Here is a 55,903-nt window from a genome sequence, read left to right on the forward strand (position 1 = left end):
TGACCAAGGTAATCTACCGGAATGTCTGCACGGAAACTGCCCATCGTGCTGATGATAATGTCTTCTTGATTGAGATGCTCAACAACGCGATCAACCTCTTCAGCAATCGTGGCATCACATGCAAACGTTGACTGACAAATCGCCTTTAATTCTGGGCTTTTGTCTGGATTTCTCGCCACACCGACAACTTCAGCACCTTTCTCTGCAAAATACTGTGCAATTGCCAAACCAAGGCCACTGCTTGCGCCCCACACTACGACTCTTTTCATAACTTACCTTTTACTACAAATATGATAATGAGAATACTTTACATCACTATTTAAGGGGTTTTCAAAAGATGTCAATCGAAGTGAGAAAATTCTTTCCAAATCAATACGTAGTTCAAATAAATGATCGATAGTTCCGAGCTACGGATGAAATTTACGTGCGACAACCAGTATCATTCTCGGCATAACTATAACTAAGCCTTATGCACGTGTTTTTAGGTTCCAGTTCGCTGCCGCATTCCCCTAAAAACAACATAATAATCAACGCATAGGCAGTAGAAACGTCGGTATTAACAATGAAGCAATCTTCCTACTCCCAATCTGCCTCGGGATTTGAAGTCGATCTAAAACAGGCCCTCATCTGGGTGGCACGCGCGTTAGATTACGTAGGTGTTGATGATACACACCACAGTCATCGAGTAGCGTACATCGCATATCAATGTGCACTTACTCTTGGATGGGACATTAAGAAAGCAGAGTTCTGTTACTTTGCAGGCATGGTTCACGACTGTGGCGTCTCAGAAACCCGCGAGCACATGATGTTGCTCGAACAGCTCGTCCCTCAAGACGCCAAAGCGCACTGTATTCGTGGCTACCACACGCTTAAGCAGTGTCGATTACTCACCCAATTTTCAACCCCGATACTTTATCACCACACTCATTGGATCGAGCTCGAACACATCGATATTCCAGCATTTGAAAAAGACGTCGCTGCTCTACTCTATCTTTCTGATCGTCTCGATTTTATGCGCGCGCATTACGTTTCCAACTGTCATAGCGACTTGGTTACTTTGCACGAAGAGTTGATTGCCGAGTGTGTGTTGGCTAACAGTGGCACACTGTTTAACCCACATATGTGCGATGCCATGGTTAAGCTGATCATGACGGATGCATTTTGGTTTGCGATGGAATCTGAACACATCGAAACGATTGGACTTCAGTTTGAGAACATTGATTGGCTACAGAAGCAACTCACCATCGAAGACATGAACAGCTTAGGGTTGTTCTTAGCGCGTATTGTGGATGCCAAGAGTCCTTTTACTTATCAGCATTCTCAAAAGGTGGCGGAACTGTCTCGTTACTTAGCGAAGAAAATGGGATTGGATGAACACGAGCAAGAGATGATTTTTATTGCGGGACTGGTTCATGATATTGGCAAGCTTAAAACCCCTGATGAGATTCTTCACAAAGAAGGCCCGCTAGACAAGCAAGAATACACACGCATCAAGCGGCATACGATTGATACTGAGCTTGCCCTGCACAAAGTGTTTCCCAATGCCAAAATCGCTGAGTGGGCTTCCAACCATCATGAACGGTTAGATGGTTCAGGTTACCCTTATCATAAAACGGCAGAAGCCTTGGATGTGCCTTCTCGTATCATTGCCGTTGTCGATGTCTTTCAAGCGCTTTCTCAAGATCGCCCATATCGAGGCCGCATGACGCAGCAAGAGATTGCCGACATCATGGATGAGCAGGTTGAAGCAGGCAAACTGTGCTCCGATGTTTATCAGATTTTATCTGCCGACATGCAGGCGTGTTATCAGCTCTCCACGGAAGTTTAGCGCCAAACAAAGTCAGTAAGCAGAATAAACAAAGGGACACCAGTTCGACGTCCCTTTGTTGTTTTGAAAGCATTTAAACACTACAAACAAGCACGTTTAGATGGCTTAGTGTGCGATGTCTAACTGGTTGTCTTTCACACCGTTGATACGGAACCAGCCTGCGATACTGAATCGTTCCGCGTTCGTCGGCAATACTTCGTGTGGGAATTGCTCAGACAAGAATACGAACAGACGACCTGAACGCGGCGGAATCTTCGCGATCTCATTATCATTCAAATCGTACACCACCAACTCACCAGCGTCTTCTTCGCTCCACGATTCGTTCATGTAGAACACCGTAGTTAGACGGCGGTTTTCATTGCCTTTGAAGCAATCGAGGTGTTTTTGGTAGAAGTCACCTTTTTCGTATTTCGCGAAGTGCGCTTCGTACTCGAACAAGCCTAGGAAAAAGTAGCGGTTTGCTTCTAAACGAATCTCTTCCATCTTGTCTAGGAAAGACGCCACTGGCGCGCCCATGTCACGCTTCAACCATTGGATCTTATCGCTACGAATGGTTTCAATACGAGTCACGTCGTCGTTACGACCAATACGTGCTTTCTTCCAATCGTCAGGAATACAGTCACGCAGCTCAGCCACTTCCTCTTGAGAAATAAAATCATCCCAGATGTAGTATCCGTGCGTCGATAACGCGTCGATCAATTTGTTCATTCTATTTTGTTCACTCGTGTGGGTTTGGGCGGTCTATATAAGAAATCCGTGCTACAACAACAAATTCCGTTTTTTATCGAGACGACAAATCCACTTAAGTAACGAGATTCAGACGTAAGAAAGCCGCTCATTTGAGCGGCTATTTAGGTCTACTGTTTGCGTTTAAATTAGCGCGTTTGAAGCGCAATAGAACGAGGTTGGATTGGACGAATTCGTTGAATCACTGGTCGTTGTTTTTTCTTAAGTTGGATATGACACATTTCCAAAACTAGACCAAACGCCATCGCGAAATACACGTAACCTTTGTTGATGTGAATAGCAAAACCTTCTGCCATCAACAGACCACCTAGCAATACTAGGAATAGTAGAGCAAGGGTCTTAAAGCCCGGGTAACGCGTCACTAGGTTGTTGATTTTCTCCGCCGTCAACACCATCACAATCGCTGACGAAATGATCGCCGCCACCATGATTGGTACTTCGCTCGTTAGACCAACCGCAGTAATCACCGAGTCCATCGAGAACACAGCATCAACCGCGACAATCTGAAGCAGAACCACAGCCAGACCAGTACGAACATGAGTCGAGTGACCGTGTTCAGTGTGGGTCAACCAACTCCACAACTCTTTCAAGCTTTTCGCTAGTAGGAATGCACCACCCGCAATCATAATCAAATCACGACCAGTAAACGCGTAGTCGCTGAAGCTGATTAATGGCTGAGTAAGCTGCATGATCCAAGAGATCGAGAACACCAAAACAATACGCGCCATCACCGCTAGGCCAATACCTAGGTTTCGGGCAAGTTTACGCTGGTGCTGTGGCAATCGTTCACACAGAACGGAGATGAATACGACGTTATCAACGCCTAAGACTACTTCAAGAGCAAACAAGGTAGCGAAGATAGCCCACGCTTCTGGTTGCATGAAAAGTTCTAACATGAGTACGCCTCCGGTGATTGGAAGCCATACAGTGAATTGTTCAGTCGACTAAAGGGGTCGTCCATTAAGTTTTTAAAACCTCTGTTACTTAGGAAACGTGAGTAAATCACCTCCTCCCTTTGTACGCAATCCCTTATTTTGTCAGGCTTGTGTAAAGCATCTTTCGTCCTCTAAGGGTTATAAGCCATACTCACCCCATCAAGTGCCGAGTTGAGCCAAACTATTGCATCGAGCTCGAATTGAAACACCTCTTTTTACGTGCTTCAACAATCGTAAAAAAATGTTTCATAATAATATTTTGATATACTGAGAAAAATCACACGAGTTAGGGTCTGTTGACCTTTCGTGACGATTTTTGCAGCAGTTTGTAGATGTTTTATACAAGACAGAGGCTTTGATATGTAGCTATTCTACCTGATAAGCCGATAACGCAGTAGAAAGCACCTACAAACGCTGCCCAAAGGGTTCGGCTAAAAGCGTTTTATTCTTTGTTGAGTCAATTTTACTTAGAGCCACTAGGCTTCAATCGACTCGCCGCGATTAAAACGCTTTTATCTCGAACAAAATTTAACCACGAAAGATAAACAGACCCTAGTCTTACGAATGGATTACATAACACTCTCACGCATTAGCCTTAAACACCTTACTGTATTGCACATGCTGCTCACGACACATAGCGTGACTCAAGCGGCGGAACAGCTCTGCGTGACCCCTTCCAGCGTGAGCAAAACGCTCAGCCAATTGCGCGACATTCTTAAAGACGACCTTTTCTACCGCGATGGCACTCGTTTAGTCCCGACTCCATTTGCTTTGAATATCGGCCCTTCTGTTCATGGCATTCTTTCCAGCATGAACGGTTTGCTCTACCAAGGCTCATTTAATCCCGCGTATTACGAAGGTCGCTTTTCTTTGGCAATGCGTGAAAGTACCTTCGAGATCTTCGCACCTATGCTGCAAGACTTATCTCAGCAAATGGGGAGCCGAGCACAACTCAATGTGTATGCCAAAGAGCAAATGAGTTTTGATTCTCTGATCCGCGGCCAAGTTGATTTTATGATTCTGCCGCACGACATCAGCCAACCACCAACGCACAACAAAGACTTGGTTTGGCAGACGATTCTAGAAGACGAAATGATTTGTTTGATGGGCAGCAATAACCCGTTAGTGAAAGAAGAACTGTCGGTAGAGAACTACTTGTGTGCGAGACACATTGGTATTCACGATAAAGACCTATCCCAGCCTTACTTTGAGCAGAACTTAACTCAGCGTTACGCTAAACGCAGCGTCGCGATGCACGTGGCCGATTTTGGTTCGGCAGCGGTAATGTGCCACCACTCTGATTATCTGTTCACTTGCTCAAAACTTTGGGCGCGAATGGCACTGCAAGCCAAGGGGTTGGTAGAGAGACCTTTGCCGTTTGAGTATGGACAAGTGGCGTATAGTTTGGTGTGGAATAAAGCGAGCCTGAACGATCCCGCTTTAAGATGGCTACAACAACAAGTGCTTAAGGCTTGTGAAACCCTCGGTGGATGCCGCAAACCGAGAGTCAATAAACTCTGAGCCTTTTTATCTTTTCTGCACTACACGTAGACCGATGGCATGGTCATTGGTCTGCTGACAAATTGACTTAATTGTGCGTGGAAGCGTTCCATTTCATCCTGAGAACATTTCTCCCATTCCAGAGCTTCACCCGTTACACCGTGATGCTGAAAGGCATTCAAACGAATGTTGACCGATTCTGGCAAAGATTGCAGATAATGCCCTACGGTTGCAACTTCCGTATCTATATCGCTTTTACCCGGAATATGAAGCAAACGCACTTCGTACAACTTGCCTGCTTGCGCTAAATACTGAATGGTTTGGAATACACGGTGGTTATCTCGCCCGACCAACCAGTAGTGCGTTTCGCTTTGCCACGATTTAAGGTCAATCATCGCGCCATCCATGTACGGCAATACTCTTTCCCAACCTGCGATGGATAAAGAACCATTGCTATCGATGAAGCAAGTGAGATGCTGTAATTCAGGATCGTGTTTGATCCCTTTAAACAGCGCAGTAATGAAAGGAAGCTGTAAGGTAGATTCCCCACCGGATACAGTAACACCGCTAATGAAAAAGCGCTGTTGGCGTATCAAATCGAGCATTGCCTCCACAGAATAGTCAGTAATTTTTGGATTAGATTGGTGCTGACATATCTCTATACAATGGTCGCAGTGGGTGCACTCCTCTTTAAGCCAAACAACGTTGTTGCTTTCGTCGAACTTCAGTGCGCCAGCCGGACACTCACTCACACAATCACCACAATGATTACAGTGATTGATGGTGTGCGGGTTGTGGCAGTTGATGCACTGATAGTTACAACCCTGTAGAAAGATGACTAGACGGTTTCCCGGTCCATCAACACAAGAGAACGGAAGGATACGAGTTACCTTAGCCAAGAGGTGTTCCGATCGTCTAGCCATCTTATTCTTATCCGTCACCAATTACTTAGCGTAAGTCGGTGACATTTCGTGGCTCACCACACGTGGTGAACGCTCTAAAATACCGGTGTTCTTCGCCGCTTCTGCACCTAGGAATGTGGTATTGGTACGTGAACCTTCTGCATCGTATTTCGCGATATCAGACAGTTTCACCATGTAACCCGTTACGCGAACCAAGTCGTTTGACGCAACGTTTGCCGTGAACTCGCGATAGCCAGCATTCAATGCACCTTTACACAGGTTGAACATCGCTTCTGGGTTTGATTTCACGGTTTCGTCGATGGTCAGAATGTCGCTGATACCAGAACGGTAGTATTGGTGGTGGCCTGCTGTTGCTTGCACGTAAGACACGGGATCTGGCTCGTTACCGTAAGGAATACGAACGCCCGGTGTTACATCCAAATCTAGGCTGATACCGCCTTGTGCGTGCAGTAGCGCTTTGCCTTCTAGACCAAACTTCACTGGCGTGCTTTCTACCAATTCAGACAGTTTTGCAGAGATAGCGTGACCAAGCTCGTTTGCTGTTGCATCTTGGCCGTAACGGCTTGCATTGCCCTCTTTCTCTAGCAATACGTTTACCGCTTCTGCCATGCCGTAGATGCCATACATTGGCGCAAAGCGAGATTCTTCGATCAGGCCTTCTTGTGTTAGGAAGCCTTTGAAGAACTCAGACTTTTCATGCAAATGTGAAGCGCGTGCATCCATCAGCTCAACCATTAAGCCGTGATATTCTGGCAGCACGTTATTGAAGAAGTCTTCACGATTATCTGCACGGTTTGCTGCTTCTTTTAGGTTCATACGCACTAACGTGTTTGAACCACCAGCCAATGGCAGAGAGTTGTAGCAGCTCACGATACCAAAACGACCACCTTCGTACGCGTTCGCGTGCATTGGGTAATTCGCGATATGTGGCTTGCTGCACTCACAAATGTTTTGTGTTGCTTGCTTTAGCAGATCGTCTGGAGTGACGGCTTCGTCGTACATGAAGGTTAAGTTTGGCGCGATCTGTTTTAGCTCGGCGTCTACTTTCAAAATCGTACGACAAATGATGTTGTCCGTCGGGCCAATATTCACGTGCATAAACGCATCTGGCAACGTGCGATCAAGCATGATCCAGAAGTGCTTTAACTTTTTGTAGATTTGGTCGTCAGTGAGGCCACCAACGTAAGGCATTAGCACATCATCAAGTTGACCAAGGTAAACCGGAATGTTGGTTACCGATGGCACATGATGGTAAATGATGGTCAACATGTTGATCGCATCATCAAAATCTTCTGCTGGAGCTAACTCCAAGTATTCAGAACCTTGAGAAAGAAATTTTGCGTAATCTGGCAAAACATAGCGCGGCTTAAACGGCGCGTGACCTTCAAACATGTCACATATGACGCCTTGCTGCATTGCTTGGCTTACCTCGTCAGAGACGGTCATATATGGAATAGTGGCTTCGGCTTCCAAAGCAAGAAAGTTTGATTTCTGTTTTGGAGACAAGTTGCTATCAGTCGCGATAGCAAGGAAACGCTGCTGAAGATCAGAAAGGCTTTGAGTCATCTAAGATGTTCCTGGAGAAAATACAACGAATACGCCCCTTCCAATCATTTGTTGATTTCAAATCAATCTTGAAGGGACGCGTTGAATTCTACGCGCCAAGAGTCTTTGCCACTAATGAAAAAAACCAAAATGCCGATTTCCATTTTGGAAATAAGGTTTTTCTAATTTAGCCTAAGATTTAATAACTTAGCTTAACTTGCTGTTATTTAGCTTCGATGTGCCGTCGACAAAGCAACACCAGCACTTATGAATACGCCGCCAGTCAGACGGTTGAACAACTTAGCTCTCCCTTTTGCAAATAACCAGTCCGATGTCTTCACACCCAACAAGCCATAAAAGGTTAACCAACTCAGTTCGAACACAACAAACGTGCTAGCAAAAATGATGTATTGAGTGAATAGCGATGCAGAAGGGTCAATAAACTGGGGAAACAGTGCGGTGAAGAACACGATCGCTTTAGGATTGCTCGAACCGACAATGAAGCCGCTGGTAAATGCACTTAAATAATCGGACGATGCTTGTACTGGTTTTGCTTGTGAGAAATCGGTTTGTTTTGATCGCAATGCTTGGATACCAAGCCAAATAAGATACGCTGCGCCACACCATTTGATAATGTTAAAGACCAGCTCCGAAGAAGCAATCACAACCCCAAGGCCGGAGAAAGACAGGGTAAGAATAATAGTGATCGCAGCTAGGCTGCCGAGTGCGGTCATAAAGGCGTGGCGAAATCCGCTGCTCACACCTTTGCTCAAACAAAGTAGCGAACTCGGGCCAGGAGAAGCCGTCAGGACAAGTATTGCAAGGGTGTAGTAGATCCAAGTATCGAGTTGCATTGGCGCTCCTTTCCAATGTGCTGATGAATGAGCGAATCACGTGGAATAGCCGTCTTACTCTCGCTTCGATCCATGAAACGCAATAGAGCAAAACACCACATCATTCTTATCACAACTGAACAAACTCAAAGTTAATCGAGATCCTTAAAAGTGTTCTGGTTTTGAAGCCAGGGCAGGAAGCCAGGTTCAGAAATCAGAGTAACACACCTCGGTTTATCTCTCCCCTAACCTACTTTGAGCTGTTTAGTTATGCATTCAACATACTGGGAATATGCAACTATGTAAAGTGATTGCTTATTCGACAAGATCATTCGCAGATCGCATCAAGTAAGCAGTCACTGTACGTTAGTCATAGAAAGGTTTTGGGTCCACTTCTAACGATGAAGGTGCGATGGCTTTTTCTATCGAGTGAGAGCTGTTTTTCAAATCCACCATCGCCACATCGATGTAACGCTTGTATTTGCGCGAGTAGAAACACTTCACGATTGGTTTTAGCGGCTGCGAATCGCTGGATGTCCAAACAATGCCGACTCGACCATCGCTTAATTGAACAATCGAACCGACTGGGTAAACACCGATGCAGTTGATGAATTTGTACACTAAATCTGGGTCGAGATGGAATGGCGTCAAACTCAACAAGATTTTGAATGCTTCAGCCGAACTCATGCCCTTTTTGTAGACGCGGTCTGCCGTTAACGCATCGTAGATATCCACGATACAGCTCATGCGCCCGTGCATTGGGATCTGGTCGCCAGACAAACCCAACGGATAACCGGTACCGTCGAGCTTCTCATGGTGCATCAAACACACATCTCGGCTGACATCACTTAGGCCTTTTACGCCAAGAATGATTTCACCTGCGAACACTTGGTGCAGTTTCATGTGCTCAAATTCTTCCGGCGTTAAACGCGCTGGCTTATGTAAGATCTCGTCATCGACTTTGATTTTACCCACATCATGAATGATGCCACCAATCGCCAACTGCTTGAGTGTGTCTTTATCGAGGCCCAAATGCTTACCGAAAGAAACCAGCAAACAAGCGACGTTAACTGAGTGCTCAAGCAAATAACTGTCTTTTTGGCGCAGCGCCGACACACACTGAAGCGCGTCAGAGTCGATAAAGACGCTGTCGATCATGTCATCCGCCCACGATTCAATCTCGTTGACTTCAATGACCTTGCCTTCAAAGGTTTGGTTGAGCAGTTTTTGCGCCAAACACTTCGCTTCCGCAATCAGTTTTTTGGCACGTTTATGCTGCGCTTCGCGAGAACGAAACGCGCGTTGAATTTTTGGCGTAGTCATCACCTCAGAGGCTGCTAAGGTGACATCGTGTTCTTCTTCAACAGGTTTGAACACGCACTCTTGAGCAGAAAGTTTCTGGTCGACCCAAACGAACTTCACCCCACTTGCTTGCAGCTTTTGAATGCCCTGCGCAGTGGAAACACGTCCCGCATTGGCGAGGTTAACGCGTTTATTTTGTTCGATTGCAGTCACGAACATACCGATACTTACATCTGCAATGGCTATCTTTATTGAGTCTTCTGGTTTGTACTGCATATCGCGAAACTTTTAACACCTGTTATTTAGCAGACGCATTATAAGAGATCTGACCATTCACTGTTATAAGAATTCGCTATCGTTTAAAATTAATGAGCATTCAGTCAATATATGAGACGTTCACCGTTCAATAAACCACTTTTAATTTATGGGCTTAGCTCAAATAATCATCACAAGTGGTAAGAATTTCGATAATTTGGGTGTTGAATCAATAACTACTTAATACAAATAGTATTTACTGTTGACCAAAGTTTTATAAATACCGATTATTAGTCGCATTATTCTAATAATTACTCTATTACACAGAAACTTTTTAAGCTCATTAACACAACAGACTGCCAATCTGATTCGACTAGCTTCGTTTGCAGTGTAAAAGGACAAACTTCAAAAATATGTCATTTGCGTGTAGCCCGACTTATATACTTATCTCCACAGCAACTTGGATTGCGGGGACAGTATCTTGACCAACAAGGTTGATCAAACCATTTCTGAGCACGATCGCGAGTTTTTGCAGATCGTTGAACAACGCTTCATCCATATCTTCGATGTGTTCAGTGAAGGACTCTTCTACATGGATGAGTTTGGCACCATGGTTTTCTACAACCAGCGCTTCTATGAGCAATTTGGTATCAATGCGGGCCGTATTAACCTCGATAGATGGCTTGATTTGGTGCATCCATTAGACAGAGAGCGCCTGTCTAAACGCGTTGACGCCCACATCAATACCGACAATACACGTGTAACGACAACCTACCGCCTGCGCAAACCAAATGGCCAATACGTTTGGATTGAAGGCGTCGCAATGACCAAAGAAACAGAACAAGGTCATTACATGGTTGGCAGCCACAGAGACATTTCTGAGCGAAAGCTGATGGAAAGCTACATCCATCAGGTCGCCTTCCATGACAACGCGTCTGGTATGGCAAACCGCGCGCACCTGCTGCTGAATATTAATGAGTTAGTGAAATCTCAAAGCACTCACGCATCGATTTTTTACATTCAGATTGAAGAGATCAAATCTTACCTCAACCAGTACGGCAGTGAGCTTGTCGACGGCTTGGTTGAGAAATTGCTGCAAACCTTAAGCCACCTCCCTTCCCCTAACTGCACCGTTTATCGGGTTCACGATGATGACTTTGCCATCCTCGTGCTTGATGATGTGCCGCTGGAAGCGCTTCAAGCCTACGCTCAGACCATCAAGCAAAACTATCATGAAGCAGTGGTGGAAGAAGGCCAGTATCTCGGCAGCAACATCAGCATCGGCTTATACCCATGTGTTGACCCAGAACATTCAGCCGAAGAGATCGTGCGTAAAGCAGCCCGCACATGCCAATACGCGAACGAGAAGAACAAAGATCGCATCGCGGTGTACAGCCAGAAAACGCAGTACGCAGTGGACCGTTATTTCTTTATTGAGCAAGGTTTGAAAAACGCACTGGAAGAAAGAACGCTGAGCGTAAAATTTCAACCCATCGTCAGTGCATCCGATCTGCAAGTGGTGAGTTTTGAATCTTTGGTTCGGTGGCGCAGCAAAGAGTTTGGCGAAATCTACCCGGATGAGTTTATCCCAGTAGCGGAAAACAAAGGCTTGATTGTCGAACTTGGCTACCAAGTGTTTGAGAAGGCATGTCAGTTCATTAAGAGCTATCGCGAACGCTATCAAAATCAAGTTCGCGTGAATGTGAACGTGTCTGTTTTACAGCTTCTTAATAGCGAGTTCCCGAGCAAAATCAAAGCAATGACAGATGCAGTCGGCATAGAGCCGCAAGCCATTGTGCTTGAGCTGACCGAGACCTTTATTCTGGACAACAACCAAGCCGCCATCGCCCCTTTGAATACGTTGCGAGAGCTTGGTTTTGCCCTTTCACTAGATGATTTTGGTGCCGGATACAGCTCGTTAAACTGCTTCTTTGATTTGCCAATGACGCAAATTAAGATCGATAAATCGATGGCGTGGAAAACCCTGACCAACCGCTCATCACATGAGTATTTGAAATTCTTGATCACCATGTGTCGTGAACAGAATATCGAAGTGGTGATTGAAGGCATTGAAGACGCGAAGATGTGTGATTTCTTTGCGGAAATGGGCGTGGATTACCTGCAAGGTTATTGGTTCTCGAAACCCCTATCGGTGGCCAGTGCTAGCCGATACACGTTAAGCCAGTAGTTTCTTTTTAAACCAATAGCTTCTTAAACAACGACAAAATCTAACTGAGCTAGCGAGTTTTCTAGCTCAGTTTGTATCGTATTCAGCAGTTATCTCAGACGGTCAAACACAACATTCTGATCCAAGTGCTCGTGGTACTCGGTGTAGTCTAACCCCATATCGAAGATGTACTTCGTCACCAAGTTTCTCACACATTCCACCAATTGCTCTGCCTGCCACGGTTTTTCGAAGTAACGGTCGATACCCGCAGAGTTGATCGCATTGATGGTGTCCGTGTGCGTCGCCTGCCCGGTAAGCAGCACTTTGCGCGTACGAATGAATCGGCTGTCTTTGGAAATCTCCGTTAGCAGCTCAACACCGGTTTTACCCGGCATCACGTGGTCAGAAATGATCAACGCAATCATCTCACCTTCCGCATCTAGCTCATCCATTAACTCAAGTACTTCATCGGCAGACTCGCAATCTTCAATGTTGAGCCACTGGCTTAACGACTGTAAGTCTTGCAGAACCGCGCTTAACACCTCTCGCTGGTCATCAACGCAAATTAAATTAAGCTTGTCCATGTTCGTCCTCTACCGGTAGTTTAATTCTAAATATGGTTTTTTCGCTGTCGCTTTTCACTGCAATCGAACCGTTATAGCCCGCCACAATTCGCTTCACGATCGACAGCCCTAGCCCTAAGCCAAACGACAACCCACCTTTCTTGGTCGTGAAGTTTGGTCGAAAAATCTTTCTGCGTGTTGCTTCATTAATCTCAGGACCGTTGTTTGCAATGGTTACCAAGATCTTATTTTTGCTCACGCGTGTTTGTATCTCTATCGCTGGCGAGTCCGTTTCTCTCATCGCATCGCAAGCGTTCTTTAAAATGTTGACCCAAATCTGCACCAACTCGGTTTGTGAGCCTACAAACAAAGGTAAATCAGCCGGACTAAAACGCACACTGACGCGTCTTAAATCGCTTTGTAGCAACGCAAGCGCTTGGTTTATCGAATCGTTGACTCTGAGCCCTTCTTCTTTGTCTATGTCGGTACGACCTAGCTGTTTCACTGATTTCACGATGCCAACGGTGTGCTTTGAGGCAATGCGCAAATCGTGCAAATCACGCCCCATCTGCCAGTAACGAATCGCCTCTTCTGGCCGCTTTAACCAGTGCTCGTTAAGGTAATCGGTCGGGACAGCACGCGCTAACTCACGGGCTAAATCTTTAGGCAAACCGTAATATTTCTCGAAGTGTCGTCCTCGTGTTCTTGCTTCACTTGAAGAGATTTTTTGCCCTTGCATCAATCCAAAATCAAAAAACTGGCTCGCCTCAGGATGCACCTCTTCAAGCAATCCCATGATCACCGATTCCAAGCGCTCTGACTTACTGCTTACCACGCCAATGGCATTATTAAGCTCATGCGCAATGCCTGCAGCAAGTTGACCAAGTGTCGTCATTTGCTCTGCGGTGTGCAGTTTTTGCAATGCCTTTTCTTTGCCCAACGCTTCTTGCATCGCTCGGCGTTGACGGCGAGAAAGCTCGTTAACCATTACGGGCATAAACTGCGCGGTTAAAGGGCCGTACTTACTTGCTTCTACCGCTGGCGTATTGCGCTCAATCCACGCTAACTCAACGTCCGTTTGTGCAATCACCGTCGAAGAAGCGGTCCACGTTCCAGAGAAGAAACTGTGCACACCAATAAACGCGCCCTTAGATGCCGCAAACACCTGAGTCTGCTTTTTGCCATCCTCAGAGAAATAACCAGCAAGCTCGCCAGACAATACGTAATAGAGCCGCTCGTTGTAGCCGTCTTGCTCAATCAATACCGAGCCTGCCGACACCGTTATGCGACGCTCGATATGATTGAAATAACGCTCTACCAGCGTATCTAATTTGCTCTCGTACATGGCTTAACCAATGTGCCCTACGGTGTGAAGGATCCACACCATCAAGAAACTCAGCAACACACCAACCACACCTAACACGACACCAACACGCGCCATTTGATTGCTTTGTACATGACCTGTAGCGTGAGCCAACGCATTTGGTGGTGTACTGATTGGCAGAGACATACCAAGTGATGCCGCAAAGGTCACCACTAGGATCAACGTCACTTCACCGCCGAGCGGTGTTAACGATGCCATTGAAGTGCCGAGCGCCGCCATAATTGGCATCAGCAAGTTTGCTGTCGCGGTATGAGACATAAAGTTCGCCATCAGCAAACATAAGAACGCCGCACCAAACAGCACGACATAAGGCGAGAATTCATCAAATGGAATGCTGTGAACCACCAGCCTTGCCAAACCTGTTTTGTCTAATGCAAGACCCAACGCAATACCGCCAGATACTAACCAAAGCACATCCCAAGAAATCTTCTTCAGATCTTCTTTGTTGATGATGCCCGTCAGTGAAAATACCGCGACCGGAATTAAAGCTACCGTGTATGAGTTCATGCCGTGCGCTGAGCCCATCAACCAAAGCAGAATCGTGCCCGCAAACGTGATGTACACAATGATGGCTTTCGGTGTTTTCAAGAATTTACTCTTGATGTTGAGGTCAATTTTGGTCGTCTCAGCTTTGTAGAGAAGATCGATCAGGAACCACGCTAGCGCCATCATCACAATGACAAACGGTACGCCAAACACCATCCATTCACCGAAGGTAATAAGGTTGTCACCCACTAGGTATTTCAATGCAATCGCGTTTGGTGGCGTACCAATTGGAGTACCAATACCGCCGATGTTTGCGGCGACAGGGATACACAACGCAAACGCAATGCGTCCTGGATCTTTCGGGCCAAACACCGCGATAACCGGCGTCAAGATTGACAACATCATAGCCGTCGTTGCTGTGTTCGACATGAACATCGAGAAGATTGCGGTAATCAGCATTAAACCCAGCATGACGTATTTCGGGTTTTGTCCGAACGGCTTAAGCAGTACGCGCGCCAAGTTCACATCCAATCGATACTTGGTTGCCGCCATTGCGAGGAAGAATCCACCTAAGAACAGCATGATGATTGGGCTGGCGAACGTCGCCATGATGTCACTGTATTGCAGCAACTCACCAAAATGAGGCTCTCCCTCATCAAGCCGAAAGAAAATGATGCCCTTGTTGGAAACGAGCAACAACTCAAGCACGATGATCACCACAGAGGTGGCGTAAATTGGGATCGGTTCAAATACCCAACAGAGTGCAGCGAGCAAAAATATCGCGATAACGCGCTGCTGAATGATGGTCATACCTTCAAATGGAAACGCTGACAGTGGCATCAGCAAAATGAGCAAAGGAATCACCGTTGGGATGATGTATTTGAGATAAGGGCGCATAGTACTACTTCTCTTCCTGAGATGGTTTGCCGTGAGATAACTGACGTAAGGAGCTGTTTTAACTGGCTTCCTTTCGCCACTCCGAAGAGAAATTATGCGCGCGCTTTTGAGGAGGAATTCTGGTGTTAGATCAATGAACTCTTATTCACCGCAGAAAACATGCGGTATCTGTGTTCAAGCTCACTAATTGAGCGAGGATTATTTATTGATCACACATCCTTTTTGTCTAAGTGCCTTTCCATTACATAGTTGGTTAACGTTGCACCACGGACTTCGATTTGCTGCTCGTTCACAACAGTAAAACCCATGTGCTCATAGAAAGGACGAGCGGTAATACTCACTTCTGAATAGATCCTATCCAGCCCTTTTGCTTCTGCTTGCTTGATTACATGAGTCATCAATGCACGTCCTACACCTTGCCCTTGGTATTCATGATGGCAGAAAAAGTGATCGACTAACCCACTTGGCTGAACATCGCTGTAGCCAACGATGACGCCATCTAGCTCAGCGACAAAAGGCTGGATAGTGGTCATTTTCTTTAGCCACAGTTGTGCATCAAATTCGTCCGGCGCCCAAGCTTTCACTTGTTGCTCGGTGTAATCTCTAAGATTAATGTTGCGGATAGTGTTGTAGAAAAGTGCCCACAGTATCGGGGCATCTTGCTCACGAAATTCACGGATAATCATCAAATGCCTCTCAATAAATCAATCTGCATGAGTTGCCCTCGCCCACTCGGCTCTCCCACTGGATACCAGCCATGTTTTCGATAAAAACGTTCGCCGGCATCATTGCCCGGAATGTAGCGCAATCTGGCGTAGGCACAACCACCATCGACAAAACGCTTCAATAAGAAGTCTTGTAACTGCTTCCCTAGCCCTTGATTGCGGAATTCTGGCTTCAAGTAAAACAGGTTAATGTAACCGAATTGCAGCCCTTCATCGTCCAAAACCGGATGTCGGCACTCCAGTTGCCCGATGATTTGACCATCTTTAATGACATGGAAGAATCCCGCTTCGTTGTCATTGACGATCGATTGAAACCAAGAAGTGATTTCTTGAATATCAAACCCATCCTGATGGCCAAAACTGACCTCATAAGCGTCTTTTCGAAACGCGATACACAAATCCAAATGACGTGATAAATCTACAGGAATAAATTCCATCTAAGCCAATCCTTTTTATTCTTCGTCTTTTTGCTATATAGACATTAGTTATTTTATATAACCATAAATTCAAGAATTTTATAATTCAACTGTCGGTCATTTGAAAACATGCTTTTATAGGAGAAGTTATTATGCATGCATCATCTGTTTCCCAAAAACCGACACAATTTGGTTACTACCTTGGCGTATTTGGCGTTGCCCTTGTTCTTATCTGGTTGGGTATTTATAAATTCACCCCAACTGAAGCCAAATTAATTGAACCTTTGGTGGTTAATCACCCTGCCATGTCTTGGCTATATGGCATCATTTCCGTTCAAGCTGTATCTAATATCATTGGCTTAACCGAAATAATCGTGGCACTCGGCCTATTGGTTGGATTGAAAAAGCCAACGGTTGCCTACTACTCTGGTATTGCTGCAAGCGTTATCTTCCTAGCGACACTGAGCTTCCTAGTTACGACACCAAATACGTGGAAAGTTTCCGACGGTGTTTTGATTGCGAACTTTTTCCTTGTGAAAGATATTCTGTTCCTAGCGATTTCAATCAGCGTGGTTGAGCGAAACAAACCAAGTTTGGCGCCAGCTATCGCCTAGTTTTAGGAAAATATCGAGAGATAGAAAAGAGAAAGCGCCATGACGATATGGCGCTTTTTGTTTAGAAGAGCTTTGAAGATTTAAGAACGGAGTAAAAAACTAGAATTTGGCTCGATTCAGCTCCAGCCAGTGTGAGATAATCTGAGCCACTTGTTCTGGCGCTTCCATCGAAGAGAGATGCCCGCAATCTGGTATTACGTGCAACGCAACATCATTAATGTGGCGCGCCATTTCAAGGTGATTATCGTTCGAACAAAGCAGATCTTGTTTACCCGTTATTACCAGAGTAGGTACCTGAATATCCGCCAATAAAGGTCGAGCATCAGAGCGAGTAGCGAGCGCTTTGGCATGCACTTCAAACGCTTCCAAACCCACATTGATAGCCATACCTTCTATACGCTCAGTTAATGCTTTGTCTTGCAAACGGCTTGGATGAATCAGCACGGGCATCAGAGTGTCAGGCGTAATGCTTTCAAACTCACCACTTAACGCTCGACTAACCAGCGCGTCACGCTTTTGTGTCACCTCTGGCTTTTCATCCGCCGCGTTGGTGTCCATTAGCACCAAACCTTTGACTCTATTTGGCGCTTGGCGGTACACCTCAAAGGCAAGAATCCCACCCATCGATAAGCCACCGAGCACAAACTCTTGCGGTGCATCTTGCAACACTTTCTGCGCTAACTCTTCCATTGAAGGCATTGACGCCAGTGTCGGGCATTGCGGCTCGACCCAACTTGGCATCATTTGATTGATGTCCTCAAACAATGTGCCATCACAAAGTAGTCCGGGCAGCCAAACGAGTGAGGTGGATTGCGTCATCTTATGCTCCTGCCAACGGCTTTGGTTGATCAGAACCAAGAATGCAATACGTCAAACTATTACCACGCAAGTTCGTCAGCGAGTAAGACGCACCTTCTGGAACATTCAGCACATCACCGCGCGTTAAAACAACATTCGCTTGTTCGCCTTGATGTGTGAGAACCACTTCCGTATCACCATCAAAATTGATCAGCACTTGTTTTTCTTCTCGGCAGTGTTGAGGAATCGAGCCACCTTCAGAGAGTTCATAAGCCATGATGCTCACTTCATCTTCACTCTTAACTTGGAAATCATAGCCCGCTAAAGGGTGACCAGTTACCGCGTATTGCTTGACGTTGCTAGCGCTGAAGTCACCTTTGATTGCATGATAATCTTTTTGCAGAGCGACGAACGGCATCATCTCTTCTGCGGTGTAAGTATCGAACTTGGCTAACTCCTCTTTGGTAAGAAGCGGCATCAGCTCCGACTCATTTGGAACCGCATCGCCATCAATGGTGTCCACCAACGTGCCATCCGCTTTCAAGTACAAGCCGTGGCCTTGGCTGTCTTTGATAACGTTTGGATGCCAAATAATACCGCCACCGGAATCGTCGCCGCCAAGTACCGAGAACATAAACCCGTAATCACGGCCAACCACTTCAAAGCCACGGAAGAGATTGGTTGGAATCGAGATGACGTCACCGTGAGACAGCACCGCCTCGTGTTCCCCATCGTTCCCCCAATAAAAACGGAATTGGCCTTTGAAAACCAAGAAAAGCTCGGCGGTACGATGAGAGTGCAACGAGTTTTTGATGCCAGGCGGTTGGCCTGCTGCACCAATGTTAAAGCCCGCAGTATCGCGAATGTGAACGTGTTGACGACTGCTCTCTGCCACCCCTGCACCGATAATGCAGAAATTATCTTTGAGATCACTACCCGGTGTACGCGCATCGATAAACGCACTGGTACCCGGAATCAGTTCCATATAGCGGACCAGATTGTCATTCATTTTTGTTTGTAGAGTCATAAGAAATCCTTGTTGTCCTTGTTTGAACCTAGCCTTGAATTGTTAGTTACAAAACGGCTGTTAGTGACAAACCGAGCGTTAGTTACAGTCCTAGAGGTCGCCCACCATCAACCGCGATGGTATTGCCTGTCGAGAAGGTCAGAACCTCTGCCGCGGCGTACACGGCTTGAGCAACTTCTTCATCATTGGCTAAACGCTTGAGCGGCGTGGATTGTTCTTGTTGGTTACGCCAAGCATCGTCCAAGCCTTTGACAAATTCGGTGTCGACAAGCCCAGGCGCTACCGCCAAAACGCGAATCTCAGGAGACAAAGCGCGAGCTAAAGAACGGGTCATGTTTTCTGCGGCAGATTTACTCGCACAATAAGCAATGTTGCTGCCCATCGCAGTCTGTGCCGCGATAGAAGTAATGTTCACCACACAACCATTGGCTTGCTTGAGCAAAGGCTCAAACGCTCGAACCATGGCAAAAGGCGCACGGACGTTCACTTGGAAAATTTGATCAAACAGTTGGTCATCCAAACTTTGCAGATCGGCATGCGCGACAAACTTCGTCATCCCCGCACAATTGACCAACAAATCTAGCTTGTCGCTCATTTCACTGACTTGATGTTTAAGCTGCTCAATCTCACCCGAATCTGCCACGTTCAGTTTGAATGCCAAATGCTCGTTACGTGGTAACGAAGAAAGCACGTCGTCGGCTGCTTTCTGATTACTGTTGTAAGTCAGAATTACACGATATCCAGATTCAGCTAGCTTGCGACAAATGGCGGCACCCAGTCCGCCACTGCCGCCTGTGACTAAGGCAAGTTTCGACATATTACGCCTCTTCCACTTTGCCTTTGTATCGGCGTACACGAATATCCGCTTGCTCTTTGTGACCGGCAAAACCTTCTAGTGCACACAAGCGAGAGCAGTATTCACCGACTTTTAGGGATGCCGCTTCCGTTACACGCTGGTAAGTACAAGTCTTGATGAACTTACCTACCCAAAGGCCACCGGTGTATCGCGCCGCTTTCTTCGTTGGCAGTGTATGGTTGGTACCAATACATTTGTCGCCGTACGAAACGTTGGTTTCACGACCTAGGAACAAGGCACCGTAGTTGGTCATGTTATCCAGGAAGTACTTAGGATCTTCCGTCATCACTTGAACATGTTCAGAAGCGATATCGTCTGCCACTTCCACCATTTCTTCGTAACTATCACATACGATCACTTGTCCGTAATCTGCCCACGCTTTACCCGCAACTTCCGCCGTGGGAAGAATGGTTAACTGACGTTCAATCTCGTTGATAGTTTCTTGTGCAAATGTCTCGCTGTTGGTCAACAAGACAGCTGGAGAGTTGTAACCGTGCTCGGCCTGACCAAGCAAGTCCGCCGCTGCCAATTCTGGGTCACAGCCTTTCTCATCAGCAATGACTAAGGTTTCCGTTGGGCCTGCAAACAAATCGATACCAACGCGACCAAACAACTGACGTTTCGCCTCTGCCACAAATGCGTTACCCGGCCCTACAATCATATCGACTGGCGCAATAGTCTCTGTACCAAGAGCCATTGCACCTACCGCCTGAACACCACCGAAGCAGTAGATTTCATCTGCACCCGCCATTGCCATCGCAGCGACAATCGCGACATTTGGCTGACCATTAAACGGAGGCGCACAAGCAATAACACGTTTTACGCCGGCGACTTTCGCCGTCAGTACACTCATGTGAGCAGATGCAACCAATGGGTACTTACCGCCAGGGATGTAACAACCGACGCTGTTCACTGGAATATTCTTATGCCCCAGTACCACACCAGGCATGGTTTCTACTTCGACGTCTTTCATTGAGTCACGTTGAATTTGAGCAAAGTTTCGAACTTGTTGTTGAGCGAACTCGATATCGTGTCGAGTCGATTCATCAAGCGCATCCACACAGGCTTGGATCTGCTCTTCTGATAAGCGGAATTGCTCCGGCGACCAGTTATCAAACTTTTCAGACAACTCACGTACAGCGCTATCACCTTTCGATTCAATATCAGCAAGAATGTTTTCGACAATCTGACGCACTTTTGCGTCGTTTGATGCTGATGCTTCTTCAGTGATTCCGTTTTTTAAAATGCGTGCCATTGGGTTTCTCCTTGAACATTGAGGCTGACGAACGGTTATTTTTATGCTTTTGGATACGAATGCAAAATCAGATTAAACACTTAATTAACATTTGACAAGTTAAGTCAACAAACAACAAAAATCATCTTTAAGCCTTTGTATTAATTAATTTAAATGAATAAAAACAAGTAACATCCACCTTGCTTGCGTTTGCTTTTTAGTCAAAAATGAGTTTTAGATCACATCATTTTTACTCATCATTTACATTTCACCATGTTAGTTTTTGCATACCTTTGCAAAGGAGAAAATCATGAGCAATTTTAAGCAACGTCTGAATCAAGAAACGCTATTAGGTACATTTGTTAAAACCCCTCACCCTCACATTATCGAAGTATTGGCACTGGCAGAGTTGCCTTTTGTGGTACTGGATGCAGAGCACGCACCTTTCGATCGGTCCTCGCTCGATCTGTGCATCATGGCGGCCAAAGCGAATGACCTCGCGTGCGTGGTACGAGTACAAGACAGCGCCCCTTCAACCATTTTGAACGCGCTTGACTGTGGCGCGGCGGGTGTACAAATTCCCCATGTTTGTACTGCTGAACAAGCGACACAATTGGCGAAAACCTGCCATTACGGAGAAGGTGGCCGAGGGTATGCAGGTTCCAGTCGAGCAGCGAAATACGCCACTAAACCCATGGTTGAACACTTGAAAGACAGCCGTGCGAATACGATTGTCATAGCCCAAATTGAAGATCCTCAAGGGGTCGAAAATGTTGAAGCGATTGCCAATGTTGAAGGTATTGATGCGCTCTTTATTGGCCAAGTTGATCTCACTGTTGCTTACGGGGCAGATAGCGTTCATAACGAGAAAGTCGCGCAAGCAAGTATGCGAGTAATCGAAGCGGCCAAAGCAGCCAATAAACCTGTTGGCATGTTTGTCGCGACGGCTCAACAAGCTCGGCAATGGCGTGAACTCGGCGTTAGCTTCTTTTGCGTTGGGTCTGAACACAAGATGATCATTGATGGCTTTAAACAAGAGAGAAATGTGATGAATTCTTGAGTTTTCTCTGATATTTACGCCTTATCAATGCAATGCTCTAGACACATAAATCCCCTAGCCCATACACTCATCACGTATGGAAAGGTCCAATGACCTTATATAAGGAGTATCACCATTAAAGCGAAAGTAACTTCGATAGACGTCGCGAAGATGCTCGGCGTCTCTCAATCGACGGTATCTCGGGCATTTAGCCCAACCGCGAGTATTAGCGAGAAGAAACGCAAAATGGTGATGGATGCCGCAGCTAAGCTCGGATACACACCGAACGCAATCGCACGAAGCCTGATTTCGAATCGCTCGGGTCTAGTGGCGATTGCGCTTGATAGCGAATCAAACCCAATGTACGACATGCAATCTCGTGCTTTGGCTGTCGAAATTCAAAAGCGTGGCGGACAAGTCGTGCTTTGTCCTATCGACAAGGACGACCTCGATCTCGCCATTTCTCGTGCTATTGAATATCAAGTAGACGGGCTCGTTATCGCCACCAGCCGTTTGACCTCACGCGCGTTTGCCCAATGCGAGAAGTTTGGCGTTCACTTAAGCCTGATCAACCGTTATGCCGAAGGCATTAATGCCAACAGCTCTGGTATTGATAACCGATTGGCGGGCCAACAAGCAGCCGAGTATTTAACACAGAAAGGCGCGAAACAATGTGCTTACATCAGTGGTGATGCAGGTTCAATGACCAGTGAAGAGCGCTGGCTTGGCTTCTCTTCAAAACTGCAAGAACTCGGCGCTCCATCCCCGACCTTTATTCAAGCTAAATACACTTTTGAAGCTGGCCTAGATGCGGCGAAAGAAATCTTGTCACATACCAGTAAACCCGACGCGATTTTCTGTGCAAACGACATCCTCGCCATGGGTGTGATGGATGGTTTACGCCAAGCCGGAGCAAAGATCCCTCAAGACTTCTCCGTGATGGGCGTGGATAACATTCCGATGTCTGCTTGGCCTAGTTATGATCTGACGACCATCGCTCAACCCGTCGACAAAATTGTTCAGCGAGCGGTTGAAGATCTAATGAACCGCATCAATGGCAATCAGGACGCAACGGGTGAGTATCTTCTCGAGCAAGGCACCTTGATCGAACGCAGCAGCACCATTTAGTAAATTCATATTTATTCATTCTTAATAAACAAAATGCCCTGCTTTCGAGCGGGGCATTTTTCTGTGAGCGCGATTAAATTTTAGCCAATCATTATTCAATTCTGCTTCATTTTTCTGACCTTGTTATTGACTTGTTACTTGAATATTTTATTTTGGATTCGTATGCAAAATGGATATGAATTGCTCAATTAATTTATAAAAACATAACAAGTAGTGTGTCTTGCCGACGAATGCCTATGGCAGGTCATACCAGAAACAAGGAAGGACGATGAAGAAAGCAATCATAACTTCGCTTACTGCACTGGGATTCGCACTTAGCAGCATGAATACGTTTGCAAGCAACGTTATTCGTCTTGCTCACGACAGCCAAAAAACGTCTCCAGTACACAAAGCAATGCTCTATTTCGAACAAGAAGTGGAAGCACGCTCAAACGGTGAGATAGAGGTCGAAATCTATCCGGCGAGACAGCTGGGCGATGTGCGTGAGACCACTGAACTTGTGCAGCAAGGCAACTTACAAATGACGTTTGGAGCGTCTGTTTTACTCTCTCCCTATGTCCCAGAATTTAACGTGCTCGATGTGTTCTACCTTTTTGATAGCGAAGAGCAAGCACACAAAGCGCTCGACAGCGAGAAGATCGGACAACCATTGTTGAATGCTATGGAATCAAAGGGCTTTCACGGCTTGGGCTTCATGGAGGTCGGCTTTCGTAGCGTGACCAACAACAAGCAACCGATAGACAGCGTTGAAGATTTGAAAGGGCTGAAGATTCGCTCAGCATCGAACCCAACCCAGATCAGTGCGTGGAAATCCGTGGGTACCGCACCAACGCCTCTTTCTTGGGGTGAAATATTTACCTCGCTCCAACAAGGTCTGATAAACGCTCAAGAAAGCGGCATCTATTCGATTTATGCCGAACGCTTTTATGAAGCGCAGAAATACCTCTCTTTGACCAACCACATTTACACCAACTACGTGCTGTTCATGAACAAATCGTTTTGGGATTCACTGCCTGCAGAGCAACAGGCGCTGATCAGTGAAGTAAGCAAAGAAACCATCGCTAAGCAGCGCGAGCTCGCCGCTAAGCAAAATCAAGAAGTGATCAAAGATCTCGAAGCGAAAGGCATGACGGTTAACATCGTCCCAGATGACGTGCGCAGCATCATGAAAGAAAAAATGAATGCAGCCGTGTACCAAGATCTGCGTAGCAAGACAGGTGAAGACTTGTTTGACAACGTGATTGCCGAGATAGAACGCCTATAACTCCCACTCTTTTGCACGATCTGGAAACAGGTCGTGCTTTCCGTTTTGGAGGTGAATATGAAGTGGTTTCGCTTACTAGACAAATACCTAGAACCTACCCTTATCGTTATCGCGATCTCGATGATGACAACTTTACTGTGCTTGCAAATCGCACTACGCCTATTTGACGCAACGATCGCGTGGGCTGAAGAGTTGGCTCGTTATTTATTCGTATGGGCGATGTACCTGAGCATCAGCTACTGTATCCGAGATGATCGACACATCCGCATTCGTGTGTTCATCGATAAACTCCCGGGCAATTGGACGCAATTCAGTTTGATTGTCTCTGACCTTATCTACCTTGCCTTTAGTGCCACTGTCGCCTGGTTTGGATTTAAGGTTATCAACCGCAGTCTGCAACTCGGTCAGATTGCACCCGCGATGGAAATACCTATTGCTTGCCTGTATGCGTCCGTTTTGGTTTGCGCAATCTTAAGCTGCGTGCGCTTGGTAACCAGCATTTATCAACGCACTAGCGCTCTATCCAATACCAGCGAACGGATACGCTTTTCACGCCAACGCTATCGCCATCTTAAAGCCAAGTATCGTACTTCTAACCGACTATTGGAGCTTAACGCATGACATCTGCACTTTTATTTGGCAGCTTTGGCCTGCTTCTGCTCATTGGCGTTCCAGTTGGTATTGCTCTGGCGGCAGCCAGTATGGTCGCGATATTAAGCCTGCCCTTTCTGAACATCGAGTTTTTAGTACAAGGCTTGGTGACGGGGCTCGACTCCTTCCCTCTCCTCGCTGTCGTTCTGTTTACCTTGGCAGGTAACCTCATGAGTCAAGGAGGGATCTCAAAACGATTATTACACGTGGCGGAGGTCTTCTTTGGCCACTTTACTGGTGGGCTTGGCATCGTCGCCATTGTGGCGTGTATGTTCTTCGCTTCCATCTCTGGTACAGGGTCTGCCACCGTTGCCGCTATCGGCCTGACGATGATTCCCTCTATGGTGAAGAAAGGCTACGATCGCAGCTTTGCCGGTGCCTTGATCGCCTCTTCCGGCGGAATTGGCGTCATTATTCCACCCTCTGTGGTGATGATCGTCTACGCGATCACAGCTGAAGTCTCGGTCACCAAGATGTTCATGGCGGGCATCATTCCTGGCTTGGTTGTCGGTATGGTATTGATCGGCTACTGTCTAATTGTCTCCAAAATGCGGGGCTACACTGGTAATGAGCGCAAAGCGACTTGGGCAGAGCGTCTTGATGCGCTAAAAGAAGCCAGTTGGGCAATGCTACTACCCGTTATCATTCTCGGTGGTATCTATTCCGGTATCTTCACGCCTACCGAATCAGCCGCTATTGGTGTGCTCTATGGCTTGTTCTTTGGCATGTTCGTTTATAAAGAACTCAAACCAGCGCAAGTGGTGAAAATCATTCTAGAATCGTCACTGTTAGTTGGCGCTGTGCTCGTCATTGTGGGTGCGTCCGTGACGTTTGGCCGCATATTGACGCTAGAACGTCTACCAACAGAGATCGCTCAGTTCATTCTATCGATTACCGAAAACAAACTTCTGATACTGCTTTGCATCAATGTCCTGTTGTTGCTTGTCGGTACCTTCATGGAAACGCTGGCCGCCATTGTTATTCTCACGCCAATTCTGTTACCCATTACGTCAGCACTCGGCATGGACCCCGTTCATTTTGGTATCGTGATGATCGTGAACTTGGCCATTGGCTTTGTTACGCCTCCTTTAGGTGCCAACCTGTTTATGGCAAGTCAGGTAGGCAAAGTACCGATAGAGGCGCTCTCTAAAGCCATTATGGGCTGGATTGGAGCAATGATAGTGGCCTTGATGTTGATTACCTTCATCCCTGCCATCTCTCTATCGCTGCCTGCGCTTTTATCCTGAGCCCAAACTTCATAGGCCCGTAATAATTTCTCCAGCCACTAGGTATGCACCTTTCTAGTGGCTCTTTTTGTTTTTACAGGCGCTAGTGACGGCTTTACAGCGCTTAGCATTCGTATGCAATTCACTCTCGCCCTTGCCTCATTTTGGCAAGACTTGCACCAAAACAGAAAAAATAACTAAGGTTCCCATCGAGCGATGCCAAAAAGCACCTTAAGTACTGATTGCTCTAACTATTTCTTTAAAACAAACGCAAACACCCTAGTTAAATCATTAAAAACAGAGCATTAGAAAGAAATTCATACAAAAAATGCATCTTAATCCTGTCTATAAATTCACTCAACAAAGGTCAGACTTTTCTTACAGCACCACATTTATCGTGTTTATTTTTCGATCAATTGTTAAAAATCTGATCATCAGCACGCTATTTACACACCACACAAACAATCCATTGACAAGTTTGCAACATGAGTTAGTTTTGGATACGTAATCAATTTTAATCCAATACATAACTATTCAACTCAGGAGGTGATTTATGGCCATGGTTGGCTTCGATGAAAAGTGGCGTGACTTTCCCGACTACATTCTTGGTATCACAAAAGAGATATGGGAAGATCGAGGTTTGAACACCTTGGAACACTACTACTCTCCTGACATTGTTGTTCGCACTCCACTCTCTATCGTCCAAGGAAACGAAGGGGTCATCAGTGCTACGATGGCGACGCTTGCGGAATTTCCGGATCGAACTCTCTATGGCGAAGATGTCATTTGGTCTGGTACGCCGGAGCAAGGCATGCTTTCTTCTCATCGAATCATCTCTACCGCAACACACAGCGGAAACGGCTTCTATGGACAAGCTTCGAACCGTAAGCTTCGTTTCCGCATTATCGCGGACTGTCACGCTATTAATAACCAAATCAATGACGAATGGTTGGTTCGCGATCAAGCCGATATCGCGAAGCAATTAGGCATGACATCAGAAGAGTTTGCACGCCAGCAAATCGAATTCGAGGGTGGCGTGGAATCAAGCCCATTTCCATTCACACCTAAAGCCGATATTCCAGGCCCCTATTTGGGCGTAGGCAATGACAATGAATACGGCCAACGCTACGAAGCGATTCTAAGAAGTCTTATGAACGCCGAGTTCTCTACCGTACCAAAAGAATACGATCGCGCTTGTATCGGCGAATACACAGGCGGTCAAACTGCCCTATCACACTCGGAAGTTGACCATTTTTGGATGGCACTTCGCGCGTCCTTCCCTAATGCTCAATTTTCCGTTCACCATCGTATCGGCCGAGATGACGACATGATGTCACCACGCGCTGCAATTCGTTGGTCTTTGCATGGTAAGCATGAAGGGTATGGGATGTTCGGTAAGCCTTCGGGGAAAGAGGTTTACATCATGGGGATCAGCCACGCTGAGTTTGGCCCTTGGGGTCTTCGTCGAGAATTCACTTTGTTTGACGAGACCGCAATCTGGAAGCAAATCCTGCTACAGCAAGGCTAACGGCTGATTAAACACTATTCATTCAAATCACAGACAGTAAGGAAGCAACATGTCACTCAACATCATCGAACAGTTCTACCAGAACTACTTCAACGCCGCAGATAAAGAGCAAAAACAGGCCGCTCTGCAAGCTTTGAACCCTGACGTAAAATGGTGCGTGGCGCACCCTGTGAACGATCTCAATGGCCCAGATGCAACCCACGAATCTTTCCTCTCACCACTTGTTAATGCTTTACCTGATGCCGAGCGCCGACCAATGATTGTGATGCACGGCGAATACGAAGGCCGCACTTGGTACAACTCTACTGGTTACTTTATCGGTACGTTTGAACAGCCACTGTTTGGCATCCCTGCAACAGGAAAAACACTCTACTTACGTTACACCGAAATGGTGTGTGTGGAGAACGACCAAATCACCGAATCATACATGATTCCAGACTTCATCGATGCGATGAATCAAGCTGGCAGCAACCCTCTTAGAAAGAGCTTAGGCCACGATGGCTTAGTCCCTTCCCCTGCGACGTCAAACGGTATCCAACATTCTGTTGTGTCTCTGAAAGAAAGTGAGAAGAGCGCCCAATTAGTCGAAGATATGCTGTCTTGCTTGGGTCGTTTTGATGGTCAAGATCTCTTCTCGATGGATTTAGAAAACTACTGGCACAGTGACTTTATGTGGTACGGCCCAGCAGGTATTGGCACTACGCGCGGCATCAAAGGTTTCCGTAACCACCACCAAGCACCATTCGTGTTCGCCTTCCCTGATCGAAGTGTCGATATTGAGGTCAATTTTTTGGCCAAAAATGACTACGTATCCACTGGTGGCTGGCCACATATGCACGGTACTCACACGGGTCACAGTGGCTGGCTCGGTCTTGCTCCGACAGGAAAACACATCGAACTTCGCGTTATGGACATTTGGCGACGCGAAGGCGATTTACTGAAGGAAAACTGGGTGGCGATCGACATCGTTCATATCCTGCTGCAACTGGGTTACGACGTATTTGCACAAATGAAAGAACAGTTAGAAGGACCTAATTATGCATGAGTTTGGCGCACTTAACTGGAGCATCCTTGGCGGATACATTGCCCTAACGTTAGTACTGGGCGCGGTAATTGGTAAGCGAGTGACTTCTGCGAGCCAATTCGCCTTGGGTGACAAAAACATTCCTTGGTGGGCGATCGGTATTTCAGTCGTTTGTACTTACGTCAGTGCTATGTCGTTTCTTGGTGGGCCGGCTTGGTCATACAAAGAAGGTCTGTCGGTTATCGCGATTCACCTCAATTACCCTCTCGTGATCTTCTTCATCGTGGCTGTATTTATGCCGTTTTTCTACAATAACGGTTTAACCTCTATCTACGAGTATCAAGAGCGACGCTTCGGCAAGGCTTCACGACTGACATTGTCGTTTATCTTCCTTATCAAACAAGCATTGAGCTCGGCAGCTGTACTCTATGCGACAGCAATGATTTTAGAGTTCATCACAGGTATCGACGTGATGTACTGCATCATGATCGTCACTGCAATTGCCCTTATCTACACCGTAATGGGCGGTATCGCGGCCGTCATTTGGACCGATGTGATTCAAGCTGTGATCTTGTTTATTGGCGCATTCATCATCATTGAAGCCGTATGGAATGGCATGCCTGCCCCAATGACTGAGGTAATGGCAGAACTCAAAGCCAAAGGAATGACAGATGCCCTACAGACAAGCTTTGACCTAAGCCAAGTAACGACGGTATGGGCTGGCGTTATCGCAATGACCATGTTCCATACCACCGTGTATGGCGGTAACCAAATGATGGTACAGCGCTGTATGGCCGCTAAAAACATGGGCGATGCGAAAAAGGCAATGTTGATGATGGGCTACGTGGCGTTCTTTATTTACTTTGTCTTTATCCTGCTTGGCGTCCTGTTCAACGCTTATTACGACGGTAAAGAGTTTGAAAATGGCAACACCATCATTCTTCATTATGCGAGTGAATATGGAATGCCAGGCTTGATGGGCATCATTGCTGCAGCGATTCTGGCGGCAAGTATGTCGAGTCTCGATTCCGCGTTTAACTCAATGGCGACGGTTTCAGTAGCTGACTTCTACAAGCGCTTCTACAAACAAAACGAATCAGAAGAGCACTACTTGAAAGTATCGCGCTTCTTCACGGTTGCGTGGGCGATTCTGGTCATCATCCCAGCGATAATGTTTGCCACCAGCACAGGTTCTGTATTGGAAGTGCTGAGTAAGGCTGGCTCTTACTTTGTCGGTGCGAGTTTCTGTATGTTCGTCCTTGGCTTCTACTCAAAACACATTACGGAAAAAGGCTTGTTAATTGGCGTTGCTGCTAGCTTCTTGGTGATTTGGTATGTGGCCGTTGCGACCGATATTGCGTGGCCTTGGTACTGCGTGATTGGCGTGATTGTGAATGCTGTTGTCGCTTATGTCGCCAGCCTTCTTCTGACGGGTAAACAAGATGAAATGCACCTTTACACAGTGAAAGGCCAACAAGCGGAGTACGCTCGTCTAAATAAACCAATCAAGCAAGATGGGTGGTATGTCGTTCCCGGTAAAATCGACGCCCCGTGTTATGGCCTACTTGTTATGTTTGTGTTCTCTCTCGTGATGCTTTGGGGAATCAACGCCTTTACTGACGATGCGCCTATGTTAATTAACTTTATGCGTGGTTGTTCTATCTTCGTCGCAATGGGTGTTGCTGGTTACGCGGTCTACTCTTTGAAGAAAACGAAGAAAGAGAAAGTCGAAAGCATCAAAAGTATCGACCCCTCTTAAGCATGGTTGTCGCTGCAAAGCCCCGCACTATTTGCGGGGCTTTCTTTATTTCCGAAACTGTTTATTGAAACGTTAAGCTTCTATCAGCCCTTGCTTTTTTAGCTCCGCGGTTATGGCATTACGGGTTCTACCATGCTCTTCTGCGAGCGAGGTTATTTCTGTATTTTGCACAGTCGTGTAAGCGCATCTAAGCCGGGCTTATCTCTTTGAAATCTCATCATTGCCATTTCGGATTGTGATTTGAGCATTCTCATCGCTATATATGGCTTTGCTTGGATTACCTTCGACAAAATGCAGCGCAGCATAATCACTGAGACCGTAGCAGGTCACATCAAGCTGACTATGGGCAAAACGCTCGAACAGGTCGTACTTTTCGTCGTTCTCAACAAAGTGAGCAGATGCTAAACCTTTCAAAAGACCGATCCCTTTGATGATGGAGTAAGCCTCTGGATCACTATCGGTAATCCCATAATCGAACCAACAAATAGCGCCTGCGCTCATCCCGCAAAGTATGATGCCGCGGTTGTAACACTCTTTGAGAATCTCATCGATGCCCCACTCTTTCCAGAGAGCCAACATAGAACGGGTATTGCCACCGCCAACGTAAATCACATCTTGCTCGAACAACTTGGTTCGCCACCCTGTCTCTAACTTGAACAGAGGAAAGTGCGTGAGGTGTTCGCTCAACTTAGCATTGTGGAAGCGGGTGATGACCTCTTCCGCATCGCCAGTAGCAGTTGAGAGATAACAGATTTTGGGGTTCTTCTTGCCTGTTAAAGACAAGATGTACTGGTCGAGTTGGCTTGGGATCTCTCCCATCATCCAACCACCTCCGCCAAGAACGACGCAATGTTTCTCCATACGAATGCTCTTTTAATCCTTCAAAAACATGCTTTGTGACAAACAGAATGGAGAGTTAAGGCGTGACCTTAAAACCCTTTACACTCCATCTTCGGAAACGGAAATATGAGCGTTTTAAAACACCCCATTTGTATTCCGTACCTTACCACCAGCAAACAGGTTATACAGTCGCATGTCCATGCTGATTCCTTGAACTGCATCCCAATGTTCTACTAATTCACTATCTTCCACTTTCCATGTATCGATGATGTTCATCCCTTTTGAATCATCACCACGATGCGCTGCCTTAAGCGTGGCATGAGAATGCACAATGACGTGTGCTCCGTCGACAAAAACGTACTTCACATCGTAACTAAACTCTGGTGCATTTTTCACCAAATCACTCATAGTTTTGATAACGCCCTCGATACCATCTGCCATATTGCGATTGTGCTGTTTATAGTTTTTACCTTTGAAGCGATCTCGGATGGCGTCAAAATTATGGTCGTTCATTATCTGTTGTACAAACGTCAACGCCGCCTCTGCATTCGCTTTGTCTTCCTGACTCCAATGAGCCTTAATAAAGGATTCAAACTCAATTTTTGAATTAGTCATAAGTTACTCCAATTTCGGTTCTCGTCGACCACTTCCTCGTGGCTTTAATTTAGCTTGCAAAATGCAAGTTAAATAATTTGCTTGCAAAATGCAAGTGAATTATCATGACCACAGTTATAAAGATTAAATAGAGGAATATCATGCCTAGACGCTCCAACTGCCCTATTTCCAATGTCCTGGATATCGTTGGTGACAAATGGAGTCTGCTTGTGCTGAGAGATCTGATGTTTTTTGGTAAACACTCTTTCTCCGACCTACAAGGCTCAGAAGAAAAAGTCGCCACAAACATTTTGTCGAGTCGCTTGGAGAATCTTGAAAAAGAAGGATTAGTTCAGAAACAGGTAGACCCTTCTGACAAGCGCAAAAAGGTCTATTCTCTGACACCAAAAGGCAAGGACATGCTGCCTATTCTTCTAGAAATGATGATTTGGAGTAGTAAGTACGCTCCAGAAACGAACGCACCAAAAGACTTTCTCGATAGAGCAATAAATGACAGAGAGAGCCTAATTGACGATGTGTTTAAGCGTCTGGATAGTTAGTACTTTCTCAAATAGAAAAAGGAGCGATTGACCGTTCCTTTTTTCTCACTATACGAAGTTCTCAAAATCAAACTTGAGCATTATTCATCTGTTTTTGTTAACGGATTCGTGGATAACGAAAGACAATCACTGAACCATTTTGGCTGCCAGAAAACACGTTTTTTAGAACTGAATTCAGACCATTCGCCTCGCAAAATTAGTGCTCTTTTTCATAGCATAGACGTGCGTAGAATCAGCAAAACAACCAACACAGAGTTTCATTTATATTATTGAATTTATTGAATTTTAAATTCCTGCCATATCGAAGTTACTTCGCTTAGCGAATTTATATCAGACCATTTTTCTGTGATTGGTGCTTCTTAATTTCTGATTGTAATCGAATACAATACATATGCACCCCGTGCAATAAAAAAGGAATTATATGAAAACGCTTATTTACGACACGCTTGTCAACCTTGCTAACCAAGAACCTGAACACCACGCAAAGATCCGCCAAAATCTCTATGAGCAATTGGATTTGCCATTTGATAAACAGCTTGCTCTTTACGCATGCGCGCTTGGCCCTGCGAGTTCTGGTAAATTGGAGAGCCGACAAGGTATCGACAATGCGGTAGACAGCGCAGTGAGACTGTTAACGACTCCTGAACGTTAATCAGCTTTACACTTGTAACGGCCCAACTCCCCTGACGGGCCGTTTTTCTCCCTATAAATTAATATGTTCGGCTGGAGATAACATACTTCAATCAGTCTATGCACTTGTTAGTTTTAACGCGGTTTTGAATACTGCCATCTTCCCCACGCAGTTTATACGTTGATTGGTCAATTGCTAAAATTCGATCTTCCGTTTTTATGTTATCACCCCCAATTGAAATCAGGTATCCATCTTTAACAAACCAAGTTCCCGTGAATACTTCTTCTACTTTTTGGCATGATTTATCCTCATACCAACGAGCGACTAAGCTGCCGTCATGGTGATAAGTGAGGCTAACACCTTGCTTCATGAGAGTCTGATCTGTCTCACTTAATGTCCAAGTTCCAACAAATAAATCCCTAACTAAAGGGACATTGTTAGGAGCAGATGACTTACTCGTTCTTTTCCGTGAAATCTTTACAACATCGGAGGTAACCAAATTTAAGATACCATCGTACATGGGCTCTGAGATTGTTGTCGTGCTGCGCTTTTTCTCACTCACGATAAGTCGCTCTTTTAAACTGTATATCAGCTCACCTTCGATATCTAAGAGCACCTCAACCGCTAAGTCATCCCCATCAAAAGTAAGAACACCGTGTGCTTGTTCAGAAAAATACGCAAAACCACCTTCGATACGAGTTAACGTGTGATGCCCTTTTAAGTTCATAACAACACTAGTGTTGGCATTTAAGGAAAAATCGAGTGTATCCTCAAAGGGGATGGGTTGGTCATTAAAAAACGTCTTGTTGTATATTGTAGCTTTTTGATATGCACTCTCGAATATTTTCTTCATGGCTAGCTCTAAGTCTTTGTCCTCTTGCGGGCTATATACGACCACATTGGACATTCTATCTGACTCTGATATATCCCCTTCTAGCCACAAGCCCCCAATTGCAACAGACTTTAGTGGTGCTTCTTCTATATATTCACCATTTTGTTTCCGATAGTTTTTAAACTCAGTAATTGTTGATTCGAAACGCAGCCCCTCAGTTGTCTCTTTAGACGTAACAAACGTGATCTCTTCCGATTTTTGTCGTGTATCTGTTACAAATGGAAGTCGGTTTTGAAGATTACTTGGAAGTGTATCTAAATCGCCATCAAAATTGACATATAACTGGCTATCCTTCTGCTCGACCGTTGTGATGGATGTATTTGATATGTAGGGACCGAACACATACAACTCTGCATTGGAATAAAATGCTGAAAAACACAAAAATAACAACACAACTACTTTCATTATCATTCCTAATATATTGTTATAGTTTAATCCATGGTAACTATTGGGAATTTCCCTGTGAAAAATTAATCTTTAATGTTAGTCATGATTACATTAAATCATTTATTACATCGCACGGAAAATACATTCAATAATAATTAACCTATCTCTGCTAATCTGGCACAACCTATCAATTTTTCTTGTGCGTCTCAAATTGGTTTGACCCTCAACTTAAAAGATTCAATTCTCTCTACCTGACTGGGCAAAAATTTGCATTTAAATTCAAGGTACGTAGTCTCTTTTGGTTGCATGACGAATATTTCATTTTTACCCAGACAATTACCGATAAAGCTACCGTCAACATCAAAAGCTGACGCTATCACTTCACGTGAATATAATGCCTCATCTAATCGGTTTTCTTGCACAACTGCTAGACGGACATCATTCCCATCTATGAACACGTTTTCCAGTGTTAAGCCATATTCTGTTTTGAGACCCGCAAAATACTCAACGGTTTTCTCATCCACCTTTCTGTCTTCAAGTAGGCCTCCCAATGACGGCTCGATGAACTTTGTATAAATCAACCCGCTTACAATAATTGCTATCGAAAAACCACTTCCCCAAGAGAATCCGTTCAAGATCCCGCTCATTCCTTTCATCTGTGTTCCAACCCTTTGTATATGATGCTTATCGAGGAGCTTAAAAATATGTGCTACGCTTCTGCACTAAAACTAAAACACTTAACTTCCGTACTTGTCATCTATCTATTACGACTTACTAAATGTATATATCGGGCCTTCCCACGATTCATCATTGAAAACTTCAACAGAAAAGTCCCCATCAGTGTAATGGCCTATTACCTTCTTCCAGAATGATTGACCTTTTACGTTTTCACTTATCACCCTAACAACCCAGTCTTGGCCGAACATATCAAAAACCTGACTTGCCACCTCACTCCCCACGCCCTTTTGCTGGAACCTCTTCATTATGAAGAACTCTTCAATGAGGTATCTCCCTTGTTCAGCACTAGGGTCTGAATTAACAATGACAAAACCAGCTGGTTGTCCCAAGACTCGCACTAATAATGGCGTATACTCTTTAATTTCGAAGTATTCATCAACGTCCGCAATCTCGAAATAACCTTTCTCATCAACATCATCTTCTTCATATATCGAGAATTCGTACTCATAAAATTGCAGCAAGCTTTGAATCAATTCCTTTTCACTGGGTGATATTTCTTGCACCTCAATCTTCATATTTTCTCCTGAGATATATTGCCTTGTTAAGAGACGCCCCTGGTAGTTTTATTGCTACAAGTCACTTTAATATTTTAAATCAATGCATATCAAAAACACGACATTCATGGCATCGTCGTTGAATTATTTGCTATATCGTTTTTTCCCGCATCCAAATATCTTCCGATTTAAACGCATACACATAAAGCGGATACATGTAAACCCATAACATTCCCATCCCCGTAACAAACAAGAACAATGTCCCAGCACTTAGGTAGGTTAGTAGAAAAAGCACGCTAAATATCGCAAAACCCAGCATCGAAAGTGCATTAATTCCAAAGATGACAATCGCTAACAGTTTGCTCCCGACAGCAACTCGATAACTGAAGCCGTAAAAGCTAACAAGAGAAATTGCAGTTATGAATGACCCAATAAACGAACCGATATCAAGCTCTGCGGAGAATGGTAATTGAATAATGTTTATAACTGCCAAGAAACACATTACCCAGAATAAAAACTTCCACTTTTTCACAAAACCTCCTTATTTATACAGCACCTTATTAAGAGTGAACTAGCATAATCAAACACCCCACATATGACATTAACCAATAAGCCTAACGTACAATAACATTGCTATGTGTTTAAAATCATTATGTAATAAGTTGTTATTTTTATGTCACACCAGGTACTGTGTTTAAATCTATATACCTTTTACCATGATAATCTACTGTATTGAAAATCCCTAAAAGTTCAATTTCTGGTGAACGCTTTAAGACAACCTCAATATTCTGTAACTCTTCATCGTAATCATAGACGTAGACACCGATATTCGTGGGCTCTAAACAGGATGGCACATTAACCAAAGCAAATTTGTCGTAGCCATATTCGGCCGCCAGTTGAGCTCCTCGATATACATATTGAGAAACGGAGTGTGCTATTGCCTCGTTAGTATCTGGAACTTCAAGCATATAGAGAATATCGCTAGCATCTACTGTAGCTTCAACCCCACAAAGAAATAGCTCATCGTGAAGCCTGTTTGATGCCCCTGAACAGCCAACAAGAAGAAGCATTGATATGGTTATATATAAGATTTTGTAGTTCATGGCTTTTCCAAAAATATCACTGCTTATTAGGTATTTTCTATGTTTTTTCATTTACTGATTCTGATTTAACCCATTTAGTTTTGTCAGGGTCAATTATGTACCCGTTCATAATCATCCCTTCAGAAAAGCAACGACTGTCCTTATAGAGATGAAGTACCCTAGCTCTGACTTTATAATAGCCCACTATAAAATTGCCTCTTTCTAACAACTCAAATTTACCATTCGCTTTCAGACTCAGATAATGCGCCGAGTCGCCTTCATGGTAATAGACTCCATCATATGTCGGTGAGTCAGACATGGAACCACACGCAGCTAAGACCATCAAAATAGATGTAAGTACTAATCTTTTTAGTATGTTTATAATCATCTTTTCCTCTTAAGTGCCTTATTAGCTTTAAACACACTTTGCTATTGTTAATAAAGTATTTTTCCACGTTTTATTTGGGTCAAAATCCTGATGTAATCCAACTTCAGCGTTGTCTCCTCTAAGACCATGCTGCAACATATACGTTGGAATGTATTGAGGAGGCCCTAACTTAATAAGGTTGTCGCAAATAGGAGTGCTCTCCGAAATAACACGATTTAGAGCTTCCTGAAAATTACTCACAACACTTTGTGGCTTATTTCTCAACATTTTTACACGTAAAACTGGAATTGCTTGGTGTGCAGACTGATCAATCACTCGCTTAGTATCAAAAAGCCCATAGGACATACCGACCAAGTAAAGGTCGGCTGCTTTAGCATAGTCTCCCATATCCAAACAAGAATTCACGCCATAGAACAGATCTACGGGATTACTTTTGTTTGTTAACTCATTCACAGCGACACAACTAACGGGTTCAGAGGTGCGTAAATTGCCTTCGGCCTCATAATTTACAATATTATTTTTAGTCGTCGAATTACAAGCTGTTAGTAACATCGCGAAGGTACTCGCCAGAACAACTTCTCTGTTCATGCTCTTAATCCTCTTATAGAAATGTAATATCGCGTTCAAGTAAAACCATCACGTGTCGCAAATCGCTCTTAAACAATTTGTTTTAGTCAGATGCATGTATCGCTAAGCTTCTGGTCAAAGGATCTATCACCACTTTTGCATACATGTATTTCTATTCTTCCATCTGGAGTATTTGGTTTAGCCGTGAAACCAACAGTGTGCTTTTCATAAAGTGGCGCAGCATCAAGAACTTCCTTTGGCACATTAACTTCATAGCTCCTAGAGCCACTCCAATAAGAAGCGGTCCTTTTAGCCAATAACTGCTGAGTAGTATAAAAAAGAAGGTATCTAGCATCGCTTTCTAACTTGATATCGCCACCGATACCCGACCATTGAACCATCGCATTGTTGGTTGAGTACCCTGTATATGCGTGCTTGGATACCTGGTTGAAACCAGAATCCAATTGAAGAACGATAGGAGCAAAATGCCCACCAGTCGTATCCCAGCTTGTTGTTTTTAAGCTTTTGAATTCGATTCGCGAAGCCTCCTCCGGTAATTCCAACGCTAAAACTAAAGAGTTCTCTCCATTGGTATCCAGAATCTGAGAGGTCCGATCAATGTAAAATATTTGCGCGCTAGGGGCACGCTCTAAAGATGTGTACTTCAACTCTGAAGCGCTATTACAACACGCCTTAGATGTCTTGATCTTTTCAATCAAATCTTCGCGTTCAGCTAGATATGCATCCGAAGAAGTTGAAGCACAACCGCTCAAAACACTACCACATGCAATTAATGCTATTCCCAACCTCAAATTCATAAGTTTCCTCTCTAATGATAGCGGTTTATTAAAATGCAAGTATCGCCATGCAACACTACTGTGCAGTGCTCCATTTACTTGAGCGACCGGATATCAAATGCCATCTGCCAAAAAAATAACTTCCACAAAACGCACAGACTTATACATAACCCACATCTATAACCGACAAGATATTGAAAAACCAGATAACACGAAAGATTTAGAACACTGAAGTGAGACGAGTAACTACAAAACTTTGCCAATACTTAAAAATGAGAGTTTGGAAGAGGAAAGGCAATGTACGCAGCGAGGTGTCACGAGTTCGGAATAGATCTTTAGGAAACAAGTTAGCGGACGTGGTCAACTTGGCCTTTAACTATCGACAGTTCCGAAAGCATATGAGTCACGCTCAAAAAATGTAACAACCCCTTAATGTAATTTGCTATAAATATAGGATGTCAATTGACTTACGCTACTCACCAAACTTCACATTGTTAACGAAAGAAGAACGTCATTACGTCTAATCATTGTGCCTTCTCCAATATCCGATAGCTCCGAGTGCCGTAGCTAATTTGCACAACGTGAAGAGGTGAACAACGAGTAAAAATGACATACGCCCGCAATCCCCCACATGATCAGATTGCTTTGAGTATTGTTAGAAATGGTCGCAAAACTTAGAATGAAGTGTAGTAATTACTGTAGTCACCAAACAATGGCTTGAACTGCTCTACCACCACGACTTTGCCCTCAATACACATCGACTCGCAAATTACCTGAACCACCTCACCATTGTCCAACTCCACAGCAGCTCTATAAATATGAATGCTTCGACTTTTACCAGGAGCATTGGTGTTATCCCACGAAGATAGAACCACTCCGTGATGAACCCTTATAAGCTTGCCTCGAAAATATAATTGTTCAAAACCAACAGCTATAATAATTACAATACTAAGCAAAAATAGTGCGTACTTTGCAATTCGAGTCATCAGCATATTAAGTTCCTTCAATAATACAGTCCCTTCTGTTACGAGATAAGCAACTTAAAATCCAACCTAGCGTATATAACCTAAAACACTAGACCCAACGTATATAGAGAGTGTCAATCGTTGCGAATCAGTCTTAAACAGTTTGCTATGCTTTAGGTTGGCAGTAACCAAGATCCTTTAACCTCTTAACTGTTTCTATTGCCTTTGTGTCCCGCTCTTTTAATCGTTCTTGAACAATTAAGCTTTCTTGGGACTTTGAAAAATCAAGGCGTCCAGACACAAGGTCTAGTTGAACACATGCTCTGTTTAGAATAGCGTCATAATCTCGTTGTTCTGCGAGTTCAGCAAACTCAAGCGCCACAAGCATTGTAATATCATTTTGTGAATTTCTATCGACTTCTAAAAATCGCATTTTTGAATAGAGCAGATCGTTCAACAAGAAACTCGAGGTTAAAAACGCGGAAATAATACCGCTCAGCGTCGCAGCAACGAAAAAGCCTAAAAAGACAACTCCTTTTCTCATACTTTCTTATTTTCTCCATTGAATCGTAACGCTTTATTAAGGTGGGAGGCACGCAATACCGATGCTACCGCATACCTGTTTAACCGCTAAAACCAGCTTACAGTAACAAAGCCACGCGTTGTGAATGCCTCTTGAACATTTTTGTTAAACGCACATATCACGCGCTTAATTAAATATTGCTCCATGACCTTCTAGAACTGATAGTTCACCGTACTCTATAGCCTGACTTACTTTTTTGTAAGGCAAATACACAACAATAGAATAACCAGAATGATGATCAAGATTAACGGTTGTTGCATCTGAAACCTTACCTGATGGAAGCGTAATCCGAACATCGTAAACTACCGCGGTGGTCCTATATTGTCGATTTGCAGCTGCTTTAAGAAAGGCAGAATTGAGCAAATCAATGATCTCGGATGAAGGTGGGTATTCGTTCCCTTCGAAGACCGATACATCAACAACGTCTCCTGTTAAAGGCATCGCCGCACCATATGGATAAAACTCTCCACACTCAGCTACCATTTTTCCGCAAAAGGCAGCACCGAGTCAAATAAGTATTGTGCGTCTTCTTTCCCTTTACCCAAATTTCCAGCGAAACAAAATGAACTAAACATAACAGCAAAGCTATCAAACTCAATTTCACCTGATTAGCCTCCATATGTCGTTTAACGCCCTGCTAAGGGGTGAGCAGCACAATACCGAAGCCGCCGCATACCGCCTTAATCACTTAAACCAACGCATAGCGAAAATGCTACATGTTGCAAATCAATCTTAAGCAATTTGTTATGTGTCAAATTTTAAACTCGAACTTAGCTTTTTTAGGGACAGTTTCCCCTTTTTCAGAAGGCGCATACTTCCGTTTTGATAAAATTCGCACAGCTTCAGCATCGAACACTCCTTTAGGTACGGAGTCAATAACCATTATGTCAATCACATCACCCTGACTACTAATATTAAACGTGAGTACAACAGTACCGACTAATTTTTGTTTCCCTGAACTTTTAGAGTTCCTGGGCGACACACTGTCCCGAGCTTTGTGTCCTTGATAATTTGGGGAACTAGCACTTTCAATTAAACCAACACGCCAGACAATAATGCCGCTATAAATAATATTAAAATCTTCATACTTAATCTTTGACAACATAACGCTCTATTAAGGGGTGAGCAACGCAATACCGAAGTTGCCGCATACCACCCTAATCACTAACACCAACGCATAGTAAAAATGCTACTCGTTGCGAATCCATCTTGAACAATTTGTTATGTGTATGTTTGACACTTAAGCTCACCTTTCAAGATAGAGTAGCTTACGAAGCCACCAATTAAAGGGAGACTCAAAGACAACAAAATTACCAGTACTCGATGTCTAATTTTTTTGGCATGGAAAGCGACAACCGCTGGTGCAAACCAAAGGCCAAGCATGCCTATACACAATAGCGCTACTACCAGCCAAGAAACCCACTCGTGTCGCCCAATCGTCTCCGGAAAGATAACATGAGTAATTAGTTGGAAAGCAAACACACTAATATAAATTAAGATCGAGAGTTTTATGAATTTCAATTTAACCTCTTTGAATAGTTCTGGGTTATTCGGACACATAACGCCGCATTAAGGCGTGAGCAGCGCTGCCACGAAACTAAACTATGCCATCGAAAACACAAAACCCAACGATGGAATGAGAAATGCCACGCGTTGCGAATCCCTCTTGAACAGTTTGTTAGGCGACATTTCTAAGTTTAACTTCTTTCTCATACGAAGATTCGTTGTATAGCCAAATAGCAAAAAATGCGAAGAACATCCCGACCGTGTAAATTGAGTAATTAAGAGCATGATCCGATAAGAAAATCGTAATGCTTGCCGCATCAGAAGATGGATAAAGGAAAATAACATTAAAAATCATGTACAAAATAGCTGTTACGAAAGTTGTTCGGAAAAGCCAATTTAAACATCCTTTCTTTCGCGATTTTTGCCAATTATCAAATGCTTTACCATTCATTAATCCACTCCTTTCCTATCAACTGAAGCTAGATTCACGCCAAGATACTATCACTACTCTATCGTTTATATCATGTCGTCTAACGCCCTGCTAAGGGGTGAGCAACGCAATACCGATGCCGCCGCATACCACCTTAATAACTAAATTCAACGCATAATGAAAATGCCACGCGTTGCGAATCACTCTTAAACAGATTGTTAGCTTTATATGCGTTTTGTCGCGAATAATATACATAGTAAAGCGAAAGGGAATAAAGTCACTAAACTAACTTCTACTGTATCAAGAAACCTTGCTTGTTGAATGTACGAAACGACACTCGAAACAAAGCAATAGATTATCGATACAAAAAATGCAATGAAGACTTTCCCCCCGCTAAAGCCTTTCTCAATGTTCAACTTATAGTTAAGAACGATAAGGGGTAGCAATAACGCTATAATGTTGTTCCCTTGAAGAGCTGGGATTGAAAGTGCAGAACCCAAGTATATAGAAAAAGAGATTAGCACTAGATAACTAAATAGCGACAATATTGTATATTTAAACATCACTTTCGCCTTTCTAACTCTGCCGTGTACTTTTGCATTTCGCTATAAGAAAACTCATGAATTCCCACTAGAGCAATTGATGCAATCAAAACAGCTACATTCCCAGAGCTAGCACCTTGTTTGATGATACTCCAAGCGGCTCCGCCTGCTCCATAAGCTCCAGGATTTGCTCCCAAGATACTTGACCATCGGTTAAAGTCATTATGAAATTTTAGAATTTCAGTTAGCTCTTCAGTAGTCAGTGACCACTCTCCCCATTGAGGATTTACCAACACATCTGTGCATCTTGTTATGAGACAACTCTTTAAAGGACCGCTACTTAAGCTATGTATAATTGCCATAGCTTGTTGCCTAGCATTGCGGCCCAACTGACGATACATGATGGTTCCAGACATAGCTTGCGAGACTTTAACAAGATCTCCTTGAACTAAGTGTTGTGGGATATTCAATATCTTCGCCAATGATTTAACCGCATCGGCTTCGTTGCTAGGTAATTTATAAGGCAAACGACTAACGTTATTCATTACTCTCATTCCGTTGATAATAGAAGAAAGTACTTAATACAATCAGAAGAAATAGTGACCTATTTATCATCGCCATCTATGCGATCGACTTCTAGAAAGCTAACGCCCTGTTAAGGGGTAAGTAACACAATACAAAAGCCGCCGCATGCCACCTTAAACACTAAAATCAACGCATAATGAAAATGCCACGCGTTGCGAATCCCTCTTAAACAGTTTGTTAGCTGTGTTTTACAACACGAGCTTTGCTCCCAACATACCGAGTACTGCGATAGTTACCATCGTAAACCAAAGGTAAATCATAAAAGATAGGCATAACGAAAATAAACCTCTCACAGCTTTATCTAAGTTTGCACCTTCATCGTGCTGTAAAAAATACGCTAGTTCTGCTGTAGGTATTGACCCAGCAAAACTCTTAAATTTGAGCTTTACCATCATCAGGCCCATTGAGACTGGAAGACTAGATGCTAGTAAAATGATTCCCACCGAAATCCAGACATTCTCGGGGGATTCATTACCTAAAACTACTACTGCCCCGAACAACACTAAAAGCATTCCCAGAAAGCCCTTAAAAGATGACAACAACGAGTCTCTTGTTTTTATATACAGCCAGAATAGCGGCTTATCGTATTTTCTCATTTTCCCTTAAACAGCTAACGCCCTGTTAAGGGGTGAGCAATGCAATACAAAAGCCGCCGCAAACCACCTTAATCACTAAAATCAACGCATAGTGAAAATGCCACGCGTTGCGAATCCCTCTTGAGCAGTTTATTATGTGGTTCTGGGCGCGAACATTATGATTGCCATACCTAACAGTGCGACTGACACACCTAGTACATCCCATAAGCTAGGACGGATACCATCTACTACCCAAAGCCATATGATAGCTACAAAAATATAGACTCCACCATACGCCGCATAAACTCTACCTGCTGCTGTTGGGTGAAGAGATAGCAACCATGCGAATAACGCTAAGAAGAATGCAGCCGGAACTAAAAGCCAAACCGACTTGTCCTCTTTTAACCAGAGATAAGGTAAGTAACAACCAAGTATTTCCGCAATTGCCGTAACAAAGAATAAGCCGATTGTTTTAAATTCTATCAATTGATTTTCTCCGTTTTAATGCAACCACATAACGCTCTGTTAAGGTGTGAGCAACGCAATACCGATGCTTCCGTATACCACCTTAAACACTAAACGCAACGCATAGTAAAAATGCCACGCGTTGCGAATCACTCTTAAACAGTTTGTTAGAATTACGTATCGGTGCGAGTCTATTAATTTCTGACACCATCACCAAATTCAATAAAGTCGCTGATTTGACTTAACTTAAACCTGTGTTCAAGCACAAAGGTTGACCACTCCTCTGTAAATATTGGGTCATAATCGTCAAGCTCATTAACATTTTCTTTAGTGAGCATCTTTTTTGTCAGGTAGTTAATGCTAGTAACTTCCTCAACTCTCGGACCTCTATTAGCGCTTTCATCATAACCGATTAACTCAAGATCCGAATCTTGGTAACGGAAGTTGTACCTCCAATACCCATATCGACCATGTGCAAAATGAATATATAAGTTTCCTTTTTTTATACTTATTTCGATATATGGAACCATATATACACCTCCATCTTCATCATCAGAAAAGAAGCAATTGTCATTTTCAACAACAACGTCGTACTTGTTGTTATTTCTTAAAGCAACAATAATTCCTCTTCGGTTGAGATCTAACTGACCACGGAGCTCATCAATGACAATTTTGTTTTGATCTGTACCTTGTATCATCAAAACAATATCGTCTCGACTATCTCCATTTAGGTCACCATGAATAGCCTCAATTATGGTATGACCATTAGGAACGATTTCCTGATAGGGGCTATCAAAGTCGATTTTTTCTTGTGCTAAAACGTTTGCTCCAAATAGCAAAACTGATAATAAAAGTAACTCTTTCATTTCTAACTCTATGATTTTTTAGCAGTAAGTTCTAACTCCCTGTTAAGGGGTGAGCAACGCAATACTGAAGCCGCCGCATACCACCTTAAACACTAAAACCAACGCATAGTAAAAGTGCCACGCGTTGCGAATCCCTCTTGAACAGTTTGTTAGGAGTTTTATTCATAGCGTTCACAATCTTTCGGTATGTCTATATATGTTTCATTTGCCCTCCAGTCCTGAGTCCGAGGGTCAAAGTAAAGCTCATACGTTGAGACGCTGTTATATGTACCCGATGTTATCTGATTTCCAATAGTAACTATATTTGGCTCTGAAATAGTGAAAATCCAAACATTGTCACCTGACACTAACTCAAGTCGACTATCAGAAACAAACGAAGCCTCTTCTGTAGAAAAGAACTCTCTAGGATAACTTTCACAATACCACTTTAAATTCTGACCATAAGAGCTATAGACAGTTCTCATGTTGAATTTCTCGTACAAATCTTTTGTGGTTACTTGCTCTGCTCCGTTAGAGCTGAATGCAAACAATGTTAAAGCGACACTAAAAATCAATTTCATGCGCAAACTCCTAACGCCTTGTTAAGGGGTGAGCAACACAATGCCGATGCCGCCGCATACCGCCTTAAACACTAAAACCAACGCATAGTAAAAATGCCACGCGTTGCGAATCCCTCTTGAACAATTTGTTATGTGGTTTTCCCGCGTAGTCCTATTAAGTTTCCAAATGGGTCCTCAACTTGGCACATTGAAAGCCCATCTTCAATTTCCATTGGTCCACGATAAAGACACGCACCTAGCTCTTCAAAATGAGCCAGAGCAACACATAAATTGTCTACTGACCAGTAAACAACTGTACCACTTTTACCAGCACCAACCTTTTTATCTGCTTTGACTATTTCTAGTGAGAAACCATTTAGATTAAGCGCTGTGAAGTCAAAGTCAGGATGGTAAACCGGAACGGCTTCTGGAAAAGCTTTCTTGTACCATTCAAGCCCTTTCGCTACATCTGAGACATGAACAAGAACCGCTGATGGATTCATAATTTTTCTCCAACCACATAACGCTCTGCTAAGGGGTGAGCAACGCAATACCGATGCCGTCGCATACCACCTTAATCACTTAAACCAACGCATAGTAAAAATGCCACGCGTTGCGAATCCCTCTTGAGCAGTTTGTTAGGCATCTTGTCACCACAAACTACTTACCCGTTTTGCACCTAATTAACTTCCAAAATGAAAGCATGAAAATAGCCAACGAGAAAACAATATGGAGCGTTGGTATGCTTCTAGACCAGACATCAGACTCTGCCAAATGAGAATCAAACTCTTTGCCACACAAATGATGACCTTCAATGGTTGTTTCAATTACAAAAGGTGCCCAGAAATAAGTTACCGACATAGCAACTAACAAAGCAATTAAGGGCGTAATCCATATAAATTGTAAACCTCTATTTTCACGAAGAAGCCTGACCATGATGAGAATGAACAGCACTGAGCCATACATTATCGAAGCATAAAAACGTCCATCATCTCCCTGTGTGCAAGTACCCGAAACTGCACCAAGTGAAACCAAAAAACCATACAATAGTATCAATATCGAGCTGTACATTTGTAACCTTTGATGCCTAACGCCCTGTTAAGGGGTGAGCAACGCAATACCGAAGCCGCTGCATACCGCCTTAAACACTAAAACCAACGCATAGTGAAAATGCCACGCGTTGCGAATCCCTCTTGAACAGTTTGTTATGTGAATTTTAGCCGTGTGCGTCGATACTATCTTTTGGGGCTTCTGAACGTATGTCCATGCCATAGTCTCTGATGACACCCGCAACTCTGAGTCTGTAGCTTTCAAAAACACCACTACGACCTTTTAATTGAGCAAATCGATGAGATTGTAGATTGCGCCACTCTTGAATTGCTTCTTCGTCACGCCAAAATGACAAAGATAGAACCTTGCTGTCATTTGTTAGACTTTGGAAACGTTCGATTGAGATAAAACCATCAATATCTGATAGCAGCGGTTTTAGTTCACTTGCAATATCTAGATATTCAGAAGTTTTACCCTCTGCTACCTGGACTTCAAAAATTACTGCGATCATAACTCACCAGGCTACGACTAATATATTCGAGCATTTTACCGAATTGGAGCAGCTGTAAATATGAGTTGTAGCAAGAAGTTAGAGATTAGATTCTGTGATTTTTCGCCATTCACATAACGCCGCGTTAAGTAGTGAGCAACGCTGCCACCCGACCTAAACCACTGTGCCGTATACACTAAAGTTGAATCAAACCGAAAATGCCAAGCGTTGGGAATCTGCCTTAAACGCCTTGTTAGGCTTAACTTTCACCATTTATCTGCCTTGCAAAATCTGCGTGAAAGCTGATTAGCTCAATACCATCAATTGCTCTTATTGATGCATTGCTGCCTTCAACAGTACAAAAAGGTGGATAAGCGAATAGCAGCTGACCAACCTTTAGCTCCAAATCGCTTGGAATGTTCAATCTTTCAATTGGGTCCTCGTCTACCCAAGCCAAAAATTGCTCCCAGGTACAACCAAATTCATCAATCTCACCAGTTTCAGAATTCAACTTAACCACCAAGTTATCTCTAATAAGGAATTGGTCGCCAAAACAATCTTGAGCAATAGGAAAATCGCTTGCTTTAACTTCTCGATACAAGTTATGGAAAGCGAATTCACCTTCTAAGAAGGTATTAACATTTAACAAGCGTTCTTGTGCATCGTGAGAGCGAATCTGTAGACCGCCTGAATACAGTATTTTCATAGTTTCCTCTGTAAGCCTAACGCCCTGTTAAGGTGTGAGCAACGCAATGCCGAGGCTCCCGCATACCACCTTAAACACTAAACGCAACGCATTGTAAAAATGCCACGCGTTGCGAATCACTCTTGAACAGTTTGTTAGGTTTATTCGTGTGGTGGGTAAGTATGAACATCTATCAATTCACAACCCTTACCAAGCCCAATATCTGCATTAAGAAACACAATATTAAAACAACCATGCTCTGTACGTGTTGATGGATATTTGATTGCGTCAAAACCCGCATATTTTGCGCAATCTGCAATAAAGCGAGAGAAAATATACTGTGGTCTGTATTGACCTTCGTCTTGATGTTTAGCACTTACTAAAGCTGAATAAACCATCGTATCGAGCATATCACTGTGTTTCTTGTGATTTTCATATGTTGCTGAAAGATCGAGTATTTTGACAGGCTTAGTAACTTTAATTTCTGCTATATAACAGTCGGCCCGCCTCATTTCCTCATAACATGTTTGCAAGTCACTGCCTAGATAATAAGCTGGTAAACCAGCATGATTATAACGACCTTCTGAAGCATACTTCTTAGGAGTAACATCAAACTCCTGAACTGTAGGTATTTCAATCTGTTCTGCTATACGAGCACGAAACAAATGTTCAGCTATTGATGTTGGATTAGCCTGGTCAGAAAGTTCTTCAATTGCATTACTGACTTGTGCTGCGAAGTAGTGTTTTAAAAGAACAAATGGTGATTCATGTGCAACTGCCATTAACTCATCAAGGATCACTTCAAAACAATCTACTGGTTGAAATGGAAGGCTATATGGATAAAAATATCCGGTAAGTGCTTCACCACATCTAGGACATTCAACTAATTGCATCAATTGTTTATAGTCTTCAAGTGAATAGCAGTCCTGTAGGATAGTACTCTCATAAAAATACTCAATATCCATTGAGTTATTTTGAAAATCTTCTGTTCCTTCGGTAAACGGCCAAGATTTTAAATAATCATTGACGCACTTATCACAGCACGCAACATCCGCTGTAAACCAAGATTCGCACTCACTTGTGAATAACTCTTCAATTCCATAGTCATCTAGTGCTTCGAGTCTTTGTCTTTCTTCTATTGTTAACATGTATAACCTATTAAACCTAACGCCCTGTTAAGGTGTGAGCAACGCAATACCGAAGCTCCCGCATACCACCTTAAACACAAAACGCAACGCATAGTAAAAATGCCACGCGTTGCGAATCACTCTTAAACAGTTTGTTATAACTCTGATTTCGCCTTAATGTACAGCTTATGAACACCGTCTGAATTAGAAAAGTCTACACAGTAAGCCAACTCGATCACGTTACCATTTTTTGATTTGTACCTAGACATATCGTCTGTGTCTAATAGCTCGCTTACCTCAAAGAACGACTCTAAAGGAAGCTCGGAGAACTCTCGATAGCCTTGCATTGCAGTTATCGCATCTTTCGCAACATCTGAGTTTTTGTAATAGGTAGCAATACAAGATGAGAGAGCGAAGTTTTTAAACAGCTGCTCATCACTTTGAGTACTGAGTGGGCTTGCGGTAACTCCGAGACTACAAAGAGCCATGCTTATACTGCTTACTAATCTTCTAATTTCCATAAATAAGCCTTTTTTGCGTCCGGAAAGTAACAGCTATCTGTACATCTTGAACCAGTCCAAATACTTGCATGACCTGATGCGTCTAACCAAGTATCTACATCAACAACTAAAATGCCCTTGTATTCAGAGAGTTTATTAGCATTGGGGTTTTGAACCACCAACTCTGGCTCACCAAATTTTTGATACAAAAAGTTGATCAAATCTTTCACGCGATAAATGTACCAATTCCCCTGTCCACCGGAGACAGTTTTGTTTTTTATGTAGGGTACTTTGAAACCAGCATAGTTAAGTGCATATGACATACGTATCGCACAAGCATTCTCAAACCGCCCCTGCTCTGGTGTTAGAACATTAATATTGTGATTTACTTTACCGCCGATAATGGTACCTACTTCAGACACATCTCTGTTTACCTTAGCAAAGGCAACTTTCATTTTTAGTAGGCTAGGACGTGCTGCCATGAAAATATCTCCCTATCAGTTATTTGTGCGATAAGGTCTCACAAAAGCAGCAGCGGCAGTAACAACAAGTAAACCGTTCTCGAAGGGCTTCAAGCTTAGTTGTGTAACAATGAAACTGACAAAAGAGTTATAACGCCCTGTTAAGGTGTGAGCAACGCAATACCAAAGCTCCTGCATACTACCTTAAACACCAAACGCAACGCATAGTGAAAATGCCACTCGTTGCGAATCACTCTTAAACAGTTTGTTATGCAACTACTGACGTTTGGATTTTATGCTTGCAAAGGTAATAAGTGTTTGTGTGAAAGCAATAACATCACCCATGCTCCGCAATGAATGTAAAGCTGGACCATAGTCATTAATTTCGTCTTCCCACTGATGTACCTGAAGCCAATTCCCTTCTCTGGCTTTTGGATGCGTAGAATCCTTTATTTGATATGCTATACCATGCTTTGTTCGGTCAAAATAAATCTGGATTTCAGAACCACCATCATAAACTTCATATTCATACTCATGACCGATCGACATCATGATTTCTTTCGCTAACTGCTTATCCATTGTACAACCTATAACCTGGTGAAATATTGGAGCTTATTGTACATTGGATTGCATACTTTTCTATTGGGGATATCTCATATGAGGAAATTTGCGTGTGGTTGCATAACGCCCTGCTAAGGGGTGAGCAACGCAATACCCAAACCACCGCATATCACCTTAAACACCAAACGCAACGCATAGTAAAAATGCCATGCGTTGCGAATCACTCTTAAACAGTTTGTTATGTTTATTGTTTGGATTCGCTACCAAAGTAAAATCCGACAACCGCCCCACACAAACCGCCAAATGTAGAACCAAGTACAGAAATAAGATCTTTACCGTTTTGGAAACTATTATCATCAGAGGAAAAAATACTATATAGGACGATAGCTCCAACAAAACTTACAAATGAACATATAACGATTAAAGCTATAGTACGCCTTGACTTTTCGATAGTACCGGAGACTCCAGAAAGACTAGGGAGGTTTTCCAAATTACTCATAACTAATCTTCCTCTTTCCTTTTATAGTCTTCTTCAATAACAAAACTGCTCTCTGGAAAATCATCAGAAAATGAAGCTATCACGTCATTTTCTGGCTTCGAAAAAACCAAGGCTCCTTGCTCAAATTGATTCAGGCAATAAAGTGCTTTCCCAAAGATTTCCGCATTTGTCATTCCTTGTTTGCTTAGTTTACGGACGAATGATTCTGATTCTCCCGTCAATTCAAGAATGATTTTTTCCATAAAATACTACTCTTTTTTGATTAAACATAACGCCGCATTAAGGTGTGAGCAACGCTACCACGAAACCCAACCATACCACCGTAAACACAAAAACCAACGATGGAATGAAAAATGCCAAGCGTTGGGAATCACTCTTAAATGCTTTGTTATATTTTGGTTTGCACCAAGTGTAAGCCTAGAAAATCTGTCAGGGCTCGATTATTTTTCAAGAAACCGTACATTTTTTCCGTGTTGTCGAGCATATTTAATTTCGCTTTGGGTACTTTTCCCGATATACCCACCCACATTTAAAACGAAAATTTCATCAGAAATATCTATTTTGCGTTTATGCAGCTCACCTAACATTCGTTGCTCTTCTTCTGTCAGAACGAAATGCTCATCACGCTCCAAGCCACCAACGCTTAGAACAATATTTCCAGCCATGGTTTCATTAAAGTTAGCATCCAAAAATGCCTGCTTAAATCTTATACTTCCACATAGAGTTACCACTATTGGCTTCACGAGGCCTCCATCCATGATTCTAGCTCTGAAATTGATAAAAAATATAACGCCCTGTTAAGGGGTGAGCAACGTAATACCGATGCTACCGCATACCACCTTAATCACTTAAACCAACGAATAGTAAAAGTGCCACGCGCTGCGAATCCCTCTTGAACAGTTTGTTAGCTTTTGGAGCTTCCGTTTACAAGATCGTGAACCCAGATAAAATCACAACTTGCGCTTTCCGCTGCAATTTTATCTTTAAGGCGATCACCTACGAAAACCGTCGATGCGGGCTCGACATCAAAATGCGCTATTATGCGCTTTAACATTCCGCCTGCTGGCTTTCTGCAGTCACATTCACCATCAATGGCATGCGGGCAAAACTGAATGGCTTCTCTATCCGGAAGAAAACCAAAAACGCCTATAACCATATCATTAAGGAGTTGAAGACTTACTTCCTCTGTAAACTCACCCCTAGATATACCCGGCTGATTTGTCGCAATACCAAATTTTTTGGATGTCCAATCGTATTCGCTGAGGACATTACAAACATCACCTTTTAACACCCACTCCCCGTGTGCAAGCGGATAAAACTGACCTTCAACAGTACACTCCCGTAGTGTATCGTCAGCATCAAAGATGACCAATTCATACCTATTCAAATCCATCGAGTAACTCTTTGAGTTCTGAAGAAAGCTAACGCCCTGTTAAGGTGTGAGCAACGCAATACCGAAGCTGCCGCATACCACCTTAAACACTAAAACTAACGCATAGTAAAAATGCCACGCGTTGCGAATCACTCTTAAACAGTTTGTTAGCAGTAATTAGATCACCGTGACTTCTTGAAGGCGAGACCTAATCTGATTGCACGCTTTATCTATGGCTGAGGATATCTGCTCACTATTTTGAATTGCGTCTTGGTAATAACCTGGCTCATGACGCCTGCCCACCTCAAAATCAACACTCTCATGATGACATTTAGCTTTTACCTCTTTTAGTGCCTCATAAACGGTTTCTGCATAAAATGGTTTATGAGTTTCGAGCATAATTGAAAACTCGCTGTAAGGTTTAGCAAACGCTTTAAGTCGCTCGAACTTTCGAGCATCTTCCGTTTGGTTAGGGTCGATATAGTCCATAAATGGTCGTAACTTCTCCGTAGCAACTTTAAGTTCTACGAGTGAACTCCAAACCTTACTATATATCTGGTATTCATGATCAAATTGCACTTGTGAGACGTAAGTAATTTTACTTAATTGAGCCTCATAGCGTTTCGAAGACTTATCTAGCTCAACCTTTAATTTGGACAGTTCTTTATTAATAGAGCCTTTATATTTCTCTATTACTACGGATAACCAGAGCTTGCCTATCAAACCAAACAAAGCAGCAAGAACGACGCTCGTTCCCCCCATGATTACAACAAATTGATTAAATAGCTCCATAGTTCCTCATTACTGCTAACGCCGCATTAAGGTGTGAGCGACGCTTGGCTATACTTGAGCGAAGCGAAAACGCCAAGCGTTGCGAATCACTCTTAAATGCTTTGTTAGGCAAATTTTGTTTCGCGCACCATTTCCTGAAAGGTTTGCCCACTTAGCTCAAAGTCTTTGGTGTATTTAAAACCTGCTTTATTGGTATGAGCTACGAAAGAGCGAGCATTGTCTTTATGCACATACGTGTAAACATAAGGAAATTCAACACCTCTTACTTCACAACTGAAACGAAACAACTTCTCAAACACACCTTGACCACGACAAGCCTTACTTACACAGACTGGTCCCCAAAAGTATGAGCTGTTGGAACTGAGTTGAGTGTTACCAACCAACAATGAACCAAGTTTATTTGCCACAGAGGTAAGTCCTTCAGAGCATTCCCAAAACTTCCATGAAGCACAAGCAGCCATAGCTACTATCGTATTGTTGAGTTCTGCAACAAAGATAGCCTGCTCTTGTTCGATAACTTGATTTAGAAGCGCTTCGTCCATAACTGTATTTAAGAAGCCATCGGATTTATCAGACTCATCCAAGTTAGAAACATGACAAGATTTTTGGAGTTCTACGATTTGACTGATGTCTTCTAACTTTGCTGCTCTTATTTCCATTGCTTCCTCTGCTGATTGTTTCTTCTCTTTGCCTAACGCCCTGTTAAGGGGTGAGCAACGCAATACCGAAGTTGCCGCATACCACCTTAACCACTAAAACCAACGCATAATGAAAATGCCATGCGTTGCGAATCCCTCTTGAACAGTTTGTTAGCCTACAAGCCCAAATTAGGGTTCGGTTTCATGCCGCTCGAGCGAAAACAAAGTACCCTGTGATCCCTCGCTCAATCAAGCGCGGAATTTCATCATAAATGCTTGCTGGCATCGTCAGAAACTCTACCTCGGTAAACCCAGCAAGTCTTAACTTCGCTTCAATTTCTACAGGGGCATAGCAGTTGAATAACATTGAACATTGAGGATCACCAGCCCAATCATCAATATAGTATTGCTCAATGCCTTTTGAAGATTGGATCAACTGCAAACATAGAACGCCTCCACGCTTTAAAATCCCATTGAGGTTTCTTAGTGACTCGCAACACAGTTCTCTAGGAATATGAATGAAGCTGCCAAAACCATATATTCCATCAAATTTTTGATGTAAGGACTCAGGCTGTACCATGTCAAAAAGCTTAACTTTTAAGTACGGGTATCTTTCTCGAACAACATCTAAAAACCTAGAGGAATAATCAGTGGCAAGAACCTCAAAACCTAGCTCATGAAATTTTGCTGCGTCCGTTCCTGGTCCACAACCAACCTCTAAAATGTGTTTTCCATCAAGGCGTTTTATAAATTCATTCCTCGCAAACTCACGTAAGTTAGGGTCATCTTCTGAGGCGGAATCTCCCGAATACGCCAAGGCAACCTTTTCCCAGCCTTCCTTATTTATTTCATTTTGGTCGTATTTCAAACTAGTCATCCATTGTTCCAACTTTTGAAAGGTAGGCTAACGCCCAATTAAGGTGTGAGGCACACAATACGATGCTCCCGCATACCACCTTAATCACTAAAACCAGCGCATAGTAAAAATGCCACGCGTGCCGAATCACTCTTAAATTGTTTGTTAGTTGCCCATCTCAAAGCCTAGTGCTAACATTTGTACACACACCAACAAAGGAATATATCATGGACACTAGAATTCAATTTCGTGTTGATGAAGAAACAAAACGCCTAGCTCAACAAATGGCTGAGAGCCAAGGTCGAACTCTAAGTGATGCTTGCCGTGAACTTACTGAGCAACTCGCTGAACAACAAAGAAAAACATTATCTCACGATGCATGGCTAACTGAACAAGTAAACCTAGCATTTGAGAAGTTTGACTCAGGAAAATCTGTTTTCGTTGAGCACCATACTGCTAAGTCTCGAATGGAAGAGCGCAAAGCCAGAATCCGTAATCGAGGTAAGCAATGATTTTATGGGAAGAAGAGTCACTTAATGATCGTGAAAAGATCTTCGAGTTTCTCTATGACTTCAACCCTGATGCGGCAGAAAAAACTGACAACCTCATTGAAGCAAAAGTAGAAAACTTGCTTGAACAACCTTTAATGGGTGTACAACGAGATGGCATCCGCGGACGATTGCTCATTATTCCTGAGATTTCGATGATTGTATCTTACTGGGTTGAGGGCGATATCATCCGAGTTATGCGTGTACTACACCAGAAACAAAAATTCCCTACGGATTGATTGCTTCCTCTGGGGAACTAACGCCCTGTTAAGGTGTGAGCAACGCAATACCAAAGCTCCCGCATACCACCTTAAACACCAAACACAACGCATAGTAAAAATGCCACGCGTTGCGAATCACTCTTAAACAGTTTGTTAGTTGTATATTTCCCTAGTAGCATATTGACTTCAATAAGATTATTAATGGATTTAACAATGACTACCCATACCCTAGAAGTAAATGACGTTAAGTTTGACAAAGAAACTGGCACGATCCTTTCTTACGAGGCTGATTATAGGGATATCGAAATACCTTCCCACTTTGACAACGTAGAAGTTCGTATCATTGGTCGAAATGCATTTTGCCACAATTGGATAACAAATATAATTCTGCCAAACACATTACAGCGACTAGAGTATGGGGCG

The 55,903-nt window shown here is 43.6% G+C and carries 67 protein-coding genes (2 of these 67 cut by a window edge); 17 read left to right on the forward strand and 50 right to left on the reverse strand.

The window, feature by feature from the left end:
• Positions 1-269 carry the beginning of an SDR family oxidoreductase gene (locus KIT90_RS25260; RefSeq protein ID WP_285379310.1) on the reverse strand. The gene continues 364 nt to the left of window position 1, outside the view, so 269 of the gene's 633 nt are visible here — the first part of the coding sequence; it begins with the start codon at positions 267-269; its stop codon lies off the left edge, out of view.
• Positions 270-562: 293 nt separating this feature from the next.
• Here KIT90_RS25260 and KIT90_RS25265 point away from each other — a divergent pair, with 293 nt between their 5' ends.
• The gene (locus KIT90_RS25265; RefSeq protein ID WP_285379312.1) at positions 563-1,828 is read left to right on the forward strand and encodes an HD-GYP domain-containing protein; all 1,266 of its coding nucleotides are present in this window, start codon (positions 563-565) and stop codon (positions 1,826-1,828) included.
• 105 nt (positions 1,829-1,933) lie between these two features.
• Here the strand turns inward: KIT90_RS25265 and KIT90_RS25270 are convergent, their stop codons facing one another.
• On the reverse strand, positions 1,934-2,536 hold the full coding sequence (locus KIT90_RS25270; RefSeq protein WP_005442095.1) for a 2OG-Fe(II) oxygenase: 603 nt from the start codon (positions 2,534-2,536) through the stop codon (positions 1,934-1,936).
• 167 nt (positions 2,537-2,703) lie between these two features.
• Positions 2,704-3,471: a TerC family protein gene (locus KIT90_RS25275; RefSeq protein ID WP_020195945.1), complete on the reverse strand. Its 768-nt coding sequence runs from the start codon at positions 3,469-3,471 to the stop codon at positions 2,704-2,706.
• 603 nt (positions 3,472-4,074) lie between these two features.
• On the opposite strand from KIT90_RS25275, the gene KIT90_RS25280 reads away from it, so the two are divergent.
• Positions 4,075-5,031, forward strand: a complete 957-nt coding sequence (locus KIT90_RS25280) for a LysR family transcriptional regulator (protein ID WP_042605818.1) — start codon at positions 4,075-4,077, stop codon at positions 5,029-5,031.
• Positions 5,032-5,051: 20 nt separating this feature from the next.
• Here the strand turns inward: KIT90_RS25280 and KIT90_RS25285 are convergent, their stop codons facing one another.
• From KIT90_RS25285 to KIT90_RS25300, 4 genes are all read right to left on the reverse strand, one after another.
• Positions 5,052-5,933: a YjjW family glycine radical enzyme activase gene (locus KIT90_RS25285; protein ID WP_285379315.1), complete on the reverse strand. Its 882-nt coding sequence runs from the start codon at positions 5,931-5,933 to the stop codon at positions 5,052-5,054.
• A 21-nt stretch (positions 5,934-5,954) separates the two neighbouring features.
• A complete protein-coding gene (locus tag KIT90_RS25290) occupies positions 5,955-7,499 on the reverse strand; it encodes a YjjI family glycine radical enzyme (protein ID WP_285379317.1) in 1,545 nt (514 codons plus the stop codon).
• Between the two features lie 206 nt (positions 7,500-7,705).
• A complete protein-coding gene (locus KIT90_RS25295; protein ID WP_285379319.1) occupies positions 7,706-8,332 on the reverse strand; it encodes a LysE family translocator in 627 nt (208 codons plus the stop codon).
• Between the two features lie 345 nt (positions 8,333-8,677).
• On the reverse strand, positions 8,678-9,889 hold the full coding sequence (locus KIT90_RS25300; protein WP_005442074.1) for an HD-GYP domain-containing protein: 1,212 nt from the start codon (positions 9,887-9,889) through the stop codon (positions 8,678-8,680).
• 460 nt (positions 9,890-10,349) lie between these two features.
• On the opposite strand from KIT90_RS25300, the gene KIT90_RS25305 reads away from it, so the two are divergent.
• Positions 10,350-12,056 (forward strand): bifunctional diguanylate cyclase/phosphodiesterase, encoded by a 1,707-nt coding sequence (locus KIT90_RS25305; RefSeq protein ID WP_041059769.1) that lies wholly within the window; start codon positions 10,350-10,352, stop codon positions 12,054-12,056.
• Between the two features lie 89 nt (positions 12,057-12,145).
• Here KIT90_RS25305 and KIT90_RS25310 read toward each other — a convergent pair whose 3' ends face one another.
• The 5 genes from KIT90_RS25310 to KIT90_RS25330 all read right to left on the reverse strand — a co-directional run bounded on the left by KIT90_RS25310 (position 12,146) and on the right by KIT90_RS25330 (position 16,527).
• Complete coding sequence (locus KIT90_RS25310) at positions 12,146-12,619, reverse strand: response regulator (RefSeq protein ID WP_005442071.1); 474 nt, start codon at positions 12,617-12,619, stop codon at positions 12,146-12,148.
• The gene (locus KIT90_RS25315; RefSeq protein WP_285379322.1) at positions 12,606-13,943 is read right to left on the reverse strand and encodes an ATP-binding protein; all 1,338 of its coding nucleotides are present in this window, start codon (positions 13,941-13,943) and stop codon (positions 12,606-12,608) included. The genes KIT90_RS25310 and KIT90_RS25315 overlap by 14 nt, the downstream gene beginning before the upstream one ends.
• Before the next feature lie 3 nt (positions 13,944-13,946).
• A complete protein-coding gene (locus tag KIT90_RS25320) occupies positions 13,947-15,365 on the reverse strand; it encodes an SLC13 family permease (protein WP_285379324.1) in 1,419 nt (472 codons plus the stop codon).
• 209 nt (positions 15,366-15,574) lie between these two features.
• The gene (locus KIT90_RS25325; RefSeq protein WP_285379326.1) at positions 15,575-16,054 is read right to left on the reverse strand and encodes a GNAT family N-acetyltransferase; all 480 of its coding nucleotides are present in this window, start codon (positions 16,052-16,054) and stop codon (positions 15,575-15,577) included.
• On the reverse strand, positions 16,051-16,527 hold the full coding sequence (locus KIT90_RS25330) for a GNAT family N-acetyltransferase (RefSeq protein ID WP_285379327.1): 477 nt from the start codon (positions 16,525-16,527) through the stop codon (positions 16,051-16,053). The genes KIT90_RS25325 and KIT90_RS25330 overlap by 4 nt, the downstream gene beginning before the upstream one ends.
• Before the next feature lie 131 nt (positions 16,528-16,658).
• On the opposite strand from KIT90_RS25330, the gene KIT90_RS25335 reads away from it, so the two are divergent.
• Positions 16,659-17,120, forward strand: coding sequence for a DUF417 family protein (locus KIT90_RS25335; protein ID WP_285379329.1), 462 nt, complete (start codon positions 16,659-16,661; stop codon positions 17,118-17,120).
• Between the two features lie 99 nt (positions 17,121-17,219).
• Here the strand turns inward: KIT90_RS25335 and KIT90_RS25340 are convergent, their stop codons facing one another.
• From KIT90_RS25340 to hisD, 4 genes are all read right to left on the reverse strand, one after another.
• Complete coding sequence (locus KIT90_RS25340) at positions 17,220-17,939, reverse strand: alpha/beta fold hydrolase (RefSeq protein ID WP_285379331.1); 720 nt, start codon at positions 17,937-17,939, stop codon at positions 17,220-17,222.
• 1 nt (position 17,940) lies between these two features.
• The gene (locus KIT90_RS25345; RefSeq protein WP_285379332.1) at positions 17,941-18,945 is read right to left on the reverse strand and encodes a cupin domain-containing protein; all 1,005 of its coding nucleotides are present in this window, start codon (positions 18,943-18,945) and stop codon (positions 17,941-17,943) included.
• 82 nt (positions 18,946-19,027) lie between these two features.
• Complete coding sequence (locus tag KIT90_RS25350) at positions 19,028-19,762, reverse strand: SDR family NAD(P)-dependent oxidoreductase (protein ID WP_039842955.1); 735 nt, start codon at positions 19,760-19,762, stop codon at positions 19,028-19,030.
• 1 nt (position 19,763) lies between these two features.
• The gene (hisD, locus tag KIT90_RS25355) at positions 19,764-21,056 is read right to left on the reverse strand and encodes a histidinol dehydrogenase (RefSeq protein WP_285379334.1); all 1,293 of its coding nucleotides are present in this window, start codon (positions 21,054-21,056) and stop codon (positions 19,764-19,766) included.
• Positions 21,057-21,345: 289 nt separating this feature from the next.
• Between hisD and KIT90_RS25360 the strand changes: the two genes are divergently transcribed.
• The 8 genes from KIT90_RS25360 to KIT90_RS25395 all read left to right on the forward strand — a co-directional run bounded on the left by KIT90_RS25360 (position 21,346) and on the right by KIT90_RS25395 (position 30,654).
• A complete protein-coding gene (locus KIT90_RS25360; RefSeq protein ID WP_285379336.1) occupies positions 21,346-22,095 on the forward strand; it encodes an HpcH/HpaI aldolase/citrate lyase family protein in 750 nt (249 codons plus the stop codon).
• Between the two features lie 150 nt (positions 22,096-22,245).
• On the forward strand, positions 22,246-23,202 hold the full coding sequence (locus KIT90_RS25365) for a LacI family DNA-binding transcriptional regulator (protein WP_285379338.1): 957 nt from the start codon (positions 22,246-22,248) through the stop codon (positions 23,200-23,202).
• A gap of 268 nt (positions 23,203-23,470) precedes the next feature.
• A complete protein-coding gene (locus tag KIT90_RS25370; RefSeq protein WP_285379340.1) occupies positions 23,471-24,466 on the forward strand; it encodes a TRAP transporter substrate-binding protein in 996 nt (331 codons plus the stop codon).
• A 57-nt stretch (positions 24,467-24,523) separates the two neighbouring features.
• Positions 24,524-25,087 carry a TRAP transporter small permease gene (locus KIT90_RS25375; protein WP_039984781.1) on the forward strand — a complete coding sequence of 188 codons (564 nt, stop codon included), beginning with the start codon at positions 24,524-24,526 and terminating at the stop codon, positions 25,085-25,087.
• Positions 25,084-26,364 carry a TRAP transporter large permease gene (locus tag KIT90_RS25380; protein ID WP_005442049.1) on the forward strand — a complete coding sequence of 427 codons (1,281 nt, stop codon included), beginning with the start codon at positions 25,084-25,086 and terminating at the stop codon, positions 26,362-26,364. The genes KIT90_RS25375 and KIT90_RS25380 overlap by 4 nt, the downstream gene beginning before the upstream one ends.
• Positions 26,365-26,896: 532 nt before the next feature.
• Entirely contained in the window at positions 26,897-27,871 is a 975-nt protein-coding gene (locus tag KIT90_RS25385; RefSeq protein ID WP_039842962.1) for an ester cyclase, read from the forward strand.
• Between the two features lie 49 nt (positions 27,872-27,920).
• Positions 27,921-28,916, forward strand: coding sequence for an ester cyclase (locus tag KIT90_RS25390; protein ID WP_009704222.1), 996 nt, complete (start codon positions 27,921-27,923; stop codon positions 28,914-28,916).
• Positions 28,909-30,654, forward strand: coding sequence for a sodium/solute symporter (locus tag KIT90_RS25395; RefSeq protein ID WP_285379343.1), 1,746 nt, complete (start codon positions 28,909-28,911; stop codon positions 30,652-30,654). Before KIT90_RS25390 ends, KIT90_RS25395 begins: the two co-directional genes overlap by 8 nt.
• A 198-nt stretch (positions 30,655-30,852) precedes the next feature.
• On the opposite strand, the gene KIT90_RS25400 is transcribed toward KIT90_RS25395, so the two are convergent.
• Together KIT90_RS25400 and KIT90_RS25405 are read right to left on the reverse strand one after the other, a co-directional pair.
• The gene (locus KIT90_RS25400; RefSeq protein WP_285379345.1) at positions 30,853-31,515 is read right to left on the reverse strand and encodes a peptidase E; all 663 of its coding nucleotides are present in this window, start codon (positions 31,513-31,515) and stop codon (positions 30,853-30,855) included.
• Positions 31,516-31,629: 114 nt separating this feature from the next.
• Complete coding sequence (locus KIT90_RS25405) at positions 31,630-32,109, reverse strand: ester cyclase (RefSeq protein ID WP_122067460.1); 480 nt, start codon at positions 32,107-32,109, stop codon at positions 31,630-31,632.
• 140 nt (positions 32,110-32,249) lie between these two features.
• Here KIT90_RS25405 and KIT90_RS25410 point away from each other — a divergent pair, with 140 nt between their 5' ends.
• The gene (locus KIT90_RS25410) at positions 32,250-32,648 is read left to right on the forward strand and encodes a helix-turn-helix domain-containing protein (protein WP_285379347.1); all 399 of its coding nucleotides are present in this window, start codon (positions 32,250-32,252) and stop codon (positions 32,646-32,648) included.
• Positions 32,649-33,069: 421 nt separating this feature from the next.
• Complete coding sequence (locus KIT90_RS25415) at positions 33,070-33,300, forward strand: PAS factor family protein (protein WP_005442035.1); 231 nt, start codon at positions 33,070-33,072, stop codon at positions 33,298-33,300.
• Positions 33,301-33,391: 91 nt separating this feature from the next.
• Here the strand turns inward: KIT90_RS25415 and KIT90_RS25420 are convergent, their stop codons facing one another.
• The 32 genes from KIT90_RS25420 to KIT90_RS25660 form a co-directional block, all read right to left on the reverse strand.
• The gene (locus KIT90_RS25420) at positions 33,392-34,576 is read right to left on the reverse strand and encodes a hypothetical protein (RefSeq protein ID WP_285379350.1); all 1,185 of its coding nucleotides are present in this window, start codon (positions 34,574-34,576) and stop codon (positions 33,392-33,394) included.
• A 188-nt stretch (positions 34,577-34,764) separates the two neighbouring features.
• On the reverse strand, positions 34,765-35,214 hold the full coding sequence (locus KIT90_RS25425; RefSeq protein ID WP_285379352.1) for a metal ABC transporter ATPase: 450 nt from the start codon (positions 35,212-35,214) through the stop codon (positions 34,765-34,767).
• A 108-nt stretch (positions 35,215-35,322) separates the two neighbouring features.
• Positions 35,323-35,811: a GNAT family N-acetyltransferase gene (locus KIT90_RS25430; RefSeq protein WP_180825146.1), complete on the reverse strand. Its 489-nt coding sequence runs from the start codon at positions 35,809-35,811 to the stop codon at positions 35,323-35,325.
• Between the two features lie 130 nt (positions 35,812-35,941).
• A complete protein-coding gene (locus KIT90_RS25435; RefSeq protein ID WP_285379354.1) occupies positions 35,942-36,322 on the reverse strand; it encodes a hypothetical protein in 381 nt (126 codons plus the stop codon).
• 139 nt (positions 36,323-36,461) lie between these two features.
• Positions 36,462-36,944: a hypothetical protein gene (locus tag KIT90_RS25440; protein WP_032801955.1), complete on the reverse strand. Its 483-nt coding sequence runs from the start codon at positions 36,942-36,944 to the stop codon at positions 36,462-36,464.
• Between the two features lie 343 nt (positions 36,945-37,287).
• Entirely contained in the window at positions 37,288-37,848 is a 561-nt protein-coding gene (locus KIT90_RS25445) for a hypothetical protein (RefSeq protein ID WP_180825144.1), read from the reverse strand.
• A gap of 86 nt (positions 37,849-37,934) precedes the next feature.
• Positions 37,935-38,645, reverse strand: a complete 711-nt coding sequence (locus tag KIT90_RS25450; RefSeq protein ID WP_180825143.1) for a hypothetical protein — start codon at positions 38,643-38,645, stop codon at positions 37,935-37,937.
• A gap of 653 nt (positions 38,646-39,298) precedes the next feature.
• Positions 39,299-39,616, reverse strand: coding sequence for a hypothetical protein (locus tag KIT90_RS25455; protein ID WP_180825142.1), 318 nt, complete (start codon positions 39,614-39,616; stop codon positions 39,299-39,301).
• A 139-nt stretch (positions 39,617-39,755) separates the two neighbouring features.
• Entirely contained in the window at positions 39,756-40,133 is a 378-nt protein-coding gene (locus tag KIT90_RS25460; protein WP_032801952.1) for a hypothetical protein, read from the reverse strand.
• 165 nt (positions 40,134-40,298) lie between these two features.
• Positions 40,299-40,613: a hypothetical protein gene (locus tag KIT90_RS25470; protein ID WP_285379356.1), complete on the reverse strand. Its 315-nt coding sequence runs from the start codon at positions 40,611-40,613 to the stop codon at positions 40,299-40,301.
• Positions 40,614-40,923: 310 nt separating this feature from the next.
• Positions 40,924-41,277, reverse strand: a complete 354-nt coding sequence (locus tag KIT90_RS25475) for an energy transducer TonB (RefSeq protein WP_285379358.1) — start codon at positions 41,275-41,277, stop codon at positions 40,924-40,926.
• Between the two features lie 573 nt (positions 41,278-41,850).
• Positions 41,851-42,129, reverse strand: a complete 279-nt coding sequence (locus KIT90_RS25485; RefSeq protein WP_285379359.1) for a hypothetical protein — start codon at positions 42,127-42,129, stop codon at positions 41,851-41,853.
• A 541-nt stretch (positions 42,130-42,670) separates the two neighbouring features.
• The gene (locus KIT90_RS25495; protein ID WP_080536258.1) at positions 42,671-43,195 is read right to left on the reverse strand and encodes a hypothetical protein; all 525 of its coding nucleotides are present in this window, start codon (positions 43,193-43,195) and stop codon (positions 42,671-42,673) included.
• A 228-nt stretch (positions 43,196-43,423) separates the two neighbouring features.
• Complete coding sequence (locus tag KIT90_RS25505; protein ID WP_285379361.1) at positions 43,424-43,831, reverse strand: hypothetical protein; 408 nt, start codon at positions 43,829-43,831, stop codon at positions 43,424-43,426.
• 132 nt (positions 43,832-43,963) lie between these two features.
• Complete coding sequence (locus KIT90_RS25515; RefSeq protein ID WP_041061879.1) at positions 43,964-44,296, reverse strand: YnfA family protein; 333 nt, start codon at positions 44,294-44,296, stop codon at positions 43,964-43,966.
• Positions 44,297-44,469: 173 nt separating this feature from the next.
• Positions 44,470-45,141 (reverse strand): hypothetical protein, encoded by a 672-nt coding sequence (locus tag KIT90_RS25525; RefSeq protein ID WP_262628265.1) that lies wholly within the window; start codon positions 45,139-45,141, stop codon positions 44,470-44,472.
• Between the two features lie 158 nt (positions 45,142-45,299).
• On the reverse strand, positions 45,300-45,701 hold the full coding sequence (locus tag KIT90_RS25535; protein ID WP_005531021.1) for a hypothetical protein: 402 nt from the start codon (positions 45,699-45,701) through the stop codon (positions 45,300-45,302).
• Positions 45,702-45,829: 128 nt separating this feature from the next.
• Positions 45,830-46,183, reverse strand: coding sequence for a glyoxalase/bleomycin resistance/dioxygenase family protein (locus KIT90_RS25545; protein WP_158156611.1), 354 nt, complete (start codon positions 46,181-46,183; stop codon positions 45,830-45,832).
• A 157-nt stretch (positions 46,184-46,340) separates the two neighbouring features.
• The gene (locus tag KIT90_RS25555; RefSeq protein ID WP_285379366.1) at positions 46,341-46,751 is read right to left on the reverse strand and encodes a hypothetical protein; all 411 of its coding nucleotides are present in this window, start codon (positions 46,749-46,751) and stop codon (positions 46,341-46,343) included.
• 145 nt (positions 46,752-46,896) lie between these two features.
• Positions 46,897-47,241, reverse strand: a complete 345-nt coding sequence (locus KIT90_RS25565; protein ID WP_038899485.1) for an antibiotic biosynthesis monooxygenase — start codon at positions 47,239-47,241, stop codon at positions 46,897-46,899.
• A 238-nt stretch (positions 47,242-47,479) separates the two neighbouring features.
• Positions 47,480-47,926 carry a hypothetical protein gene (locus KIT90_RS25570; protein ID WP_285379371.1) on the reverse strand — a complete coding sequence of 149 codons (447 nt, stop codon included), beginning with the start codon at positions 47,924-47,926 and terminating at the stop codon, positions 47,480-47,482.
• A gap of 140 nt (positions 47,927-48,066) precedes the next feature.
• Positions 48,067-49,053: an RES family NAD+ phosphorylase gene (locus KIT90_RS25580; protein ID WP_258471956.1), complete on the reverse strand. Its 987-nt coding sequence runs from the start codon at positions 49,051-49,053 to the stop codon at positions 48,067-48,069.
• 134 nt (positions 49,054-49,187) lie between these two features.
• Entirely contained in the window at positions 49,188-49,520 is a 333-nt protein-coding gene (locus KIT90_RS25590) for a T6SS amidase immunity protein Tai4 family protein (protein WP_051118011.1), read from the reverse strand.
• Positions 49,521-49,534: 14 nt separating this feature from the next.
• Positions 49,535-50,014, reverse strand: coding sequence for a type VI secretion system amidase effector protein Tae4 (locus KIT90_RS25595; protein WP_010448911.1), 480 nt, complete (start codon positions 50,012-50,014; stop codon positions 49,535-49,537).
• Between the two features lie 255 nt (positions 50,015-50,269).
• Complete coding sequence (locus tag KIT90_RS25605; protein ID WP_043043865.1) at positions 50,270-50,572, reverse strand: hypothetical protein; 303 nt, start codon at positions 50,570-50,572, stop codon at positions 50,270-50,272.
• 226 nt (positions 50,573-50,798) lie between these two features.
• Entirely contained in the window at positions 50,799-51,053 is a 255-nt protein-coding gene (locus KIT90_RS25615) for a hypothetical protein (RefSeq protein ID WP_285379381.1), read from the reverse strand.
• Between the two features lie 2 nt (positions 51,054-51,055).
• Positions 51,056-51,295 carry a hypothetical protein gene (locus KIT90_RS25620; protein ID WP_285379383.1) on the reverse strand — a complete coding sequence of 80 codons (240 nt, stop codon included), beginning with the start codon at positions 51,293-51,295 and terminating at the stop codon, positions 51,056-51,058.
• A gap of 198 nt (positions 51,296-51,493) precedes the next feature.
• On the reverse strand, positions 51,494-51,796 hold the full coding sequence (locus KIT90_RS25625; protein WP_285379385.1) for a hypothetical protein: 303 nt from the start codon (positions 51,794-51,796) through the stop codon (positions 51,494-51,496).
• A gap of 161 nt (positions 51,797-51,957) precedes the next feature.
• On the reverse strand, positions 51,958-52,446 hold the full coding sequence (locus KIT90_RS25635; RefSeq protein WP_061065151.1) for an HAD-IIIA family hydrolase: 489 nt from the start codon (positions 52,444-52,446) through the stop codon (positions 51,958-51,960).
• A gap of 156 nt (positions 52,447-52,602) precedes the next feature.
• Entirely contained in the window at positions 52,603-53,217 is a 615-nt protein-coding gene (locus KIT90_RS25645) for a hypothetical protein (RefSeq protein WP_069488672.1), read from the reverse strand.
• Between the two features lie 104 nt (positions 53,218-53,321).
• Positions 53,322-53,876, reverse strand: a complete 555-nt coding sequence (locus KIT90_RS25650; RefSeq protein WP_285379388.1) for a GNAT family N-acetyltransferase — start codon at positions 53,874-53,876, stop codon at positions 53,322-53,324.
• A gap of 181 nt (positions 53,877-54,057) precedes the next feature.
• Entirely contained in the window at positions 54,058-54,732 is a 675-nt protein-coding gene (locus tag KIT90_RS25660; protein WP_285379390.1) for a bifunctional 2-polyprenyl-6-hydroxyphenol methylase/3-demethylubiquinol 3-O-methyltransferase UbiG, read from the reverse strand.
• A 206-nt stretch (positions 54,733-54,938) separates the two neighbouring features.
• Here KIT90_RS25660 and KIT90_RS25670 point away from each other — a divergent pair, with 206 nt between their 5' ends.
• The 3 genes from KIT90_RS25670 to KIT90_RS25685 all read left to right on the forward strand — a co-directional run.
• Positions 54,939-55,223 carry a type II toxin-antitoxin system RelB/DinJ family antitoxin gene (locus KIT90_RS25670; RefSeq protein WP_285379392.1) on the forward strand — a complete coding sequence of 95 codons (285 nt, stop codon included), beginning with the start codon at positions 54,939-54,941 and terminating at the stop codon, positions 55,221-55,223.
• Entirely contained in the window at positions 55,220-55,498 is a 279-nt protein-coding gene (locus tag KIT90_RS25675) for a type II toxin-antitoxin system mRNA interferase toxin, RelE/StbE family (protein ID WP_005398411.1), read from the forward strand. Before KIT90_RS25670 ends, KIT90_RS25675 begins: the two co-directional genes overlap by 4 nt.
• A gap of 195 nt (positions 55,499-55,693) precedes the next feature.
• A protein-coding gene (locus KIT90_RS25685) for a leucine-rich repeat protein (RefSeq protein ID WP_017449650.1) crosses the window boundary here: on the forward strand, positions 55,694-55,903 show its 5' portion. The gene runs 186 nt beyond the window's last position; only the first 210 of its 396 coding nucleotides appear in the window; the start codon lies at positions 55,694-55,696; its stop codon lies beyond the right edge, outside the window.

The sequence above is a fragment of the Vibrio sp. B172a genome, assembly GCF_030248355.1.
Classification (GTDB): domain Bacteria; phylum Pseudomonadota; class Gammaproteobacteria; order Enterobacterales; family Vibrionaceae; genus Vibrio; species Vibrio owensii.

Excerpts from the sequence above, each read along its gene's own strand:
- KIT90_RS25595 (WP_010448911.1), bottom strand. The coding sequence starts at position 50,014 with ATGGCAGCACGTCCTAGCCTACTAAAAATGAAAGTTGCCTTTGCTAAG.
- KIT90_RS25525 (WP_262628265.1), bottom strand. The coding sequence starts at position 45,141 with ATGAAAGAGTTACTTTTATTATCAGTTTTGCTATTTGGAGCAAACGTT.
- KIT90_RS25345 (WP_285379332.1), bottom strand. The coding sequence starts at position 18,945 with ATGACTCTACAAACAAAAATGAATGACAATCTGGTCCGCTATATGGAA.
- KIT90_RS25615 (WP_285379381.1), bottom strand. The coding sequence starts at position 51,053 with ATGAGTAATTTGGAAAACCTCCCTAGTCTTTCTGGAGTCTCCGGTACT.
- KIT90_RS25620 (WP_285379383.1), bottom strand. The coding sequence starts at position 51,295 with ATGGAAAAAATCATTCTTGAATTGACGGGAGAATCAGAATCATTCGTC.
- KIT90_RS25565 (WP_038899485.1), bottom strand. The coding sequence starts at position 47,241 with ATGATCGCAGTAATTTTTGAAGTCCAGGTAGCAGAGGGTAAAACTTCT.
- KIT90_RS25460 (WP_032801952.1), bottom strand. The coding sequence starts at position 40,133 with ATGAGAAAAGGAGTTGTCTTTTTAGGCTTTTTCGTTGCTGCGACGCTG.
- KIT90_RS25635 (WP_061065151.1), bottom strand. The coding sequence starts at position 52,446 with ATGGATTTGAATAGGTATGAATTGGTCATCTTTGATGCTGACGATACA.
- KIT90_RS25495 (WP_080536258.1), bottom strand. The coding sequence starts at position 43,195 with ATGAATAACGTTAGTCGTTTGCCTTATAAATTACCTAGCAACGAAGCC.
- KIT90_RS25415 (WP_005442035.1), top strand. The coding sequence starts at position 33,070 with ATGAAAACGCTTATTTACGACACGCTTGTCAACCTTGCTAACCAAGAA.
- KIT90_RS25265 (WP_285379312.1), top strand. The coding sequence starts at position 563 with ATGAAGCAATCTTCCTACTCCCAATCTGCCTCGGGATTTGAAGTCGAT.
- KIT90_RS25360 (WP_285379336.1), top strand. The coding sequence starts at position 21,346 with ATGAGCAATTTTAAGCAACGTCTGAATCAAGAAACGCTATTAGGTACA.
- KIT90_RS25455 (WP_180825142.1), bottom strand. The coding sequence starts at position 39,616 with ATGCTGATGACTCGAATTGCAAAGTACGCACTATTTTTGCTTAGTATT.
- KIT90_RS25450 (WP_180825143.1), bottom strand. The coding sequence starts at position 38,645 with ATGAATTTGAGGTTGGGAATAGCATTAATTGCATGTGGTAGTGTTTTG.
- KIT90_RS25660 (WP_285379390.1), bottom strand. The coding sequence starts at position 54,732 with ATGACTAGTTTGAAATACGACCAAAATGAAATAAATAAGGAAGGCTGG.
- KIT90_RS25295 (WP_285379319.1), bottom strand. The coding sequence starts at position 8,332 with ATGCAACTCGATACTTGGATCTACTACACCCTTGCAATACTTGTCCTG.
- KIT90_RS25505 (WP_285379361.1), bottom strand. The coding sequence starts at position 43,831 with ATGAGAAAATACGATAAGCCGCTATTCTGGCTGTATATAAAAACAAGA.
- KIT90_RS25445 (WP_180825144.1), bottom strand. The coding sequence starts at position 37,848 with ATGAACAGAGAAGTTGTTCTGGCGAGTACCTTCGCGATGTTACTAACA.
- KIT90_RS25405 (WP_122067460.1), bottom strand. The coding sequence starts at position 32,109 with ATGACTAATTCAAAAATTGAGTTTGAATCCTTTATTAAGGCTCATTGG.
- KIT90_RS25370 (WP_285379340.1), top strand. The coding sequence starts at position 23,471 with ATGAAGAAAGCAATCATAACTTCGCTTACTGCACTGGGATTCGCACTT.
- KIT90_RS25320 (WP_285379324.1), bottom strand. The coding sequence starts at position 15,365 with ATGCGCCCTTATCTCAAATACATCATCCCAACGGTGATTCCTTTGCTC.
- KIT90_RS25315 (WP_285379322.1), bottom strand. The coding sequence starts at position 13,943 with ATGTACGAGAGCAAATTAGATACGCTGGTAGAGCGTTATTTCAATCAT.
- KIT90_RS25275 (WP_020195945.1), bottom strand. The coding sequence starts at position 3,471 with ATGTTAGAACTTTTCATGCAACCAGAAGCGTGGGCTATCTTCGCTACC.
- hisD (WP_285379334.1), bottom strand. The coding sequence starts at position 21,056 with ATGGCACGCATTTTAAAAAACGGAATCACTGAAGAAGCATCAGCATCA.
- KIT90_RS25330 (WP_285379327.1), bottom strand. The coding sequence starts at position 16,527 with ATGGAATTTATTCCTGTAGATTTATCACGTCATTTGGATTTGTGTATC.
- KIT90_RS25580 (WP_258471956.1), bottom strand. The coding sequence starts at position 49,053 with ATGTTAACAATAGAAGAAAGACAAAGACTCGAAGCACTAGATGACTAT.
- KIT90_RS25650 (WP_285379388.1), bottom strand. The coding sequence starts at position 53,876 with ATGGAAATAAGAGCAGCAAAGTTAGAAGACATCAGTCAAATCGTAGAA.
- KIT90_RS25410 (WP_285379347.1), top strand. The coding sequence starts at position 32,250 with ATGCCTAGACGCTCCAACTGCCCTATTTCCAATGTCCTGGATATCGTT.
- KIT90_RS25545 (WP_158156611.1), bottom strand. The coding sequence starts at position 46,183 with ATGAATCCATCAGCGGTTCTTGTTCATGTCTCAGATGTAGCGAAAGGG.
- KIT90_RS25475 (WP_285379358.1), bottom strand. The coding sequence starts at position 41,277 with ATGTTGTCAAAGATTAAGTATGAAGATTTTAATATTATTTATAGCGGC.
- KIT90_RS25645 (WP_069488672.1), bottom strand. The coding sequence starts at position 53,217 with ATGGAGCTATTTAATCAATTTGTTGTAATCATGGGGGGAACGAGCGTC.
- KIT90_RS25350 (WP_039842955.1), bottom strand. The coding sequence starts at position 19,762 with ATGTCGAAACTTGCCTTAGTCACAGGCGGCAGTGGCGGACTGGGTGCC.
- KIT90_RS25395 (WP_285379343.1), top strand. The coding sequence starts at position 28,909 with ATGCATGAGTTTGGCGCACTTAACTGGAGCATCCTTGGCGGATACATT.
- KIT90_RS25485 (WP_285379359.1), bottom strand. The coding sequence starts at position 42,129 with ATGAATGGTAAAGCATTTGATAATTGGCAAAAATCGCGAAAGAAAGGA.
- KIT90_RS25400 (WP_285379345.1), bottom strand. The coding sequence starts at position 31,515 with ATGGAGAAACATTGCGTCGTTCTTGGCGGAGGTGGTTGGATGATGGGA.
- KIT90_RS25535 (WP_005531021.1), bottom strand. The coding sequence starts at position 45,701 with ATGAAATTGATTTTTAGTGTCGCTTTAACATTGTTTGCATTCAGCTCT.
- KIT90_RS25670 (WP_285379392.1), top strand. The coding sequence starts at position 54,939 with ATGGACACTAGAATTCAATTTCGTGTTGATGAAGAAACAAAACGCCTA.
- KIT90_RS25290 (WP_285379317.1), bottom strand. The coding sequence starts at position 7,499 with ATGACTCAAAGCCTTTCTGATCTTCAGCAGCGTTTCCTTGCTATCGCG.
- KIT90_RS25335 (WP_285379329.1), top strand. The coding sequence starts at position 16,659 with ATGCATGCATCATCTGTTTCCCAAAAACCGACACAATTTGGTTACTAC.
- KIT90_RS25555 (WP_285379366.1), bottom strand. The coding sequence starts at position 46,751 with ATGTACAGCTCGATATTGATACTATTGTATGGTTTTTTGGTTTCACTT.
- KIT90_RS25570 (WP_285379371.1), bottom strand. The coding sequence starts at position 47,926 with ATGAAAATACTGTATTCAGGCGGTCTACAGATTCGCTCTCACGATGCA.
- KIT90_RS25605 (WP_043043865.1), bottom strand. The coding sequence starts at position 50,572 with ATGGATAAGCAGTTAGCGAAAGAAATCATGATGTCGATCGGTCATGAG.
- KIT90_RS25270 (WP_005442095.1), bottom strand. The coding sequence starts at position 2,536 with ATGAACAAATTGATCGACGCGTTATCGACGCACGGATACTACATCTGG.
- KIT90_RS25340 (WP_285379331.1), bottom strand. The coding sequence starts at position 17,939 with ATGACGCAATCCACCTCACTCGTTTGGCTGCCCGGACTACTTTGTGAT.
- KIT90_RS25675 (WP_005398411.1), top strand. The coding sequence starts at position 55,220 with ATGATTTTATGGGAAGAAGAGTCACTTAATGATCGTGAAAAGATCTTC.
- KIT90_RS25375 (WP_039984781.1), top strand. The coding sequence starts at position 24,524 with ATGAAGTGGTTTCGCTTACTAGACAAATACCTAGAACCTACCCTTATC.
- KIT90_RS25590 (WP_051118011.1), bottom strand. The coding sequence starts at position 49,520 with ATGGCTCTTTGTAGTCTCGGAGTTACCGCAAGCCCACTCAGTACTCAA.
- KIT90_RS25420 (WP_285379350.1), bottom strand. The coding sequence starts at position 34,576 with ATGAAAGTAGTTGTGTTGTTATTTTTGTGTTTTTCAGCATTTTATTCC.
- KIT90_RS25385 (WP_039842962.1), top strand. The coding sequence starts at position 26,897 with ATGGCCATGGTTGGCTTCGATGAAAAGTGGCGTGACTTTCCCGACTAC.
- KIT90_RS25390 (WP_009704222.1), top strand. The coding sequence starts at position 27,921 with ATGTCACTCAACATCATCGAACAGTTCTACCAGAACTACTTCAACGCC.
- KIT90_RS25300 (WP_005442074.1), bottom strand. The coding sequence starts at position 9,889 with ATGCAGTACAAACCAGAAGACTCAATAAAGATAGCCATTGCAGATGTA.
- KIT90_RS25430 (WP_180825146.1), bottom strand. The coding sequence starts at position 35,811 with ATGAAGATTGAGGTGCAAGAAATATCACCCAGTGAAAAGGAATTGATT.
- KIT90_RS25280 (WP_042605818.1), top strand. The coding sequence starts at position 4,075 with ATGGATTACATAACACTCTCACGCATTAGCCTTAAACACCTTACTGTA.
- KIT90_RS25440 (WP_032801955.1), bottom strand. The coding sequence starts at position 36,944 with ATGAAAAAACATAGAAAATACCTAATAAGCAGTGATATTTTTGGAAAA.
- KIT90_RS25470 (WP_285379356.1), bottom strand. The coding sequence starts at position 40,613 with ATGCCTTTAACAGGAGACGTTGTTGATGTATCGGTCTTCGAAGGGAAC.
- KIT90_RS25365 (WP_285379338.1), top strand. The coding sequence starts at position 22,246 with ATGCTCGGCGTCTCTCAATCGACGGTATCTCGGGCATTTAGCCCAACC.
- KIT90_RS25425 (WP_285379352.1), bottom strand. The coding sequence starts at position 35,214 with ATGAAAGGAATGAGCGGGATCTTGAACGGATTCTCTTGGGGAAGTGGT.
- KIT90_RS25310 (WP_005442071.1), bottom strand. The coding sequence starts at position 12,619 with ATGGACAAGCTTAATTTAATTTGCGTTGATGACCAGCGAGAGGTGTTA.
- KIT90_RS25285 (WP_285379315.1), bottom strand. The coding sequence starts at position 5,933 with ATGGCTAGACGATCGGAACACCTCTTGGCTAAGGTAACTCGTATCCTT.
- KIT90_RS25380 (WP_005442049.1), top strand. The coding sequence starts at position 25,084 with ATGACATCTGCACTTTTATTTGGCAGCTTTGGCCTGCTTCTGCTCATT.